Annotated in this window: 40 protein-coding genes and 2 tRNA genes; 20 read left to right on the top strand and 22 right to left on the bottom strand. The window is 49.0% G+C overall.

The window, feature by feature from the left end; translation table 11 throughout:
* Positions 1–121: 121 nt before the first annotated feature.
* From DXA74_RS12185 to DXA74_RS12160, 6 genes are read right to left on the bottom strand one after another with little or no spacing between them, the layout of a single operon-like run.
* Positions 122–433, bottom strand: a complete 312-nt coding sequence (locus DXA74_RS12185; protein WP_118527986.1) for a hypothetical protein — start codon at positions 431–433, stop codon at positions 122–124.
* A gap of 2 nt (positions 434–435) precedes the next feature.
* On the bottom strand, positions 436–1,023 hold the full coding sequence (locus tag DXA74_RS12180; RefSeq protein WP_118527984.1) for a manganese efflux pump MntP family protein: 588 nt from the start codon (positions 1,021–1,023) through the stop codon (positions 436–438).
* Positions 1,024–1,041: 18 nt separating this feature from the next.
* Positions 1,042–1,749, bottom strand: coding sequence for a DUF6048 family protein (locus DXA74_RS12175; RefSeq protein WP_147401108.1), 708 nt, complete (start codon positions 1,747–1,749; stop codon positions 1,042–1,044).
* Positions 1,706–2,203 (bottom strand): DUF6452 family protein, encoded by a 498-nt coding sequence (locus tag DXA74_RS12170; RefSeq protein WP_118527980.1) that lies wholly within the window; start codon positions 2,201–2,203, stop codon positions 1,706–1,708. Before DXA74_RS12170 ends, DXA74_RS12175 begins: the two co-directional genes overlap by 44 nt.
* A gap of 1 nt (position 2,204) precedes the next feature.
* The gene (locus DXA74_RS12165) at positions 2,205–3,161 is read right to left on the bottom strand and encodes a glycosyltransferase family 2 protein (RefSeq protein WP_118527978.1); all 957 of its coding nucleotides are present in this window, start codon (positions 3,159–3,161) and stop codon (positions 2,205–2,207) included.
* 21 nt (positions 3,162–3,182) lie between these two features.
* Positions 3,183–3,731 carry a DUF4199 domain-containing protein gene (locus DXA74_RS12160; protein ID WP_118527976.1) on the bottom strand — a complete coding sequence of 183 codons (549 nt, stop codon included), beginning with the start codon at positions 3,729–3,731 and terminating at the stop codon, positions 3,183–3,185.
* A gap of 304 nt (positions 3,732–4,035) precedes the next feature.
* Between DXA74_RS12160 and DXA74_RS12155 the strand changes: the two genes are divergently transcribed.
* From DXA74_RS12155 to DXA74_RS12145, 3 genes are all read left to right on the top strand, one after another.
* A tRNA-Thr gene (locus DXA74_RS12155) sits at positions 4,036–4,109 on the top strand.
* A gap of 49 nt (positions 4,110–4,158) precedes the next feature.
* Complete coding sequence (locus DXA74_RS12150) at positions 4,159–4,875, top strand: hypothetical protein (protein ID WP_118527974.1); 717 nt, start codon at positions 4,159–4,161, stop codon at positions 4,873–4,875.
* An 85-nt stretch (positions 4,876–4,960) separates the two neighbouring features.
* Positions 4,961–6,619 carry an amino acid permease gene (locus tag DXA74_RS12145; protein ID WP_118527972.1) on the top strand — a complete coding sequence of 553 codons (1,659 nt, stop codon included), beginning with the start codon at positions 4,961–4,963 and terminating at the stop codon, positions 6,617–6,619.
* A 131-nt stretch (positions 6,620–6,750) separates the two neighbouring features.
* Here the strand turns inward: DXA74_RS12145 and DXA74_RS12140 are convergent, their stop codons facing one another.
* Entirely contained in the window at positions 6,751–8,139 is a 1,389-nt protein-coding gene (locus tag DXA74_RS12140; RefSeq protein WP_118527970.1) for a sodium-dependent transporter, read from the bottom strand.
* Positions 8,140–8,176: 37 nt separating this feature from the next.
* Complete coding sequence (locus tag DXA74_RS12135; RefSeq protein ID WP_118527968.1) at positions 8,177–10,750, bottom strand: endonuclease MutS2; 2,574 nt, start codon at positions 10,748–10,750, stop codon at positions 8,177–8,179.
* 161 nt (positions 10,751–10,911) lie between these two features.
* Between DXA74_RS12135 and DXA74_RS12130 the strand changes: the two genes are divergently transcribed.
* The 5 genes from DXA74_RS12130 to DXA74_RS12110 all read left to right on the top strand — a co-directional run bounded on the left by DXA74_RS12130 (position 10,912) and on the right by DXA74_RS12110 (position 14,756).
* A tRNA-Ser gene (locus DXA74_RS12130) sits at positions 10,912–10,996 on the top strand.
* Between the two features lie 87 nt (positions 10,997–11,083).
* On the top strand, positions 11,084–11,698 hold the full coding sequence (locus tag DXA74_RS12125) for a TetR/AcrR family transcriptional regulator (RefSeq protein WP_118527966.1): 615 nt from the start codon (positions 11,084–11,086) through the stop codon (positions 11,696–11,698).
* Positions 11,699–11,957: 259 nt separating this feature from the next.
* Positions 11,958–12,650, top strand: coding sequence for a hypothetical protein (locus DXA74_RS12120; RefSeq protein ID WP_147401107.1), 693 nt, complete (start codon positions 11,958–11,960; stop codon positions 12,648–12,650).
* A gap of 143 nt (positions 12,651–12,793) precedes the next feature.
* On the top strand, positions 12,794–13,591 hold the full coding sequence (locus DXA74_RS12115; protein WP_118527962.1) for a DUF1266 domain-containing protein: 798 nt from the start codon (positions 12,794–12,796) through the stop codon (positions 13,589–13,591).
* A 22-nt stretch (positions 13,592–13,613) separates the two neighbouring features.
* Complete coding sequence (locus tag DXA74_RS12110) at positions 13,614–14,756, top strand: hypothetical protein (protein ID WP_147401106.1); 1,143 nt, start codon at positions 13,614–13,616, stop codon at positions 14,754–14,756.
* Between the two features lie 462 nt (positions 14,757–15,218).
* Here the strand turns inward: DXA74_RS12110 and DXA74_RS12105 are convergent, their stop codons facing one another.
* Positions 15,219–16,127 (bottom strand): AraC family transcriptional regulator, encoded by a 909-nt coding sequence (locus DXA74_RS12105; RefSeq protein ID WP_118527958.1) that lies wholly within the window; start codon positions 16,125–16,127, stop codon positions 15,219–15,221.
* Between the two features lie 227 nt (positions 16,128–16,354).
* Between DXA74_RS12105 and DXA74_RS12100 the strand changes: the two genes are divergently transcribed.
* Together DXA74_RS12100 and DXA74_RS12095 are read left to right on the top strand one after the other, a co-directional pair.
* Positions 16,355–16,930 (top strand): DapH/DapD/GlmU-related protein, encoded by a 576-nt coding sequence (locus DXA74_RS12100; RefSeq protein WP_118527956.1) that lies wholly within the window; start codon positions 16,355–16,357, stop codon positions 16,928–16,930.
* A 47-nt stretch (positions 16,931–16,977) separates the two neighbouring features.
* Positions 16,978–17,949 (top strand): alpha/beta hydrolase, encoded by a 972-nt coding sequence (locus DXA74_RS12095; RefSeq protein ID WP_370448506.1) that lies wholly within the window; start codon positions 16,978–16,980, stop codon positions 17,947–17,949.
* Between the two features lie 103 nt (positions 17,950–18,052).
* Here DXA74_RS12095 and DXA74_RS12090 read toward each other — a convergent pair whose 3' ends face one another.
* The gene (locus DXA74_RS12090) at positions 18,053–18,661 is read right to left on the bottom strand and encodes a hypothetical protein (RefSeq protein WP_118527952.1); all 609 of its coding nucleotides are present in this window, start codon (positions 18,659–18,661) and stop codon (positions 18,053–18,055) included.
* Positions 18,662–18,694: 33 nt separating this feature from the next.
* On the bottom strand, positions 18,695–20,731 hold the full coding sequence (locus tag DXA74_RS12085) for an endonuclease/exonuclease/phosphatase family protein (RefSeq protein ID WP_118527950.1): 2,037 nt from the start codon (positions 20,729–20,731) through the stop codon (positions 18,695–18,697).
* Between the two features lie 300 nt (positions 20,732–21,031).
* On the opposite strand from DXA74_RS12085, the gene DXA74_RS12080 reads away from it, so the two are divergent.
* Entirely contained in the window at positions 21,032–25,567 is a 4,536-nt protein-coding gene (locus DXA74_RS12080) for a LamG-like jellyroll fold domain-containing protein (RefSeq protein WP_118527948.1), read from the top strand.
* Positions 25,568–25,766: 199 nt separating this feature from the next.
* The gene (locus DXA74_RS12075) at positions 25,767–28,085 is read left to right on the top strand and encodes a CotH kinase family protein (protein ID WP_158576066.1); all 2,319 of its coding nucleotides are present in this window, start codon (positions 25,767–25,769) and stop codon (positions 28,083–28,085) included.
* Positions 28,086–28,226: 141 nt separating this feature from the next.
* On the opposite strand, the gene aat is transcribed toward DXA74_RS12075, so the two are convergent.
* The 6 genes from aat to hcp form a co-directional block, all read right to left on the bottom strand.
* Positions 28,227–28,895, bottom strand: coding sequence for a leucyl/phenylalanyl-tRNA--protein transferase (gene aat, locus DXA74_RS12070; RefSeq protein ID WP_118527944.1), 669 nt, complete (start codon positions 28,893–28,895; stop codon positions 28,227–28,229).
* A gap of 5 nt (positions 28,896–28,900) precedes the next feature.
* Positions 28,901–31,405, bottom strand: a complete 2,505-nt coding sequence (locus tag DXA74_RS12065) for an AAA family ATPase (protein ID WP_118527942.1) — start codon at positions 31,403–31,405, stop codon at positions 28,901–28,903.
* A gap of 5 nt (positions 31,406–31,410) precedes the next feature.
* Positions 31,411–31,725, bottom strand: a complete 315-nt coding sequence (locus DXA74_RS12060) for an ATP-dependent Clp protease adaptor ClpS (protein WP_118527940.1) — start codon at positions 31,723–31,725, stop codon at positions 31,411–31,413.
* Between the two features lie 291 nt (positions 31,726–32,016).
* The gene (locus tag DXA74_RS12055; protein ID WP_118527938.1) at positions 32,017–32,577 is read right to left on the bottom strand and encodes a hypothetical protein; all 561 of its coding nucleotides are present in this window, start codon (positions 32,575–32,577) and stop codon (positions 32,017–32,019) included.
* Between the two features lie 140 nt (positions 32,578–32,717).
* Positions 32,718–33,479: an iron-sulfur cluster repair di-iron protein gene (gene ric, locus DXA74_RS12050; protein ID WP_118527936.1), complete on the bottom strand. Its 762-nt coding sequence runs from the start codon at positions 33,477–33,479 to the stop codon at positions 32,718–32,720.
* A gap of 322 nt (positions 33,480–33,801) precedes the next feature.
* Positions 33,802–35,460, bottom strand: a complete 1,659-nt coding sequence (hcp, locus tag DXA74_RS12045) for a hydroxylamine reductase (protein WP_118527934.1) — start codon at positions 35,458–35,460, stop codon at positions 33,802–33,804.
* 278 nt (positions 35,461–35,738) lie between these two features.
* Between hcp and DXA74_RS12040 the strand changes: the two genes are divergently transcribed.
* The 3 genes from DXA74_RS12040 (at position 35,739) to DXA74_RS12025 (ending at position 39,037) form a co-directional block, all read left to right on the top strand.
* Positions 35,739–36,368, top strand: coding sequence for a Crp/Fnr family transcriptional regulator (locus tag DXA74_RS12040; protein ID WP_118527932.1), 630 nt, complete (start codon positions 35,739–35,741; stop codon positions 36,366–36,368).
* Between the two features lie 667 nt (positions 36,369–37,035).
* A complete protein-coding gene (locus DXA74_RS12030; RefSeq protein ID WP_118527928.1) occupies positions 37,036–37,551 on the top strand; it encodes a PH domain-containing protein in 516 nt (171 codons plus the stop codon).
* Positions 37,538–39,037 (top strand): PH domain-containing protein, encoded by a 1,500-nt coding sequence (locus tag DXA74_RS12025; protein ID WP_118527926.1) that lies wholly within the window; start codon positions 37,538–37,540, stop codon positions 39,035–39,037. The genes DXA74_RS12030 and DXA74_RS12025 overlap by 14 nt, the downstream gene beginning before the upstream one ends.
* A 26-nt stretch (positions 39,038–39,063) precedes the next feature.
* On the opposite strand, the gene DXA74_RS12020 is transcribed toward DXA74_RS12025, so the two are convergent.
* Positions 39,064–40,134, bottom strand: a complete 1,071-nt coding sequence (locus DXA74_RS12020) for a glycerate kinase (RefSeq protein ID WP_118527924.1) — start codon at positions 40,132–40,134, stop codon at positions 39,064–39,066.
* A 138-nt stretch (positions 40,135–40,272) separates the two neighbouring features.
* Between DXA74_RS12020 and DXA74_RS12015 the strand changes: the two genes are divergently transcribed.
* The 5 genes from DXA74_RS12015 to DXA74_RS12000 all read left to right on the top strand — a co-directional run bounded on the left by DXA74_RS12015 (position 40,273) and on the right by DXA74_RS12000 (position 44,461).
* A complete protein-coding gene (locus tag DXA74_RS12015; RefSeq protein ID WP_118527922.1) occupies positions 40,273–40,944 on the top strand; it encodes a GIY-YIG nuclease family protein in 672 nt (223 codons plus the stop codon).
* A gap of 49 nt (positions 40,945–40,993) precedes the next feature.
* On the top strand, positions 40,994–41,557 hold the full coding sequence (locus DXA74_RS12010; protein ID WP_118527920.1) for a hypothetical protein: 564 nt from the start codon (positions 40,994–40,996) through the stop codon (positions 41,555–41,557).
* A gap of 18 nt (positions 41,558–41,575) precedes the next feature.
* Positions 41,576–42,868, top strand: coding sequence for a hypothetical protein (locus DXA74_RS12005; protein ID WP_233550529.1), 1,293 nt, complete (start codon positions 41,576–41,578; stop codon positions 42,866–42,868).
* A 229-nt stretch (positions 42,869–43,097) separates the two neighbouring features.
* Positions 43,098–43,352 (top strand): hypothetical protein, encoded by a 255-nt coding sequence (locus DXA74_RS16225; RefSeq protein WP_147401105.1) that lies wholly within the window; start codon positions 43,098–43,100, stop codon positions 43,350–43,352.
* A gap of 185 nt (positions 43,353–43,537) precedes the next feature.
* A complete protein-coding gene (locus DXA74_RS12000) occupies positions 43,538–44,461 on the top strand; it encodes a hypothetical protein (protein WP_118527918.1) in 924 nt (307 codons plus the stop codon).
* Here the strand turns inward: DXA74_RS12000 and DXA74_RS11995 are convergent.
* The 4 genes from DXA74_RS11995 to DXA74_RS11980 are packed head-to-tail and all read right to left on the bottom strand — an operon-like array spanning position 44,458 to position 52,617.
* On the bottom strand, positions 44,458–45,594 hold the full coding sequence (locus DXA74_RS11995; RefSeq protein ID WP_118527916.1) for an LOG family protein: 1,137 nt from the start codon (positions 45,592–45,594) through the stop codon (positions 44,458–44,460). The genes DXA74_RS12000 and DXA74_RS11995 overlap by 4 nt on opposite strands.
* Complete coding sequence (locus DXA74_RS11990) at positions 45,591–46,388, bottom strand: SDR family NAD(P)-dependent oxidoreductase (protein WP_118527914.1); 798 nt, start codon at positions 46,386–46,388, stop codon at positions 45,591–45,593. Before DXA74_RS11990 ends, DXA74_RS11995 begins: the two co-directional genes overlap by 4 nt.
* A gap of 60 nt (positions 46,389–46,448) precedes the next feature.
* Positions 46,449–49,328 carry a PD-(D/E)XK nuclease family protein gene (locus DXA74_RS11985; protein WP_118527912.1) on the bottom strand — a complete coding sequence of 960 codons (2,880 nt, stop codon included), beginning with the start codon at positions 49,326–49,328 and terminating at the stop codon, positions 46,449–46,451.
* Positions 49,329–49,353: 25 nt separating this feature from the next.
* Entirely contained in the window at positions 49,354–52,617 is a 3,264-nt protein-coding gene (locus DXA74_RS11980; protein WP_118527910.1) for an exodeoxyribonuclease V subunit beta, read from the bottom strand.
* Between the last annotated feature and the right edge of the window lie 221 nt (positions 52,618–52,838).

The raw sequence follows: 52,838 nt of genomic DNA, 5'->3' as shown, positions 1-52,838 counted from the left end.
TTCTACTTCTCAAATCCGCCATTTTCGCATTTCCTCACGAATGCCACAAAAAGCCAACGACTGCCACAACCACTTGAAACTCAAAACAAAAGCTCAAATCTGCTATTTTTTGCTTTTTTAGTCATTCTTTTTCCGAAAAATCCTGAATCATGCGGTAGATTCGGGCGCTGATGGTGTCGGGCGGAAGAGTTGCGGTGCTGTCGTTCTGCAAAGCCTGCTCCATGCCCTGACGGATCTTTTCCAGCTCGGCCTTCAGGGCTTTCTGCTGCTGGAAACTGCCCTTGCAGGAGATGGAATAGGTGACGCCACCGATGCTGCCCTGTTCCTGCCATTGCGACGGTCCGTTTCCTTTCTGGGTCAGTGTGTAATAGGTGCCCAGAATCAGAAACAGCAGAAACGGGATTTGCCAGCTTAGTTTCTTTAAGTTCTTCATCTTTACGCTTCGCTTAAATGTTCTATGAGAATCTTGATTCCGATGCCAATGAGAATGATGCCGCCCAATGCCTCTACCGGGAACTTGATTCTTTTTCCGGCAAAGATTCCGATGCCGAGGCCCAGCAGGGTGAACAGAGAAGAGGCCAGGGCAATGATCAGACAGGCGGTGTAAAGACGCATGCTGCTCAGGGCAAGGAAGGCAAATGATACGCCTACGGCCAGCGCGTCAATGCTGGTGGCTACAGCCATTGTAATGAGGTTGCGTGTGCGGAGCAGACCTTTCTTGCAGGCGGAGCATTCTTCCTCATCCTCTTTTGGGCGGTATGCTTCGTAAACCATCTTGCCGCCGAGATAAGCCAGCAGGGCGAAAGCAATCCAATGGTCTATGGGACGGACGATATTGCTGAACAGAGAACCGCCGTACCAGCCGGCCAGAGTCATGCCTCCCTGAAATATTCCGAACAGGAAAATCATGGCAGTCATAGGGCCGCGTACCACTTTTTTCTGCGCCAGTCCGCAAGCAATGCTCACGGTAAAACAGTCCATGGCCAACGCTATAGCCAGGATGATGATTTCAAGAATTGTCATTTTGTCTGTTTGTTGCTTTTAGATTTCAAAGATCAGGTTGAAGGTTCCACCGAAACAGGTCGTGCCGTTTTTGCCGAATCCCGGCAGATACCACGGTCCTCCCTGGTGGTTTACGTGCTGGGTGAATCTGGCTTTGTATCTTAGATTCCATCCCATCTGGATGAATTTCCAGATTTTTGTTTCCAGGCCGAACACCACTTCGCCCCACTGTGCGCTTCCCGGTTCGTTGTCCAGATGAAAGGGGAGAGGCTGGTTCCAGACGGGGTCGCTGTACGAGCCGTCGATCAGGTCGTAGCGGAATCGTGTGAAACCGTAGCGTACACCGGCATACAGACGGTTGCCGTTTCTCTTTTTGGTGAAATTATAGTCCAAGCCGATGCGCATATACGGAGCATTGGTGCGGGCCGTCTTGTCGGTCTCCTCGGAAGTATAGTCCGAGAAACCGTATCCCAGCTCGAAAACCGGGAAATATTTCTCCTTGAAATTGAGGCGTAAGGCCGCCTCCACCTGTGAGTAGTCGCTGTGAAACGCTTTCATGGCTGCACCGACCAGGTCGGCCGAAACGGATATGCCACAGAAAACCGGTACCTTTTCCGGTTCGGCACTGGCAATGACCTTCTCTACCTTTTGGGTGGAGGTGCCTGTTTCTGTATTTTGTGCGTTCGCAGGAATAAAGGCTGCGCTACTCAGTAGTATAAAACACGATCTTAAAATTTTCTGTAGCATTGTAGTCAATGTTCGGATTTACGATTTGTACCGTATCAATATAGCGGTGGGTAGACCGGATGGCCTTGATCTGGTGGAAGGTCACAGTGGGGCATTCCGGTGCTTCGAATTGCTGATAGCTTTCTTTGGTAATGATAAGCGTATCATAAACCACGCGGCCGTTGTCGTTGGCATAACGGAGCGACAGTGTGTCGGTCGGTCGCGCATAGCTAAGCGGAATCTGAATGCTTTGTGCCGAGACATCCCGGTTTATCAGCACCGAGTCGGTACCGACGGCTGTAACCGTGAGTGTGTCCAACAGCTGAATCGCTTCGGTTCCTCCCTCCGACATCCGGTAGAAATTGAATTGGGCCATCACCGTGTTGTTCAGCGGGCAAGCCGTTTCGTTGCAGGATATGAAAGTGGAGCACAGAAGTCCTGCGCTCCATATTGCTATTTTTTGCTTGATAGTCATCCTAGATTTCTTTTTCTATCTGGTAATTGTTTCTTTCAGCAGAGTTACGGGATACCAACTCGCCGATGAATCCGGCCAGGAACAGTTGGGTTCCGATAATCATCATGGTCAGGGCGATGTAGAAATAGGGCGAATCCGTTACCAGACGGTATGGCTGTCCGCTGTGCAGGGCATACAGTTTGTCGACACCGACAATGACTACGGCCACGAAGCCCAAAAAGAACATGATGGAGCCCAGCAGACCGAAGACGTGCATCGGCTTCAGACCGAAGCTGCTCAGGAACCACAGTGAAATCAGGTCCAGATAGCCGTTGAAGAAACGGTTCCAGCCACCGAATTTGGTGCTTCCGAACTTGCGGGCCTGATGATGGACCACTTTCTCGCCGATTTTCTTGAATCCCGCATTCTTGGCCAGATAGGGGATATAGCGGTGCATTTCTCCATAAACCTCAATGTTCTTCACCACCTCCTTGCGATAGGCTTTCAGTCCGCAGTTGAAATCATGCAGGTTGTGAATGCCGCTTACCTTGCGGGCTGTGGCATTGAACAGCTTGGTCGGGATGGTCTTTGACAGCGGGTCATATCTTTTCTGCTTATAGCCCGACACCAGATCGTAACCGTCTTCGGTAATCATGCGGTAAAGTTCCGGGATTTCGTCCGGTGAGTCCTGCAAGTCGGCATCCATGGTGATGACCACGTCTCCTTCCGCCTTCTTGAAGCCGCAGTACAGCGCCGGGCTTTTTCCGTAGTTCCGGCGGAATTTGATTCCTTTGACGCAATCGCCTCCATTCTTCTGTAATTCTTCGATTACATTCCAGGAGCGGTCCGTGCTGCCGTCGTTCACAAAGATGATTTCATAAGTGAATTTATGCTCGTCCATGACTCTTTTGATCCATGCATACAATTCCGGCAGGGATTCTTCCTCATTATATAGAGGTACGATAACAGATATGTCCATATAATTAAAGTAGTGAGTATTTTATTGTTTGATGATTTTTTTTCTTCTTCCCAGTAAGGCGGTCGGCAGAGACAGGAACAGTCCCAGGAACAGATTGTAAACCAATAGCTGGAAGGTCATCTGAATCGGAGTGATGCTGTAGAGCAAGTCAATCATGTCCTGCACCAGATTCGTGTCTCCGCTTTGCGGTAACATTTGCTGGAGCAACTCCTGATATTCGGGAGCCGTAAGCATCTGTTCGTAGGTTTGGGCCAGCGTGCCGTGGTCCATATACTCAAAATAAATGTATTGCACGACTGCCGTGAGCAGTGCGGCACACAAATATAATGTAATGGCCATCCACCAGGCCTTGCCGAAGGTCAGCGCCTGGCGCGCATTATGATAGTAGCGGATAATGTTTCCGGCCACAAAAACCGAGGCGATACCCATCACCAGACCGATGTCTGCAAGGAATGGGGTGGTGAGCCCGCCCATATAAGACAGGAAACTGATAATCCAGCAAAGACCTACTATGGCGCCATATTGTCCGGCGTATGTCCGTGCCTGCTGATAATCGAATGTATTGTCCATTTTCTATGAATATTTGAATACGCCCACAAAGGTAGTAAAAAAAAGCAGAAAGCCATTATTTGATGCTTTTTTTTTGAAATGCACAAATGGTTGATTATGAGAAGTGTTGCTGGATTATACCGGTGAAGGAGAAATTTTTTTCGAAAAAAAACTCCCAAAAGTTTTGCAGGATTAATAAAAATGCCTACCTTTGCAATCGCAAACGGGAAAGTCCTGTACGGCCAGCTCCCTTCGAATCCCCCAGGGCTTGATCGCAGCAAGGGTAGTTGGTTGTAGCGGCGCGATGCAGATTGCTTTCCCACCCGCCTCTTTAGCTCAGTTGGCCAGAGCACGTGATTTGTAATCTCGGGGTCGTTGGTTCGAATCCGACAAGAGGCTCAAACTAAGAATGAGGCGAAACTTCAAGTTTCGCCTTTTTTGTTTCTTTATGGCAAGAGAGAGAGCATATAATCCGGTGTTGCATCAGCGTCTGTCCGCACTCATTCAGGCGGCGGACCGGGAGGCGTTGCTTTCTTTTCTCGATTCCCTGAGTCATTCTTCTTTTCGGACTGTAGGTTCCATTCTGTCGGCGCAGATTCTACCTGGGCTGTCGGAAGACCGTTACTGGGCATTGTTCTACGACTTGTGTCGTTATAATTCCAAGGCTTTTCTGATCACTTTCCTCAAGGCGGCTCCTGCGCGTCTGTCAGCCGGCGGTTTCCGTTTGGATCATCCCGGTTTCCAGCAGGTATGTGCATATTGGAACGAGCATCAGTGCGATATTGACAAGCGGAAGTTTTTCCTGAATGTTTTTCCGTTGCTGACCCGTCAGGACCAGGCGGAAGCGCTGATTCATGCTCTGGTCTTTGCCCGTGCCGAGGATTTGCTGGAACTGCTGTTGCGCTGTGACATCACGGTGCTGGGCGGTTTTGTCCTTTTCCAGACGCTGCGTCAGCTGGAGCATGAGAAAGAACTCCTGCACCGTTGCTGCGTGTTTCTGATGAGGCGTGGCGACTCCCTTTCTTTCAATTTGGTCAGTTTCTTCAAGTCCTATTTTGATTTGTCCGACTTGAAGGGAACCTTCTCGCTCCGCCTTTCTTCCTACCAGTTGGGCTATGTGGAGCGTTCCTTTGATGCCTTTGCAAATATGTTGCAAAGCATATAATGCCCTTTTTTCTCATTTTTTGATTCCGTCTCGTTCTTCTTTTTCTATCTTTGCCGCCATTCTATTAATTAAATACTAAACCTAGATGGGATTATTTGCAAGAAAGAGTATGGAACAGCTTCTGGCCGAAGCCAATGAAAGCGGTTCTAAAAGTTTGAAAAGAGTGCTTGGACCGTGGAGTCTGATCGCTTTGGGAGTTGGAGTGATTGTGGGCGCCGGTCTGTTTTCGATAACCGGCACCGTGGCGGCGGAGTATACCGGTCCGGCCATTACCTTGTCTTTTGTCATTGCGGCGTTAGGCTGTTGCTTTGCCGGATTGTGTTATGCGGAATTTGCGTCCATGATACCGATTTCTGGCAGTGCCTATACCTATTCGTACGCCACGATGGGCGAATTGATAGCCTGGATTATCGGATGGGATCTGGTGCTGGAATATACGGTGGCCGCCACGACGGTCAGTATCAGTTGGAGCCGTTATTTTGTGGTCTTTCTGGAAGGGTTGGGGATCACTCTCCCGCAGGCGTTTACCGCCTGTCCCTGGGACGGAGGCATCATCAATATACCGGCCATGCTGATTGTCATCCTGATGAGTATCTTCCTGATACGCGGCACCGAGCAGAGCTCTATCTTCAACGGCATTGTGGTGTTCCTGAAAGTTTCCGTAATTCTTATTTTTGTGGTGTTGGGTTGGCAGTTTATCCAGACCGATAACCTGACTCCATATATTCCCGCCAATACGGGAGTGATGGGAGAGTTCGGCTTTTCCGGTATTCTGCGCGGCGCGGCTATTGTGTTCTTCGCCTTTCTGGGATTCGATGCCGTAAGCACCGCGGCTCAGGAAACGCGCAATCCGAAACGCAACATGCCGATAGGCATCCTGGTGTCGCTGCTCGTTTGTACCATATTATATATCCTGTTTGCCCACGTGATGACGGGTGTGGCCCACTACAGTCTCTACGAAGGTCAGGAAGGTATTGCTCCGGTGGCAGTGGCCATTGAGCACATGGGAGTGACCAATGCGGCCGGTGATTTTGTACCCTCTTATCCCTGGTTGAACAAAGCCATTATTCTGGCTATTCTGTTCGGTTACTGCTCTGTGATTCTGGTCACTCTGATGGGACAGAGCCGTGTGTTCCTGAGTATGAGTCATGACGGGCTTCTTCCGCCTTTCTTTTCAAAGATACATCCACGTTTCCGCACACCGGCGCACAGCAATTTCCTTTTCATGATTCTGGTAAGTTTGCTGGCAGGACTGATTCCGGCGCGTGTGGCGGGAGAGATGACCAGTATCGGCACTTTATTGGCATTTACGCTGGTGTGTGCGGCCATTCTGATTGTACGCAAAACCATGCCCGATGCTCCCCGTGCCTTCAAGACACCTCTTGTTCCGCTGGTGCCGATTCTCGGTATCCTTACCTGCCTGACCATGATGTGTTTCCTGCCGGCCGATACCTGGATCCGTCTGGTGCTCTGGATGCTTATCGGTATAGATGTCTATGTATGCTACGGATTGAAGCACAGTCATCTCGAGCCCGATAATCCGAACCGGAAGGGCGTGCAGATACTTTATTTCATAGGCTTGGTGCTTGCTGTGCTTTGTGTCGTGACCGGTTTGTGGCATCAGCAAACCGTAGGGTGGAATGAAAATAAAATCTTGTTGTCGGTGTCCTTCATTTTTGCTGTGACTCACTTTGTGTATTATCTGCTGAAAATATGGAATCACGTGCAGGCTTTCCGGCAGTAACTGCAAGATGTTTTAGCCGGTTTCCGAACGTCTGAAAGACGAATAAACCGCTTATAAAAGAACTCTCCTTCTGAATCCGGATTCAGAAGGAGAGTTCTTGTTTTTATCAGTCTGTAGTTGTCTTCGTTCATTTAGAAGGCCAGCCAGCCCAGTTCGTTCAGGAAGATGAGCAGGATGCCCAGCGGAGCTACGAAACGCAGCAGGAACAGGAAGGCCTTGAAGCCATAGAAGCGGATGCTTCCCTTGTTGGTCAGCTCGTCCCAAAGAATCTGTCGGTTCAGGAACCAGCCCGCGAAAATGGCAATGAAGAATCCGCCCACCGGCAGCATCCATTTGGCCGTTGCATAGTCGAAGAAATCAAAAAGCGTCATGCCGCCGATGGTCCATTCCGATCCGGCTCCCAATGAAAGAGAGCAAAGAGTGCTGAGCACGATGCATACAATGGTGACCAGGGTGGCGGCTGTTTTGCGCGACAGATGATGCACCTCGCTGATGTATGCCGTGATCACCTCGTGCATGGAGATGGTTGATGTGAGTGAAGCCAGCACCAGCAGGAAATAAAAGAGGAACGGCACCAGATAAGAGAGCAGCGGCAGTCCGCCAAATACGTCTTTAAAGATATGCGGCAGCGCTACGAACACCAGTTTGGGACCTTCGGTCGGTTCCATGCCCGGCACGGAGAATACGGCCGGAAAGATAATGATACCCGCAATGATAGCCACCATTGTGTCGATGCCGGCCACACTGAAAGCCGTTTTTCCCAGGTTGACATCCTCTTTAAAATAGGAGGCGTAAGTACACAGACAGCCGATTCCCAGAGAAAGCGAGAAGAAAGCCTGTCCCATAGCCGACAGTACCACACCCGGATCGATTTTGCTGAAGTCCGGCTGGAAGAGAAAGCGCAGTCCGTCGGCTGCTCCTTCCATGGTCAGCGCGCATCCGGCAAGCAGCAGCAACAGGATGAATAGAACAGGCATCATCAGTTTGGAGAACCGTTCAATACCTTTTTCTACACCTAATACCACGATGATATGTGTCAGCAGCATGAACCCGATCAGATAAGCCACCGGCGCATAGGTGCCGGTCACGAAGCTGTTGAAATAGTCCGTAAATACATTCGGGTCGCCGCTTTCGCTCATCCGGTTGAATCCGTTGCCCAAGGCACACACCGAGTAATTGGCAGTCCATCCCGCCACCACATTATAGAAGCTCAGAATCATGGTTCCGGTGACGACGCCCAAGCGTCCGATCCAATGCCATTGTTTCTTTCCCGGCGCCAGTTTTTCAAAAGCCGTGGCCGCATTGGCGTGCGCATGCCGTCCGATCATAAACTCCGAGAGCATGACCGGCAGTCCCAGGAGCAGGATGCAGCAGATGTAGATCAGGATGAAAGCCGCTCCGCCGTTTTCTCCTGTCTCTGTGGGGAAGCGCCAGATATTGCCCAATCCCACTGCCGAACCGGCCGAAGCCAGAATGATTCCTAATTTACTCGCAAATTTACCTCTAGGTTTAGTTTCCATACATTCATTCAGTTTATTAAGTTTGTGTTGTTATGATTCAGACCAGATCCACTACCGTGATGCCTGCGCCGCCGAACTGCACATGCTCGTCGCGGAAGCTTTTCACACCCGGTGTAGCGTTCAGATACTGTCGGATGAGGGTGCGCAGAATTCCCGAGCCGGTTCCGTGCAGGATGCGCACGCGGCTCATGCCCACCAGGATGGCATCGTCGATGAAATACGTCACCGCCTGTATGGCCTCATCGCCTCGCATACCCCGCACATCCAAGTCCTGCTTGAACTGCAGTTTCCGTTCGTACACGGCATCCTGAGTCTGTTTGCTGACATACGTGATGGCCGGAGTTTCTTTCTTTTCCGGTGCCTGAGCCGCTTCGAGACGGTCCAGTTTCACATTCGTGCGCATCACGCCGAAGGTCACAATCGCATTCTTTCCGTTCACCTCTTCGAGCACACCGGTGGTGGTCTGTCCCTTGATGCGTACATAGTCGCCCGGCATCAGAGCACGTGTTGCGGCGGTTTCAGTCGTCCGCGTCGTGCTGCCCGTTTGGGTGCGTGCCGCCTGTCCGTCCGTACCGTTTTCCTTGTTCTTCTTTTTCTCCGCCTGCCGTTTCTGGCGCTCCATAATCTGCTTCATCTTCCGCTCGATGCGGTCCTCCTCCTGCTTCTTTTCGAACTCGCGGAGTTTGTTCTTGAAGTCGTTCAGATCCTGACGGATGTCTTTCGTCTTCTCCTTTTCGGCCTGGATTTCACGAATGCTCTTGATGGTTGATTCAATCTTGGCATTCGATTCCCGGATCAGCTGTTCGGCCTGTTCCTTGGCCTGTCGGATAATCTCCTTGCGGCTGCGGTGCAGTTCTTCGATTTCGGCTTCGTAGCGGGCGATGGTTTCCTCCATCTGCTTTTCTTTGCGATGGATGTTCTGGCGTTTGTTTTCCCAGTACTTCTTGTCGCGCACGATGTCCTGCAAATATTTGTCCGCATTGATATATTCCTTGCCCACGATGTCCGATGCGTCCTGAATCACCTCGTCCGGGATTCCGATCTTTCGGGCAATTTCCACGGCGAACGAGCTGCCCGGGTTGCCGATCTGCAACTGGAACAGCGCCTGCATGTGCTGGCGGTCGTAGAGCATGGCTCCGTTCACCACACCCTCGTGGTCCTCGGCAAAGTGTTTCAGGTTCTGATAGTGCGTGGTAATCACACCGAAGGCCTTCTTCTGGTTGAAGCGGCGCAGCACCGCCTCGGCGATAGCTCCACCGATTTGCGGTTCCGTACCGCCACCGAACTCGTCGATCAGCAGCAGAGTGGTTCCTCCGCAGAACTTCATCATATTCTTCATGTTCAGCAGGTGGCTGGAGTAAGTACTCAAGTCGTCCTCGATGCTCTGCTCGTCGCCGATGTCGATAAACACATTGGTGAAGATACCCGTTTTCGAATTTTCACCCATCGGTACGGGCAGACCGCATTGCAGCATATACTGCAACAGACCCACTGTTTTGAGGCATACCGACTTACCGCCGGCATTCGGTCCCGAAATGATGAGGATGCGCTTGGCCGATGTCAGTTCAATATCCAGCGGCACCACCTTGCGGCCCTGTTTGGCCAGCGAGAGCTTGAGCAGCGGATGCTCGGCCAGCGTCCAGTCGATGAGCGGTTTGCCGGCAATCTGCGGTGTGATGCCACCAATCTGATGAGCCAGGTGCGCCTTGGCACGGATAAAGTCCATTTCGGCCAGGAACTCATACGAATCCAGAATCTCACGGGCATACGGGCGCACCAGAGCGGTGAATTCCTGCAGAATGCGGATGATTTCGCGGCGCTCTTCCGCCTCCAGCTCACGCACCCGGTTGTTGGCTTCCACCACTTCGGCCGGTTCGATGAATACGGTCTTTCCGGTGGCCGACTCGTCGTGTACGATACCCTTGATCTTTCGTTTCAGCGCCGGAGCCACGGGAATTACCAGCCGGCCGTCGCGCAGGGTAGGGGCTACGTCCTTCTCCACCAGTCCGTCCTGCTTGGCATTGCGCAGAATGGCTTGCAGACTTTTGGAGATGCCGCTTTCCGTCACCACAATCTCGCGGCGGATGCGCGCCAGTTCGGGCGATGCCTGATCCTTTATCTTGCCATATTTGTCCAGAATCTCGTCAATTCTCCGTGCCAGATGCGGGAAAGTCATCACCTCGGCAGCCAGACGGTGCAGCGCCGGATACTTTCCGTTGTATACCGTTTCGCGTACTTCGCCGTTCTCCTCGTCCTCATGGCAAACCTCTTCTTCGCCCTTGTGCAGGAAGCTGACGATGCCCGCGATTGTTTCCAGTGAGCGCTTCAGGTCGAAGAGTTCCTGCTCGTCCAGATACGTACCCTCGATGCGGATGCGCTTCACCGAGTCGCGCACATCAAAGAAGTATTGGTCCGGAAAGAGGTCTTCCTCCTCCATGATGCGCAGAAATTCGCGGGTGTGTTCCTGCTTTTCGCGAATCTGCTTCACATCGGTCAGAAAAGTCATTTGGCCCACGCGTTCCTTACCCAGAGAGCTCAGGCATTGCTGCTGGAGCAGGGCACGGATTTCGTCGAAACCTATTTTCGTTTCAAAATTTTGCGGATAAATCATATCAATATCTTGTTATTTCTTTGCAAAGATAGTGCATGAAACGCTTTTTGCCACTATTTTTTGCCTACTTTGCAAAAAAAATCGCCGAAAAGTTTGCAAGTTCAGAAAAAAGCCGTACCTTTGCATCGCTTTCGAAAAACAAAGCCTTCTTAAAGAAGTTTGGAAAGGTGGTAGAGTGGTCGATTACAGCGGTCTTGAAAACCGCCGTGCTGAGAGGCACCGGGGGTTCGAATCCCTCCCTTTCCGCGGAAAGAACAAAAGGTGGTCAAATTTTTGATCACCTTTTTTGTTTTTCTCCATTGCAGAATATTCACCCCATTACGATTGCAACCAATGAAAACAAACAGGGAAGCTATCTTGCAGCATGCTCTTCAGCTTTTTATGTCCATGAACTATGAGCGTGTCAGTTTGCAAATGATTACCAAAGCGGTAGGACTTTCGAAAACCGGTATATTCAATTATTACCCCACGAAGCAGGATCTGTTTATTGCCGTGATTGACAAATACCTGTTTCATGCGCAGAATCCCGAAAACAAATACGGTCTGTCTCACGCCAGTCTGGCCGACTTTCTGGAGAATTATGTGCGGGGAGTGCGTCGCACTATGGAAGGGATTGTTGCTTTGGGAAGCCTGCAAAAAGAAACGATGCGCGAAGAGGCGGCCAATGCCGGATATTTTCATCTGTTCCAGCAAGCGTTGTTCTACTATCCCAATGCTCAGGCCAAACTACGTGAAGTGTTCGACAGTGAGTATCATCTGTGGCATTCCGTGCTTGGTCAGGCTCGCGATCAGGGAGAAATCAAGGCAGATACAAATGTGGAAGAAGCCACAGCCCTTTTCCGTCAGGTATTTGTGGGATTGTCTTATGAAATGTCATTTTTTGAAGGATTGGATGTAGAAGTTCTTCAAAGACGCTTCCAATATATTTATTCGTTGTTAAAAGCATAAGGATATAAACCAGTATTATATAAAAAAAGCAAAATATGAACGGTCGGTCATATTTTGCTTTTTTGTTTTTCTATATTTGCCGTCATAAAAGTTACCGGTCGGTCATTTTTATAAAAAACGATGAGATCTCTGCTTTCTTTGCCGGTTCTGATTATAACTTGCAGGATGCATATTTAATGGCGCGCGACGTATTCTGAAGATGATAGTTGGGGCTTGTTGTAGGAAAGCAGAAAGTATGAACCTTTTAAACATTCGTATCATGATGACTAATTTAATGAAATCCTTTTTTGTAAGCTCTGCTGTTCTTTTGGCTTTTTCTGCATGTTCTTTGGGTGGTGGAGGCATGGATATGTCTTCCGAAGAGACGGTTTTCAAAGTAAAGGAAGTCGTTGCCGAGTATGTGAACCTTCAGGAAAACAAATTGTATGAGTTGAAGTGGTCGGAGCGTCAGGATGAGAAGAAGCTGAAAAATGAACTGGGCGAGATTTATATCAGTTTTGTCAATCAGGACGATCAAAGCTTTTATCAGATTATCTCTTGCGAGGGTGGAGAGTTCAAGGCCGACGACGCCCGTCCCGCAAAACGTGCGGTTTCGTATGAACTGACGGAAAGCCTTCCTTTGGATTCCATTACTCCTGCTTATATTCAGAGTATGACGGCCGAAGGCAAGAAACTGTTTTCAGAAACGGAAGGTAGCGAGCAGTATGAATTCAAGTCTGTTGAATTCTACCGTTTCTCTATGGATCCGGTTTATAAGGAGAGCGTAGGAAATATCATGGGTGGTTTTCCTTTGAAAAAAGAAAAGAAAAATGAAACGATGCACTTCTATATGGACCAGAATTATCTGAAGAAAGGAGAAGAGAGCGAGATGCATGGAAAGCACCTCTGGACCAATTATTATACCATTTCCTTCAAGTTGGATGACAACGGAAAGCTCACACTCTTTTCGTAGGGTTGCCTGACTGCATAATTTCTTCTTTATTCGCAAAAGAATGAAATAAAGTTTGTTTTAATCAATAATCTCAAATGAATTAACTGATTTGAATTACATGGCGTTGTCATGGCGCAGATGGATTCTTGTAAATGCAGAAGCGTATGAGTATTGAATTTTATGTGATGTCCACCATAATGGGTGTTTCTTTATTAGTTTGGCTCTACCGGAAAGGTAAGCGAACCATAGCATGGGTGCGCAAGGTACGTCGTGCGTTCCGGGGAATATGTTTTAATTCCAATTCAACTTTGAATGAGGAGCGTTGCCGGAAAATAGCGATCGGTGCGTTATATGCAGCGCAGCAGGGAGCTTATCAGAATTCTTTGGAAACCGGGATTCGCGATGTGTTGCCTCAGATTTTGGGCGAATGGTGGGGTATTTCCGGTACCGTATCGGCTCGCAAGGAACTGGATTATCTCTGTGAGAAAGGTTATCGTTATTACTATCCCTTCCTTCTTCAGGCCTTTCACGAAGAAGATGAGGAACGTCAAGAAGCCATTTTTCAGGAGAATATGACCTCGCAGGAGGATTATGACAAGATTATCTACCTTTATCAGAATTTGTGTGAAACGTATGACGAACTGATCGATTGTCATGTGATTTCCGGTTATGAGGATCTGGTTCGCTTTGGGGTGACCGGTTGGGATGCCGGACGTATCTGTTTTCTGGCGCGTGCCTGTTACGATATGGAATATATTTCAGAGGCTGAAGCTTGGAGTTATATAGATCGTGCCTATGTATTGGCACATCAGGAGTGTGCTTCATGGCAGGATTTGGCGATGAGTTATATCATCGGACGTTCGCTTTGGGGAGGAAAAGAAGCCTATAACTCGGTGATGAAGAGCACAGCTGACGAACTGTTGTCGGTAGAAAAGAGTCCGTGGGTGCGCTATGCCTGGTAAAAAAATCTAAAACGAAACGCCTATGAGGAACTATCTATTGCTGATTTTGAGCATCCTTTTTATGGGATACCTGCCAGTCCTCGGACAGTCGGATTCCGCAGGATTCAGTTCGAAAAACTTTTTCATGGAAGAAGATTCCGTGAAGCCGGATTTTCTGTTGCTCCTGTATCCGCATCAGGCGGTCGAGGACACGGCATACTGCAACCTCTCCGTCTATCTGCCCAAAACGCTTGAAGAAAGGTATGTGCGGATATATTTGGAATGCGACCGGACACCCGATAATGTTCCCCCGGTACTGGTGGTGGACGGACGGGAGATGAAGTGCACCAGTAGAACTTCTTCGTTGTCTATACAGAACGGAGTGAAAACACATCGTTATGGCTACTGGTATCATTTTGAACCTGTAGACAACGGATCCTTTATCTGCCGCACCCGGAATCTCACTTTCAATCAGGTGAGTTATGATGACAAACTGCCCTTCTCGGTAGCTTCACTGCCCGAAGGTGCCGGACGTGATTTGTCGGCTGTCAATCTGATTCTGGTGATCGCGATTTGTTTCGGTTCCGGTTATCTGATATTGTGGCTGCGTTATCATCGTGAATCAGATGAAGGGCTGGCTACTTTTGTGTTGCGTACGCAGCGTTTGCCTTTGAGCGTTTCCTGGGCCTCGACGCATTTTATGGCCCCGCTTTTGTTGTTTGGTGTGGCGGCATGCCTTATTTTATCTCCTTTTCTGACTAATCTGAAAGAGGCGCGCTTTGCCATATTGGACTACCGTATGGGAGCCATTTTCTTTATGTTGTCACTGGGTTTGTTCCTTTGTTTCATTCAGAATCGTAAACTTCGTTTTCGGGAGGTGCCGACTACGCTGAACGATGACGAAATCTTTGAGGCTTTTAAATCAGTGGGGATGAAAAACCGGTGGACGCTTGACCATGCCGGGATGGATTGTCTGGTGGCGCACACCAACCGTACGTTCTGGACTCCTACCTGGGGGGAACAGATTTTTCTGGTTTTCGATCAAGGTAGATTCTGGATTAACAGTGTGAACGATCTGACCGAACGCAGTTGTCTGTTTTCCTTTGGGCGTACCGAGCGTAATATGAAACTGGTGATAGAGGCCGTTCGGAACCGAGAGCAGATTCCGACAGAAGTTCCGTCCTGACAAAATGTATTTTCTTTCGTTTTCAGATTCCGGTTTTTGGTCGCAGGGCGGAAACCGGATGCATTTGGGGCATTCCTGAAAAATGCTGTTAAGGAATAAACTTTTGGTTTACAGCAGAAAATTGCAGACTTGTTAAAGTAAACCTTTTATAAAACCGTTGGATTTCAGTATGCCGAAATCCATACTTTTGTGCCGGAAAATGAAATGGTCTCCATGAATGCAACCGTTCATGGAGACCATTTTCTTATTTCATCCCGTACATTTTTTTACTGCATGCAGACAGATTCGCAGGAATCATGTCCTCAAAATAGCATGAAAAGTGCATAAATACTGCATAAAACGCCTCTTGTTTTGCATAAAGTATAAAAATCCGGAACCAGATGCCTCCGGAGCAGCAGATGCGGAGGGCGGGAAACAGCCCCAAATGCTGACACTTCGGTGCAGAAATCCGCCTCAAGCCTGTCAGGGTGTTACTTGCAGTTTGCGGTATTCATTGGGAGTATATCCCACGGATTTCTTGAACAGACGGTTGAAATGCTGCGAATACTGGAAGCCCAGTTCATAGGCAATCTGGCTCAGTTTCTTGTCTGTGCCCACGATATATTCCTTGGCCTGCTCAATCAGTTTGTTGCGGATCAGCTCCTGGGCGGTCATGCCGGTTTCCTTTTTGATCAGGTCGCCGAAATAGTTGGGCGAAAGGAATACCTTGTCGGCAAAGTAGCGCACCGTGGGCAGTCCCTCTTTCTGCGCCGTTCCGCTCAGGAAATAATTGTCGAGCAGACTCTCAAAGCGTGTCAGCACATCCCGGTTGGCCTGCGTCCGGGTGTGGAACTGGCGTTCGTAAAAGCGTAGGCAATAATCCAGCAGCAGCTGGATGTGATGCGCCATGATGCGTTTGCTCAGTCGGTCGGACGGGCGCTCCAGTTCCTGACGGATCTGTTGCAGACAGTCCTGAAACAGGCCCTTCTCCTCGTCGGAAAGGTGCAGCGCCTCCGATGAGGCATAAGAAAAGAAACTGTAGGTCTTGATTTCGCGGGCCAGGGCCGTGCCCTGAATCAGGTCGGGATGGAAGAGCAGTCCGAGAGCTCTGGGGCGTGTGCCTTCTTCCATGATGGTTTCCACCACCTGTCCCGGGGCAAAGCTGGTCACCGTGCCCTCCTGATAGTCGTATGTCTGTTTGCCGTAGCGTATGTCTCCGCAGCGTGTATCTTTCAGAAACAGGGCATAGACCCCGTAATGAATGGTGAAGTGTGCCGGCCATCGTGTGGCTTCCTGCAGGTCGACCACCCGGATCAGCGGATGCCCGCCCGGCAGACCGAACAGCTGGCAATACTGGTCCACGGAATTCATCTGGATAATATTCTCTGTCATATCGCTTTCTTGATTTCTTGTTGCAAAAATACATTTTTATAAAATAGGAAAAAGAGTTTTCCCGACGAAATCCGTAATCCGGGTACTTTCTTCCTGAATATGTCTACAAGCGCCCTTTGATTTTTGAAGTACTTTTGCCAGCGACAGAGGCAGGACACCGACAAGGCATGTACCTGCGACAGAAATTAAATCAAAGACAAGAACAGAATCAATAATCAAGAAGAACCATGACACTGAAAGAATTTTTGGACTATGTGCCTACCCGCGGACCTTTGAACACCGAGGGGATGCACCGCCTGATGAACGAGATGAGCGAAGAGGCGCGACGGGTGACTTTCCGCCTGAATTCGGCCTGGCACTCACAGGAAGAGATACGCAGCCTGCTGGGCGAACTTTTCGGTCGCCCGGTGCCCGATACTCTGCGGGTATTCCCGCCGTTCTATTCCGATTTCGGTAAGAACATCCATGTGGGAGAGAATGTCTTTATCAACGCCTGCTGCCATTTTCAGGACCACGGAGGCGTGACACTGGGCGACGGGTGCCAGATCGGGCACAATGTGGTGTTTGCCACTCTGAACCACGGGCTGGAACCGGCCGACCGCGGTACGACTTATCCGGCACCGATCGTGCTGGGACGCAATGTTTGGGTGGGCTCCAATGCCACCATCCTGCAGGGAGTGACCATCGGCGACAATGCGGTGGTGGCGGCCGGAGCTGTGGTGAGCCGTGATGTGCCGGCCAATACGATTGTGGGCGGTGTGCCGGCACGAATCATCAAGAGAATAGATAACCCCGAAAAATAAAGTATATGATTCGAAAAACTTATTTGTTTCTTTTAATAATGACGCTTATGATGACCCATATCCAAGCACAGGAAAATGAGAAGACTTTTGCTCCGAGCGACCGCGTGACGGTGGAGCGTGTAGAGTTCAAGAACCGTTTCGGCATTACGCTGGCTGCCGATCTGTATAAACCCAAAGGAGTGGAGGGCCCCATGCCCGCACTGGCCGTGAGCGGACCGTTCGGTGCCGTCAAGGAACAGTCGTCCGGACTGTATGCGCAGACCATGGCCGAGCGCGGTTTTCTGACCATTGCTTTCGATCCTTCCTATACCGGTGAGAGCGGCGGTGAGCCCCGTTATGTGGCTTCGCCCGATATCAATACCGAAGATTTCAGTGCCGCAGTGGATTTCCTTTCCTTGCGTCCGGAAGTTGATCCGGAGCGCATCGGCATTATCGGCATTTGCGGATGGGGCGGCATGGCGCTCAATGCGGCAGCTCTCGACACCCGCATCAAGGCTACGGTGACGGTAACCATGTACGACATGAGCCGCGTGACCGCCAACGGTTATTTTGACGCGATGGATGCCGACGCTCGCTATGAACTGCGCCGCAAGCTGAATGCCCAGCGCACCGAGGATGCCCGCAAGGGAGTGGCTGCACGTGCCGGCGGTGTGGTAGACCCGCTGCCCGCAGATGCACCGCAGTTTGTCAAGGACTATTATGACTATTACAAGACTCCGCGCGGCTATCACAAGCGCTCGCTCAACTCCAACGAGGGATGGAACACCACCTCTTCCTTGTCGTTCCTCAACACACCGCTGCTGGCCTACAGCAACGAAATCCGCAGCGCCGTGCTGATGATTCACGGAGAGAAGGCACATTCACGCTATTTCTCTGAGGATGCCTTCAAGAAACTCACGGGCGACAACAAGGAACTGATGATCATTCCGGGTGCCAGTCATGTGGACCTGTACGACAATCAGGCCGGTGTGATTCCGTATGACAAGATAGAAACTTTCTTCCGCACTTACCTCAAATAAAGCGGAACGCCCCATAAAAATCCCCTTACCGAAACGGTGACCGTAAAAGGTGGCCGTGTTCCGTAAGGGGATTTCTTTTTTCGGGATTACTGTGGGGCGAGGATTATTCCACGCGGACCACTTCGTCCATCTTGTATTTTCCGTGCGTCATGATGAAGCGGATGCGGCTCACTCCCTTGTTGCCCATATCCAGATAGGATACTTTGAACCAACCGTCGTTTTCGGCGATCACCTCGGTTACTTTGCTGACATCGCTCGGTCCGTCCTGCATGCCGGTGCGGAAACACCACATGGCATAACAAGGTTCCTCCATACAGTCGTAGTCATACTCCTTTTCCAAATACTTCAGGAGTTTCGGAGTACACACATCATTCGCAATTTTTTCCATACTTTCGGCATCAAACACATAATGGGCATAAAATGCTTTCAGAAATGTGGTGACGCTCTCGGCATCGGTGTTCATTCCCGGAATAACCACCTCGGGTTTCTCCTCCTGACTTCCAGTTCTGGGAGCAGGCGGCAGCTCCGTTTCCTTTTCTTCCGGCTCGATTACCTCTTCTTCTTCCTCCATGCTGTTGTCCTGTTCGGTTGTTTCTTTGGCCTGTGGCGCTTTGGAGTTGGAGCATGAGGCGCTTCCCAATCCTAAGGCCAGGATGGCAGCCAGCATGAGTGGCTTGGCCGGAACAGTCCATTTCAGACTTTCTTTTTTCATTTTCTTGAATTTTGAATCGTTTATTTGAATCTGTTACAGATCGTATTCTTTCAGCAGTTTGCCGTCGGCATTGTAGACCTTCAGCGTCAGCTGCTTTCCTTCTTTGCGGAGTACACCCATCGTGGCAGCTTCTACGGCACCTCCTCCGCCTCGGTATATCGGGAACGGGTTCTGAATGCTGTCTTTCTCAAAATATTTGAATTCATGGACATGACCAAAGAGCCCCAAGTCCCAGGAGGATTTTTCCAGAATAGGGCGCCAGAGTGTTGCAGAAGGCTGGTACTTGTCTGTGTTGCCCCACAAAGGAATATGGCCCAGAATAATGTGGCGGTCGGCGCGCTTGAAATCGCGGCTGCGGGTTTCCTGCTTCAGGAAGGCAGTCTGTTCTTTGCGGAACTCGGTGAAGTCATTCAGACCGTAATACACCCACGTATCATCGGGCTTGTCTTCGCCGCAGTCCAGATATACGAAGCGCGTGTCTCCCCAACTGAAGGCTCCATAAGGTTTTTGGGCTTCGCGCGGTGAAGAGGCCAGCCATCCGCTGGTTTCGCCTGTCTTGTCGGCATCTGTCTGTTCGGTTTCCAGGTTATAAGGCACAACGGGATAGTCAAACAGCGAGGGCATGCCCGATGAATAGGCGTTTCGGATTTCGTGGTTTCCGCGTATGAAGAAAATAGGATGCGTGGCTCCCTCAAAACGCTCGCTCAGACGGTTGATGTTGGCGATGGCTTCGTTTCGGTCGGCCGGTTCCGGCAGACAGTCGCCGTTGAAGAACACCATGTCGTGCGGAATCTTTTTGGCCAAAGCAGACATTTTCTGCTCGATTTGGTTGGAGCAGTGCATGTCGTTCAGCACGATGGCTGTGAAGTTCTCGGTGTCCGGAGTGGGCAGGGTGAAGCGGTAATAAGGGGTGCTCACCGTGTCGCCGAAGGCCTTGAAGTAGGCCTGATTCTCCAGAATCTCCTGAGCGCACACGCGATAATAATAGGTGGTGCCCTCTTTCAGATGGTTCAGGCGGATTTTTTGCTCGATATCATGACAGATAGCCTGTCCGCCGATGAGGCTGCGCACTTTCTGAGGTGCAGCCTTGCCCTGGGCTGCCAGCAGGGAGTCGGTGGTGAATTCCACCCAGCAGTGCGACGGACGGCGGGTCTGGAACATCACGGTGATTCCCTTTCCGGTGGGGTTCTGTAAATACGGCTGGCCGTAGAAGAAACGGTGGGCCGGTGTCTTGATGCGGAATTCGGAGACAATCGGACGGTGGTCTGAAGCGGTCTTGGCTTCGAGAACCCGGGTCCGTCCGTTGGACCAGTATAATGGAGCGGCTGTGGCTTTCCACACCGCAATATAGTCAATGGTCTGGGTCGGTTCGTCGGCCGGGAAGGTCGGTTTCTTGGGGTTGCTCACCAGAGTGAAATCTTTCATCAGTTGCTGTATCTCCGGACTGTCGGGTGTGGCGTTCAAGTCACCGGCCAGAATCAGCGGCTTTTCTTTCAGTGTGGGAACCACCTGACGGATTTTTTCCAGAGAAGCCATCCGGTCTTCGGCAGTCAGCGACCAGTGGGCGCAGGCCAGATAGAAAGAGTTGAATTCCGCAATGAGCAGCGTGCGTGCTTCTTCGCGTCCTGGCATCGGAATGCGCAGCGTGCTCAGCGGGCGCTCGCGGCAGAGTAGTCCGACTCCGTAGCCACCGCCTCCGAGGGGGATGGCCTGACTGAATACGGGGTACATCCGGGTGCGCCAGGCCAGTTCGCCCAGCACATAGCGTCCGTTGCTGCGGCTGGTGGCACTGTCTACTTCCTGCACGGCCACAAAATCGGCTCCGCAACGGATAATCTCGTCAGCCGTACGCTGATAGTCCGTGCGGTTGTCCATTCCTTTTCCATTGCGGATATTGTAGGTCATGAAACGGAAAGAGGTTTCCTTGAATTCAGGGTACAAAGGTGACTGGGGATGAGCGGCTGCCGGAACAGCGCTTCCCGGAAAGACATATCGTGCCGCTACCGGTGCGGAAAAGCTGCCGGCCAGGGCCATCAGGATAAGTCCTTTAGAAAAAGTGTATTTCATCATGACTGTTTTTGTTTTTATAGATTTGGTATATTAGGTTTCTGCAAAGATATGGAAAAGGAAAAAGAACCGGAAAGAAAATGAGCGAAAGATTGTTCTTTCTTGATTTTGCGCAATACGCACAGAGCGGCTCCGTCCGTGGGAAAAGGGATTATCTGGGGTTAAGCTCTGCTAAAAGTATTTATGTAAGTTGAATTTTGGTTAATCTTCGGGGAAAAGTAATTGCCTTTGTTTTAAGTTTTCTACTTTTATTCCCGATTAACTCAATTACCAATTACCTAAATAAATTATCACTTAAAGCTTATGAAACATAAGTACCTGTCCACATTACTGTGTATGGCCGCGATGACAACGGCCGACTCCTTATCAGCCCAGGTGCTGGTAAACTATGAAAAGTATCCCGATTATTCTTCACTGCTCAAGCCCGATCCTACTTTAGGAATTGAGCGCAGTGCCGTGAGCCGTGCCAAGGCGGCACAGACTCGTCCGGCCCGGGTGAACAATGCGGAGACTCCGTATTTCCCGCCGGTGTTTAATCAGGATGGCGGTTCGTGCGGTTCAGCTTCGCGTATCGGCTATATGTTCAATTACGAAATCAATGCTTTCCGGGGAGCGGATGGCTCGCTCGAAGAGAATCAGTATCCGACGCATTTCACCTGGCTGCTGACCAATTCCAACTCCGGTAAGGAAGGAATGGCTGCTGCCAACGGTATTCCGAATGTGCCGGTTTATGGCGGAAGAACCTATTCGCGCCTGTTCGGTAATCAGGATACTTCGGATCCCGATTTCGGATGGATGCAGGGATATGACAAATGGTATGCTGCCATGTGTAACCGTATCAGCCGCAACGCAAACTTCCCGATGAGCGTGCAGACCGAAGAGGGCCGTGAGGCGGTGAAAAACTGGATTTGGAATCATAACGGAGACACGGATTTCAAGGCCGGAGGTATTTGCGGTATTGGTGTGGCCAGCGGCGGTAACTGGCAGCGCATCCCGCAGACAGAGGCTAACGACGAGGCCGGTGTTACCAACCAGTATTATGTGCAGAACTGGGGTAAGTCGGTCGACCATGCCTTGACCATCGTAGGTTATGACGACCGCATCGAGTTCGATTTGGACGGCAACGGCATTGCCGGCGAAAAAGACAAGGATGAGGTGGGAGCCTGGATCGTGGTCAACTCCTGGGGTAACCAGTGGTGTAACAAGGGATTCATTTATTGCCCTTACAAGAATGCGGTACCTTGGGACGGATCAAACGATTATTACTATCCTGAAGTATATCATGTAAGAAAGAATTATCGCCCGTTCCGTACTTTTAAAATAAAGATGGAGTACAGCAAGCGAAGCGAAATCTGTATCAGTGGCGGTATATCAGCCGATGTAAACGCCAGCACTCCTGAACGGCTGGTACAGTTTGAGCATTTCAAATATGCGGGCGACGGTGACGGCAATGGCGTGGATGCCGAAGTGCCGATGCTGGGACGCTGGGCCGACGGCATGCACTACGAACCGATGGAGTTCGGCTATGACATGACCGATTTGTCTGCTTCTTTCGATACCCGCAAGCCGTTGAAGTATTTTCTGATTATTGATTCCAAGGCTTCAGCCAGCGGTTCCGGAAAAGTACACGCCTGCTCGCTGATTGACTATGAATTTGAAAAGAACGGTATTGAGTTCCCGTTCGATATCAAGGCCGACGGTGTGAAGGTGGAGACCAAGGGCAACCGTACCATCATTTCGGTGGTGGTTCCGGGCGAACCGTTGAATGCACCGCGTAACCTGATGCTGCGTAACGGACAGTTGTCTTGGAATGCTCCGGCTGCATCTCCTTACGAACTGAAAGGCTATAAGGTATATTGCAACGGCAGCGAAGTGGCAACTCTGGAAGCCGGTGCTCTCTCTTATCAGACCGAAAGCAATGGAAACTATGAGGTTGCCGCACAGTATCTGCTGAATGATGAGGAGGCATTGTCTACTCGTGTCGGACAACCGGTAACTGACTTTGCCGGTGTGGTTCCGGAAACCAACAAGGTTCGTTCTTTCTCGGCCTCCGGTTTTGAGATTGTCGACCTGCTGAAGGAGAAACTGGATCAGGCTACCATGGAATTCTGGATTAAGCCGACCACCGTATCGAACTGGAACCAGCAGATGGGTCCGGGTTGGGGTAACTTCCTGTTGCATACCACATCGGCCGGAGAGCTGGTGGTAGGATGGGATACCGGTAACCGTATTACCTCAAAGGCAGGCTGTCTGCAACCGGGAAAATGGGCGCATGTGGCTGTCGTGATCGACAAGAGTTCTATGACTGCATACGTCAATGGCGAACAGGTAGGCAGTCTGTTCTCTTCTTATTCCGGTATCGGAGGCTTCGGCTCTCTCATGGTAGGTGCCGAATCATCCAACGGACTGAATGCACAGATGGACGAATTCCGCATGTGGAATTATGCACGTACACAAACCCAGATTCAGGGTTATATGTATACCGAGTTGAAGAATCCTCAGGAAACCGGTGGCCTTTTGACCGAAATCCGCATGGATGATGCCGAAGGGCTGACCGATGCAACCGGACATTATACCATCCGTACGTTTGGTACTCAGGAGCAGCGGGAAGACAATACGCTCTTTAATGACAAGCGTTTGCCTTTGGCCAGCTTCACCGTTTCTGATGGTCCTTATTATGTAGGTTCGGCTGTTCAGATTGAAGATACTTCCAAGGGTGGTATCGTATCCTGGAAATGGGATGTTACCGGCGCCGAAGAAAAGACATTGGAAACTGAGAACCCGGTATTGTTGTTTACGGAAGCCGGTCAGCAGACCATTGCCCTGACGGTTACCGATGCGATGGGAAGAGTACGGACCACTCAGAAGAGTATTACCGTTCAGGAGATGCCGGCACCGGAAGCACGTTTCAAACTGAGTGCCGAGAGCATACCGGCCGGTACGGCTGTGAGCCTTATTAACGAATCTGAGGGTGGCGACGGCTGTAAATATACGTGGAGCATGCCGGGAGCACAGACCGAAACGGCTCACACTCGCAATGCTTCAGCTGCTTATCTGGAGGCCGGAGATTATGAAGTGACTCTGACCGTGACGAATGCTGCCGGCAGCAGTACACTGACTCAGACCGTACACGTGGAGGAAGTGGCTCCACAGATTGATTTCAACATCAACCCGCAGATTGTCATCAAAGGGGAACAGGTGAACCTCGAAGACCGAAGCCTGCATCATCCTACCTTCTGGAAATGGGAGATTGAAAACGATGCACACTGCATCTTGGTACACGACCAGAACCAGGCTATTGAGATGAAGTATCCGGGTATCTACAAAGCCCGTCTCACAGCATACAACGAGCAGGGAGGAAACGTTCAGGAAAAGGAACGCGCCGTAATCGTTTGCAATGCCGACGGACAGACCGGATTGAACTTCGGTGGCGGCAACGAATATGTGCAGCTTCAGAAAGATCCGATTGCAGCCGATGCCAAGAACTTCACAATCGACTGGTGGATGTATGCCAAGAGCAACAGTGCCCGTGCACACAGAATCGGAAATGACGAGAAGGGTGTGCTGATCGAAACAGCTGCTGACGGTACGCTTTCCGTAACTATCAACAATCAAAAGGTATCTTCACCGTCAGGAACCGTGACAACGGGCCAGTGGCATCATTATGCCGTTGTGTTCAAGATGGGCAGCGTCTATATCTATAAGGATGCTCAATTGCTTACGGCAACCAGCGTGACGGGATATAAGTACGAAGGCTCCGAGGCGCCGTTCTGCCTGAGTGGTCAAGATGCGCCGATGAATGCCGTTATCGATGAGTTCCGCGTTTGGAACTCTGCACTGACAGACGAGAAGATTCTGGAATATGCCAATAACGTGATTGCCGATGTGCCGGCTGCCATGCAGAACGACGGACTGAGTGTTTACTATCAGTTTAACCAGAACTCTGGTGACGTGCAGGATGCAACAACCAATGCCAACACCGGTACCCGTGTGAACTTTGGTCCTTCCGGCGACTCTTGGAGCGCATCAAAGGGAATCTTCTGTCTGGCTACCTTGAAGCGTATTGACTGCACCGATCAGTATCTGACCAATTATCTCATGCCGTTCCGCAGTACCAGCAAGACGGTCAACCCGATGAACTCATCCCGTTTCGTGGAACTGGAGCAGGGAACTGCGCAGTCTGCCTGGAAATTGGAGAACTCAGTGAGCGGTCTTCGTGTGACTACTGGTTTCCATGTGGATAAGAATAAGGCTTCGGCCATGACATTGACTACTTCATGGGACGGTTTCGCCGAAGTGATTAAAGACCACAAGGCTTATCAGACTGTGACTTTGCCGGCAGGTTATTACGTATTGGGCGTAGAAGGATATCAGGAATTTGCAGCCAGTGGTTCTTATCTGGTAGCAGCCAATGGCAAGGGACTTCCGAATACAGAGAATGTTTCCCGCAATTCTATTGCCTATGCACCGCTGGCCGATCAGGAATTGGGCTTTGTCGTGAGTGACCAGGATCAGGAAGTGTCTTTGGGTATTCTGGCCAATATGAGTGGTAAGAGCTGTCTGACTCTCAAGCGCGTTTATCTGGAGAAGAAAGTATTCGAAGAGTACGGCACTCCGACAACCGATATCGAAAGCAGCGAGACAGCAACGGCAGAACCTCGTTTGCAGATTGTTGTTCACAACGGCTCTCTGGATATCACTTCTGATGTCATGCAGCGGGTACGCGTCGTTTCCGTTTCCGGTCTGACTTGCTTCGACCGCGATGTTCAGGGAACAGTGCGCCTGTCTTTGGCAAAAGGCATTTATATTGTCAATGGAAAGAAAGTAATGGTATTCTGATGCTGTTGCTTTTCTCCGACTGGGATTAAGGCTTTGCCCTCATCCACATAGAGTAATCGCATTCTGCTCTGTAATGGGGCAGAATGCGATTTTTTTCTTGTATTTTCAGTTCTCTTTCTATGAAAAAGGACACAATTGTTGCAAATGTTTTTTGAAAAAATTAGATTTGCATACTATATATCCAAAAAACGAACAAAACATGAAACGCACTTTTTTATTACTCCTTGCCGTGTTGCCCGGCCTCAGTTGGGCCAAACCGCTGTTTGAGCAGGGAAAGAAATACCGCTTTCTGTGTGCTTTCTGGCAGCAGGGAAGCGTGGTGGACGGCCCGGCCATAGGCCAGAGTACACCTGTATATTATGATATCCATGATGAAAACTCAGAAGCCGGATACTGGTATGTAACCGAGACTTCGAACGGACAGTTTACGATTCAGAGCGTTACGTCGCAGAAGTATCTTACTTATGACGGAGAGCGTACGGATACAAAGCGCTATGTGGATTTGACGGCCGAACCGAATGGGAATGCTTCTCTCTGGACTTTTGACCTGGAAGGTGATTATTACATTATCCGGAATGTGCAGGATAAATCTCAGGTTCTGGATGCCCGAAAGGATTCTTACATAGTGGGCACCTATCAGCAGTATGCCACTGCCGGCGATAACGAACGTTTTAAGGCTCTGGACGAGGACGGAAAACCGGTGTTTGATCTGGATGAGGACGGCCAGTATGATATTACCCAGTTGGTGGATTCTATTGTGATAAACGGAAAACGTGCTGTATTTGATGCCGGCGGAAATTGTTATCTTCAGACCGTTTCGGAGAAATTCCGCGAACAAACGGATTATGAGGTAACCTGTTCTGCCTACCCGAAGGATGCGGAAAATATGGAAGTACGTGTCGGTGACCAGCCGTTATCCGGAACATTCCGTTTTGAGAACTATCAGAACGGAACCCATTTCCCGGTTACGGTATATAACCGCCAGACCGGTGAGACTGTGGCTCAGGCAGAACTTACGTTTACTTTCCTGCCTGTGGTTGAGTTTACCGGTGCGGGATTCAATAAAGTGGAGTATGTTCCCGGAACCATTCGCGTGACAGATCCCGATACCGAAGGGGCAGATCCTTTGTATCAGGCCAAGTTCCGTTATCGCGGTGCCACGGCTTCGGGTATGAACAAGAAGGCGTATGCCGTGAAAATCACGGACGAGGCTGGTGAGTCGCTGGATGCCAGTTTCTTTGGATTGCGTGAAGACAACAACTGGATTCTCGATGCAATGGCTGTGGATCCGGGACGCATGCGTAACCGCGTATCTACAGACCTTTGGAATGACTTCTCCATGCCGCCGTATCATTTTGCAGATGAGCCGGAGGCGCACAATGGAACAAGAGGCCGCTTTGTGGAGACTTTCCTGAACGGCAAGTATAACGGTCTGTATTGCATGACCGAGAAACTGGATCGCAAGCAGCTGAAGCTGAAGAAAATCAAGGAGAGTACGGTTGCCGGTGAGCCGGCAACGATTCGTGGCGCCTTGTATAAGTCCGACCAATGGAGCTATTCTGTGTTTATGGGACACGACCAGAACAGTCGGTATTATCCGATGACTCCAGTGTCTTCTTACAATAATAATAGTGATACGTGGGACAGCTGGGAAATGCAATATCCCGATCTGGGAGACGGAGAACCGATAGATTGGGGACCGTTGTCCAAAGGCATCAATGTGGTGGCTGCCGCTTCCAAACAGACTTTCCTAGCTCAGGTTGGCGAACAGTTTGATTTGCCCGTTTTCCTGGACTATTATCTGTTCATCGAACTGATGCTGGCAACCGATAATCACGGCAAGAATATGTTCCTGCACCACTATAATGTTCAGGATTCCAAAATGATGAGTATGTCTCCCTGGGATTTGGACGGAACGTGGGGACGCCGGTGGGATGGCAGTGACTTTACCCGAAATTATGCCACAACCGATTTCATCACTTATCTGTGGGCGCATGAACACGGTGAGCACACGCTCTACAAGCGCCTGATGGAGTATGACTATGACAATTGGAATGAGCAGCTTGCCGGTCGCTATGCAGCCTTGCGTGCTACTTATTTTGATGAAGAAAGTCTGTATCAGCGTTTCGAGAAATATGTAAGACTGTTCCAGGCCAGTGGAGCAGACGACCGTGAGATGGACTGCTGGAACGGCAGCAACGGAATTTATCTGGACTTTGATTCTGAACTGGAATATCTGAAGGATTGGATTCACCGCCGTATTGCCTATCTGGACAGACGCTATCATTATGACCCGACTACAACAGGCATCACTCAGCCGGATGAGACGGAGCAAGTTGCCGTTACCGGTGGTGACGGATATATCCTGATACGAAGCAATGAGGCGCAGACGGTTCCGGTATATAATATTTCCGGTGTCCGCATCCAGAATGCCTCTGTGCGTGCCGGAGTGAACCGTATTCCGGTTTCTGTTCCGGGTATCTATCTGGTTCAGGGACAGAAAGTCGTTGTGCGTTAAGTCTGGGATTTTATAGAATAAACCCTAAAAGAGTCGTATTCTTACTCCGATATGGAGTTGGATACGACTCTTTTAGGGTTTATTGTTGCCCACTGTGCTGTTTTTCTGGGGCAATGAAATATTATTGGATTCTCCGTTTGTTTAATCCGGGGCATCGGTTTCCTTTTCTTCATCCTGACGCAGCAGAGCCATATATTCCTCATAGGAAATGTGTCTGCCGCCCATGCTTTTCAGATGAGGCGTTTCAAACTGGCAATCAATTAATGTGCCCCCGTGGCTGTCGAGAAACTGAGCCAATCGGATGAGTGCCAGCTTGGAAGCACTCGGGACCAGAGAGAACATGCTCTCGCCAAAGAAACATTTTCCGATGCACACCCCGTAGAGACCACCCACCAGTCGGTCGCCTTCCCACACTTCTACGCTTGCCGCCAGATTCTGCTCGAACAGACGGGTGTAGGCTTCCATCATTTCCGGTCCGAGCCATGCCCCTTCTTCCTGCATGCGCAACTCGCCGCAGTGGTGGATCACCTCTTCAAACGCCTCGTTGAAGCTCACCCGATAGCAACCTTTATTCATCAGATTGCGCATGGAGTGGGAGATATGAATCTCGCTCGGGAAGATCACAAAGCGGTCCATCGGGCACCACCATTGGATCATCCCGTCGCGGAACGCATACCACGGGAAGATGCCGTAGGAGTAAGCCAGCAGCAGACGGTCTACCGAGAGGTCACCGCCCACAGCGAGCAGTCCGTCCGGATCACCCAGCTTCGGGTCCGGGAAACCGATTTCATCAGTCAGTTGGAATACCATATCTTTTATTCTTGTTTGGATTTTTGGTCTTGTTTCTTTTGCTTGGAAGTCGCCTTTTTCTTTTTCTCAGGGGATGCCGTTTCCTTTTCAGACGGCATCTTTTTTGAAGCGGTTTGCGCTTCTGTTGTCCGGGCGTGCAACGGAGTTTCCTCTTTATTCGGAGAGTGCTTTCTGGAAGTCGGTACCTTTGTTGTCCGGCTGGGCTGCAGCGTTTCTTCTGTAGCCTTGGTTTTCGCTTTACGCGGCTTCTTTTCTGTTACCGCTTGCAGCTCCTTAACAGAAAGCTGCAAGGCTCCTTCTGCCAGATCAATGACCGCCGTGCTTCCTGCTTTCAGCTTTCCGCTAATCAGAGCTCGCATGAGCAACGGTTTGAGGTGACGGCCGATGACACGGTCCATCTCGCGTGCTCCGTATTCGCGGGTCATACTCTGCGACAAGAGCCAGCCGTGTGCGGCATCGGTTACGGTCATCTCCACACCTTTGCCTTTCAGTTTCGTGTTCAGTTCACCCAGTTTCTTGTTCAGGATGCTGTGCGCCATCTCCTCGTTCATATCGTGGAAAATGATGGTGCCCGACAGACGGTTCAGAAACTCCGGCTTGAAGGTCCGCTTTACTTGTTTCATCATCGCTTCGCCCGCTTCGACTACGCGTCCGAAACCTACCGAAGCCTGATGCGCATACTGAGCACCGGCATTCGAAGTCATGAGCAGAATCAGATGGCGGCAGTCCGACTTCCGTCCCTTGTTGTCTGTCAGCACGGCATAGTCCATCACCTGCAACAGAATGTTGAAGATGTCCGGATGCGCCTTCTCGATCTCATCGAGCAGCAGCACACAGTTTGGTGTTTTGCGGATGGCATCGGTGAGCAGTCCGCCGTCGTCGTAGCCCACATAACCTGCCGGCGAACCGATCAGTTTGGCCACGGTATGCTTTTCCGTATATTCACTCATATCGAAGCGCACGAGTGGCAGATGCAGTTCGTCGGCCAGCACCCGGGCCACCTCTGTTTTACCCACACCGGTCGGTCCCACGAAAAGCAGACTCGCAATCGGTTTGTTCTCGTCGGTCAGTCCTGCTTTGGCCAGCTGTACCGCTTCGGCTACAGCCTGCACGGCCTCCTGTTGTCCGAAGATGCGCTGCGCCATCCGTTCCGGCAGATGCATCAGCTCTTCGGCTCCTTCTTCCTGCACCGTCAGGTTGTCCACCTTACAGATCCGTGCCAGAATCTCCTGAATCAGCTCCCGGTCCACACGGCGCGAACCGTCGGCAGCCGGATGCATTTCTCGGTAAGCACCCGCCTCGTCAATGAGATCGATGGCTTTGTCCGGCAAGAAGCGGTCGTTGATAAAGCGGGCACTGGTCTGCACGGCATAAGCCACGACACCCTCGTCGTACGTCACTCCGTGGAAATCTTCATACCGTTTCTTCAGTCCCTCCACAATAGCTGTGGCCTCTTCCACGCTCGGTTCGGCAATGTCAATCTGCTGAAAGCGGCGCATCAGTCCCTTGCTCTTGGCCAGATAGCGGTTATATTCCTCATAGGTGGTGGCTCCCATAAAGCGGATTTCCCCTGTTTCCATATATGGTTTCAACAGGTTGGACGCATCGAGCGAACCCTCATTCGAGCTGCCCGCACCCACCAGATTATGAAATTCGTCGATATACACAATGGCATTGCCTTCCTTACGAAGTCCCTCCATCACGTTCTTCAACCGCTTCTCAAATTCGCCACGATACTGCGTTCCGGCCACCATACCCCCCAGATCCAGTTCGTAAATCCGGTTTCCGATGAGGCGTTCCGGCACCTGGCCGCTTTCGATGCGGGCAGCCAGTCCATAGGCCAGGGCTGTCTTTCCCACACCCGGTTCGCCCACGTGCAGCGGGTTGTTCTTGTCCTTGCGGCAGAGCACCCGGATGGTGCGCTCCATTTCCTCTTCGCGACCGATGAGCGGATTATGCTGCTCCACCAGGTCGTTCAGGCACACCACCATGCGGCGCCACGGCTCCGCTTCTGGCGTTTCCTCGTCCGGATAATCCCCTTCCGGCGCGGCGTCCGGCAGTTTCATATCCTTGATGGCCGCATATTCCGTGACCAGTTCGCTGAGGAACTCCGTTTTCTGTCCGTTGATGCACCGTTGCAGCAGATAATTGGCCTGCGAATCCTCGAGTGCCAAAAGTCCTTGTACCAGATGCGGTATGTCTATCGTGTCCTGATCGGCATGCTCGGCCATGAGGCAAGCCATCTGAATCAGCTGGGTGGTCTGGACGGAAACTTCCAGTTCATAGGATACATCCTCCGGTATCTGTTCCATTTTATGATCCAGATAGTCATACAGAGCCGCCGACAGTTCTTCGGGGTCGGCCCCTACATCATCGAGTGCCATCATAAAGCCCTGCTGCACCAGGATGCCCACCAGAATATGTTCCGGAGTGATGTATTCGTGGCGCATCGATTCCGCCAGATCGCGGGCCCGGTTCAGTGCCTTCTGGCAATAATAAGTCTGTTTCATGTCGTTTAAAGTTCTTCGTCCTCGGGTAAAACACTCAGGCGCAGCGGAAATCCTTCGCGGCGCGCCATGTCTGTAGCCTTTTGCACCTTGGTGCGTGCCATGTCGTAGGAATAGATGCCCACCACGGCTGCACCCTTCTGATGCACAAACAGCATGAGCTGTTCCGATTCGGCTTCCGATTTATAGAACACCGTCTTGAGTACCAGCACCACGAAGTCCATGGTCGTAAAGTCATCATTGTGAATCACCACCTTGAAGCGCCGCGGCTCCCTCAGGTCCACACGCTCTTTTTCCTGCGAGCTGTTTTGTTGCTGTTCCATATTTGTTGTTCTGTTTTTTATAAAACCATTAACTGTTTTAAAAATCCGGTATCTTTGTTTCTGCTTCTTTTGAAGTCCTTCCCATTCTTTTCGGTTTACAGAAGAGCCTCCCGAAGGACTGTAAAAACAGCTTCCTGTTTCTTTTTGAAGAAGCTTTGAAACGCCTTGAAGCTTTCTTGAAAATTTTTGAGGAACCCGAAACCATTGAAGCATTCCCGGCACCTTTTAAAAGCCTTTTAAATGCTTTTTAAATTTTGCAGGAGAATGGCCCAACGTGTCGCTTCCAATCGGTCAGCAACTCGGCAGGTCCATCTTTTCGAACTTATATCCCAAGCGCTTCAGCTCCAGTGCGGCACCGATGCGATACATGGTCTTTGAAGCCGTGGCAAATACGTGATAAGCCAGCGGGCTCTGCGGTTCGATCTGTTCGCGACGGATCATGTCCACACATTTCTGGGCGCAACTGCGTACCATGCGTTCCAGTATGGCAGCCTCTTCGCTGTCGAGCGCGATGCCCAGCAGATCACGCACGATAAACTCGTCCATATCATCGAAGCCCTGCTCTCCGTAGAACGCCTGATAAGGAGCCTTTGATGTCGTATTCCAGTCGGCATCCCAACCATAGGCAATGGCCATGCCCAGGTAAGCCGCCCAGGCCACCGAAACGGTAGGGTACTGCTGTACCTGTCCCACAGCGTCTGCCAGATATTCCGGGCCCAGTTTCTTCCAGTGTTCGTCTATATCGTCCGTAGCCAGCAAGGTGCCGTCGAGCATCTTACAGGTGGTACACAATTTCAGCAATTCGTTTTGCAGCTTCTGTTCGAAAGCTGCCAGATAGTCTTTATATTCCATGTGTGTCAAATGAAAATGATTTTCCTGCAAAGCTATAAAAAAAGCCGGAAAAATCCGGCTTTCTTACAGGGAATCTTCAGTTACAGATGGTGATGCTTCCCGTTTATCAGACAGCAGATTCTTCCGTCTGGATGATAGCTTCAGTCAATGCGGTAAACGGGACCTCCGGCTGTGTGCTGCTCCTCCAGCTTCAGGAATTCCGGGAAGAGGATGTTGTTCTCCAGATGAATGTGCTCGAAGAGCGCATCGACAAATGCCTCCAGTTCCTGCATCATCAGGCGGTAGGACGCACAACCGTCTGCCGGTGTCGTGAAGTTGTCCGTCAGACTGCGGATGTGCAGATAACGGTCGCCCTCATGCTCATGCTCCAGATGCATCACCCGAATGGGGTTGGCAATGCTGCCGCAGTGCATCGGCTCCAGCATGCGTCCTTCGGCCGAAGCCTCGAACAGCTCATAGAGATAAGGGAAGAGCACCTGTTCCTCCTTTTGGAGATGCGCTTCCAGATCGGTGAGTGATTCCTCGATCAGTTGTTGCAACTCCAGCAGTTCCGGATGGGCACTGCCATGCACCTGAGCCACCTTGCGGACCAGCTCCAGCAACTGCGGACCACGTGTGCGGATGCCGCGATGATGAATCTTCAGAATATAGTCCATCAGCAGGTCGAGCGGCCATGAAGCAAAGGGGATGCTTCTGCCTTCGTGCGGCATGGTGTGCAACTGCTCCAGACTGCGGACCACCTCATCGGCATCTGCCTGCTGACGGCGGCAGGCTGTGGCCAGATCATCCTGCCCGTGGCAGCAGAAATCCAGACCGAACTGTTTGAACACTCTTGTTGTATTGAAATCGCGTGCCACCAGAGTTCCGATGGGCGTACGCAGCAAATCTTCTTTATTTGTCATTTTCGTTTTTCTTTTATTAAGTTCTTGAATGGAGGTTGCACGATAACAACCGTACTTCTTTATTTCTTGGATCAAAAGGCTTTCACTACCTTTTGAAAATCTTTTGAGCCATTTCGGGTTTTGCAGGAGCTTTTGCGACCTTTCTGAAAGTCTTGAATGTTCCGGAATGAGTCGTGGCTCCTTGAGTTGATTCAGAAGTATTTTTGAATGCTTCCGGACCTTCTCAGAAGTTTCTTTGAAATCATCAGTGTCCCTTTTGAATCCTTCTGATCTTTTTGCGAATCTTTTTTGAAGGTTTTTCAAAGAATACTTTTTACACTGCTCAGCAAGTCAATCCGAACGCTTTCAAATCCTCGTCCACCGTGTTGATGCCACCGATGCCGAACTGCTCTACGAGCACCTGAGCCACATTGGGCGAAAGGAAGGCCGGCAGGGTAGGCCCCAGATGAATGTGCTTCACACCCAGATGCAGCAGTGCCAACAGAACGATGACCGCCTTCTGCTCATACCATGCGATGTTGTAGACGATGGGCAGTTCGTTGATGTCCTCCAGAGCGAATACCTCCTTCAGCTTGAGCGCGATGACCGCCAGCGAGTAACTGTCGTTGCACTGTCCGGCATCGAGCACGCGCGGGATGCCTCCGATATTTCCCAAATCCAGCTTGTTGTACTTGTATTTGGCGCATCCGGCTGTCAGAATGACACAATCCTGCGGCAAGGCACGTGCAAAGTCCGTGTAATAATTGCGGCTCTTCATGCGTCCGTCACAGCCCGCCATCACCACAAACTTACGGATGGCTCCGCTCTTGACCGCCTCGACCACCTTGTCGGCCAGTTGCAGCACCTGGTTGTGCGCAAAGCCGCCCACAATGCTTCCGGTTTCAATCTGAGTCGGCGACGGACAGCTTTTGGCCAGAGCAATCACCTCGGAGAAGTCCTTCCGTCCGTCGGCATCCTCCGTCAGATGGCGGCAACCCGGATAACCGGTGGCGTTGGCCGTGAAAATCTTGTCGCGATAAGGCGCATCGGCTGCAGGCGGTACGATACAGTTGGTGGTGAAGACAATCGGACCGTTAAAGGTGGCAAACTCCTCGCGCTGCTTCCACCACGCATTGCCATAGTTGCCCGCAAAGTGAGCATATTTCTTGAATGCCGGATAATAATGAGCCGGCAGCATTTCGCCGTGCGTGTAGACATCCACCCCCGTACCCTCGGTCTGGCGCAACAGTTCCTCCAGATCGTGCAAATCATGCCCGCTGATCAGAATACCCGGGTTCTGGCGCACTCCGATGTTCACTTCCGTAATCTCCGGATGACCGTACGACTCCGTATGCGCCCGGTCGAGCAATGCCATCACCTGTACGCCCACAGCACCTGTTTCCAGTGCCAGCGCCGTCAGTTCGGCCACGGAAAGATTCCCCACGGTGGTTTGGTTGAGTGCCCGTTGCAGGAACGCATGAATGCTCTCGTCCTCATATCCCAAACGGATGGCATGGTCGTGATAGGCAGCCATTCCCTTCAGTCCGTAAAGCACCAGTTCCTTGAGCGACCGCTTGTCGGGGTCTGTCTCGCTGGTGACTCCCACGGTTGTCGCTTTTGCTTTCAGTTCCTCGTCCGACGCACCGTGCCAGGTGAGTACATCCGCTTGCGGCAGAGACACACCCGCTTTCGTCGCCTGCTGTACCAGACTGTCGCGCATCAGCAAGCCCCGCTGTACCCGTTGCCAGATGGAAGCCTCATCAAAGTTGGCATTTGTGATGGTGGAAAACAATGCGTCCGTCACGAAACGGTTCACGTCCTTATCCACCGGCTGACCGTTTGTGCGCAGCGCATCCGCTGCTACACTGACACCCTTCACCACATAAAGCAGCAAGTCCATAGCCGCCGAGGTCGGTGCCGTCTTTCCGCAAACACCTTTTAAAATACATCCTTTTCCCTGAGCCGCTTCCTGACACTGGAAGCAAAACATTTTCTGTTCCATAATAATCTATCGTTTTTTAATTGTTGTTATCTTTATCGTTTATCTGGTCCGGTCTGTGTTGTTGTGATGGAAAAATCACTATTTTTATACCGCCATTACGCCCATTGCTTGGAGTTCCGTGGAATTCCGATTCCGGATGATGCTTCCCGAACCATCGTTGTCTGCTTGTGCCGGTGATAAGGCATTGCTTCCGGCAACTGTTTTCGGCGCAAATATAGTCGCCGTTTTCAAAGTGGCGCGTAATCTATGTTACACCCCATAATAATGAAAGTTAAACTATGCCTACATTCTATGATTTATACGATTTTTCGCTTTTTGCCGAGTCCGACCGCAACCGCATAGACCGTTTGCTTCAGCAATCGGCCAACCGCATCCGGACCTATCACGAAGGCGACTTGATAGCCTTGCAAGGCGATCCCTGCCGTTCGCTGATGCTACTTTGTTCGGGCAGTGTCTCAGCCCGCATGACGCACGATGAAGGAAAGGAAATCGTAATCGAAACGCTGCATGCTCCCGAGATTCTGGCTCCTGCCTTTCTGTACGGTTCCGAGAATCGTTTTCCGGTGACGCTCATTGCCGCGACCGACTGCCGGGTGTGGTTCATCTCCCGTGAAGTGTTTCTGGAGATGATGGAAGCCGACCGCACCGTGCTGCGCCGTTTTCTGGAAAACATATCCGACCGCAGTGTATTTCTCAGTCGCAAGCTGAATGAGTTCGCTTTGCAGAGTCTGCCCACCCGCATCCTGAGTTATCTGAAAACACACGGCTGCATCCAGAATATTCAGGAGGTGGCTTTCATTATGGGAGTGGCGCGCCCGTCGCTCTCGCGTGCCCTTTCCCTGTTGGTGGAGCAGGGGCGGGTGCGGAAAGAGTCTGGCGGTTATGTGGCTGCCGATCACGAAGGCTGATTCGGTTTGTCAAAATGTCATTTTGCTATTTTCAGTGCGCGAGACTGCGAAATATGCAGAGGAGGGAACAAGCGGTTGGTGAAAGCGGGAGTTTGAGAAACGTGAAATAGGTATAATAGGCTGATTAGTAGAATGTAATATGCTGATTTAGTATTCCGAGAAAACCATCAAATAGAAAATAACAAGTGTATATTTTGTAAAAATAAAATTCTTCTTGATGATTGGAACACTTGATCAGGAGGAATTTAATGGAACAACAGGGCATTTTCTGGGAATCACTGTGCTGCTTCTGTAGAACTGCCATGGCGGTTTGGTGCATAAAACCGTTGTATTTTGCATAAATATCCGTGTTTTTCTGCATGTTATCTGTATAAAAATGCGGAATTGTCTGCTGGATGAAGGATTTTGAGGAAGTGGGTGGTAAGAGAAATGGGGTTTTTGATTTTAAAAGATACATAAATCTTGAGTTTCTGGTTGCATAGTGATATTTTGTTTCTATAATTCATACAGCATGATATTTGTTTCCCAGTAGGATTTTCAATTTAAGGCGATGTTAAATAATGATAATGTTCTTTTTATCAGTCTTTGTGAATAGTTTCTGTCAATGAAATTTATGATATATTTGTTTTTGACACATTATGAGAAATAAACTTAAATCAAGAATAATATGACAAACAAACAAATATATTTTGAGAACTTCGATAAAGTAGAAAATCTATCTTATCTTCCTTTGGAGAAGAAATATCTAAGAGTACAGTTTATCAAAACAATATTGTCTTATCTTGTTTTGATGGGACTCGTACTGTTGCTTCTATTGGCTGAAGGTCTTGACCATCGTTTGATGATAACTGTTTGCATTGAATTTGTCCTTTTGGTTGTATTATCTGTAAATCTCCTACTATTGCCTAAGATTTTTGCAAACAAAGGATTTGCTATTCGCGAACATGACATCACATATCGTTCAGGAATTATATTCCTGTCGGTTACTTCTATTCCTTTCTGCAAAATACAACAAGTCAGCATACGCCAGAATCCGCTTTCTCGTATATTCGGACTTTATGTTATTGATATCGTAAACGGTGCACAGTTACTTTCTGAAATAAGTATTCCCGGACTTACAGAAGAAAGAGCAAGTGAGATTAAAGCAATTATAATAGAACGTATGAAATATGAAAATAAATGATTTTTCTGTTCCACGCCGAATGAGTAAAAGTGCTTTTGTAATTCTGTTCATGAAGGCCCTGCAGAGTTATATGAGTCTTTTCTTGATATTGGTCGTTTTCAAATTTTTCGGTTCTTTGCGTGAGAACTCTTTTATGGAGAACATAATGATGCTACTGTTTTATGTGGCAGGGTTCTTGGTCTTGGCTTTGGTTACGTCTTTTCTCAACTTTTACTTCAAGAAATATTATGTAAAAGATCATAATCTGGTTTTTATTCATGGCGTGATTCATCAGGAAAGGACGAGTGTTCCATTGAATAAAATACATTCATTACGTACTAAAAGTGGTTTCATTTATCGTTTGTTTGATATGAAAGGTGTATCGTTTGATACGCTTGCTTCCAAAACAGAAGAAATAGAATTCATTCTTAATGATGAAGATTGGAATGCTTTGTTAGATTGCGTGAAAATTCAGGAGAAAAGCACAATTGAAGAACCAGATGACGAAACTACCGGGCAAAAAACGTGTTCCAATGCTGCAATTAAAAAATTGGAAGTCAGTAATCAGAATCTGATTAAAGGAGCTTTATGCCAGAATCATTTTAAAGGTATGGTTATATTGTTTAGTGCATTTGCTGCTTTTTATAATCAGATAACAGCGGTTAATGAGAAAGCTACAGAATATTTCATTGATTATGTGGGTACGCAGTCTGGCTCTTTTATATGGTCTATACCTTCTGTTCTTGTGGCAGTTGTAATTTTATACGTTGTAATGTTATTTTTCTGGTTGGGAACAGTATTCCTGCATTATTATAATATGGATATACAGATTAGCGAAAAACAACTTTTTTTTGAGAGCGGGTTGATTTCGCGAAATAGTAGCAGGTTTTCCTTTGACAAAGTATGTACTCTTTATGTAAAGAGAAATTTTATTGAAAGATGGTTCGGCTATTGTACGATTATAATCAAGCAAGCACTTAATGCTACAGATAAGAAAAATGGTACAGAGATAAAGATTTACGGCTCTTCTCATGATGGTGATTTACTAAACTGGTGGTTGGGAAAAGACTATAAGTCATCGTCGACAATTTTATCTGCTCAATCTGGCTATGGCTTCTTGGGATATACCATTATGCTTGATGTCATGATTGTTTTTTCTATTGCTATAGTTTTATGTTATTACGGGTTATATGTTTGGCTTATTATCCCATTAATATATATGATGATTTCTTTAGTTAAGGGACTTTTGGCGGTGCGTCAGAGTTATATCCAGCTGAAGGAAGATTACATAAAAGTAAGTAATGGAAAATTCGCTAAGGTATGCAACTATATAAAGTATAACGATATAGAAGTTGTACGGTTGGTTGCTACGCCCTTTACTTCATATACCCACCGATTAAAACTGATTATTTCTACAAATGGAACATCATTCACAATAAGAAGTCTTAAGGAGCAGGAAGCAAAAGATATCTACGAACTGCTGTTATTAAAATGCTATAATCATTAGTCCTGATTCAAAGGAACATCTTGTTCTCAGGTTGGAGAAAGAAGTTTTTCGAATATAAACTTTCTGATATTCCTTTTTGCCGTTTCAGCTTGCAGAGCTTCTTCAAGCGGCATTTCTTTAGGAGTAATGCTATCCACTTTAGCAAAACCAGCTTCAAGCAATTGGGCTGTATCGTCAGCCTGTCCGGCCAGAAGCCAAACGGGAATGTTCTGCTTTTGGGCGTGGCGCAGAACGCGTTCGGGCAGTTTACCCATAAGTGTTTGGCGGTCGGCATGACCTTCTCCGGTAATCACCAGATCTGCTCCTTTTAGTTGTTGGTCAAAATGTATGAGATCGAGCAGAAGGTCGGCTCCGGATTCCATACGGGTGTGGAAATATTGCAGAAAGGCATAACCCAGTCCGCCGGCAGCTCCGGCACCGGGATGTTGCGACAAGTCTTTTCCCATTCGTCGGGCCGATTCTTGGGCAAACTGTTTGGCCCGTTCATCCAGTTGGCAGACCATTTCGGGGGTAGCCCCTTTTTGCGGACCGAAGATATGCGCGGCTCCGTGCGGACCATACAACGGATTGCGAACGTCGCAGGCCAATGTGAAATGGCATTCATTCAGACAACTGTCCGGAAGCTCTTCTATTTTTTGATTGGTGGTAAAGATATCAGCCAAGGCCTGAAGCATTCCCATTCCGGCATCACTGGTTCCGCTTCCTCCCAGTCCGATGATGAAGTTACGGCAACCTTGTTTTATGGCATGGGCAATCAGCTCACCGACACCGTAAGTAGTGGCGAGAAGCGGATTGCGTTCTTCTGCCGTCATGAGAGTGAGTCCGCAAGTCCGTGCCGTTTCGATTACTGCCATACCGTCAGCAGTCCGTCCATAACGGGCGCGGATAGGGCGCATCAACGGATCGTGAGCTGGTGCATCTATAAAGCTACCTTGCAGAGTCGAGATAAAAGCTTCGAGCATTCCTTCCCCTCCGTCCGACATGGGCAGGGCTATGACTTCGGCACCCTGCTGTTGCAGAGCTCCGGCAAATGTTTCTTCTACCTCTTGCGAACTGAGGCAACCTTTGAACGAATCTATGGCCAATACAATCTTCATGACTTTCTGCTTTTGTTTTCTCCATGCAAAGGTATAAAAGAAAAGCCACAGCTTTACAAAAACAAAGAAAAAGAGTCTTTTTATAAGGCATATAAATTCATTTGCCTATTTTTGTAATATGAAATGAAAAACGTAATTATGGAAAAAGACAAATTAGGTTATGTTTATATCTTGACCAATCCCAGTTTCCGTGCGGATTGGGTAAAAATAGGAAAAAGTTCCCGGCCGGTAGATGTTCGCAGTAAGGAGTTGGACAATACGGCGGTGCCTTTGCCTTTTGAAATTTATGCCACTTTAAGAACACGCAAGTATTCTGAAGTTGAGAAACAAATACACAAACAGATAGACCGGTTGACCGATTTGCGCATCAGACAGAACCGTGAGTTCTTCAATATTGCTCCTTCTGTAGCCTTGGATATCATGCGTGATATTGCGGATTTGCTGGATGATGCAGAGCTGACGATATACATAGACGGCAAGCCTGTTGTCAGTAAAAACAAGGAAGAAGACCATAAGTTCGAAAAGGAGAAGAAAGAGAAACAGCGTAAAGCCCCTAAACCGCCATTTAAATTCCACATGATCGGTTTGAATGTGGGTGATACCGTAACTTTTGATCCTCTGAATCTTTCTGTTCGTGTGGCCAGTGATGATAAGATTGAATACGACGGACGTTTGTACAGCCTTTCTGCTTTTACGGCGAATTTCCTTCCGGAAGAAATGCAAACCGCTTCCGGAACTTACCAAGGACCTAAATATTTCAGTTATCAGGGGAAAAAGTTGAGTGATTTGAGAAATGAGAAAGAAGGATAGTTTTTTTCTTATTATCAATGAAAATATAACTTTTTAATGAATACATTCTATGGAAGATATTACTAAAACATTTGCCATTCAATGGGTTGGCCCCTTTAAGGATATACAGCAAATGAAGGACTATCTTAAGAAAAATTCAACCTGCGACAATTCTTTATTTAATTTTTATTTCTTTTCTGGTAATAAAAGAGGTAAGGGCTACTCAAATGCCCGAACTTATGCATATTTTGGAATTCATAAAAAGGCTGATGGGATTGAGAAACGTCTTAATAGTTATCATACGCACTACAAGGATTTTCATGAAAATGACAATATGAGAATCTGGATTGGTGCTTTTGGTAATGAAATGGATCAGACAGAAGAAAATATAGAAGATGCAGAAACTCTTTTTATAAGAACTTACGGGCATAATGTTTTGACTGAAAATATCAAAAAGGTGTATGCAAATATAAAAGAGTCAATTTGTATAATCAATCTTTTCTATAAAACGAACGAAGAACCTTGGAGAAGAAAACCGGCGGACATCCTTTTTATGGATGATGTTTTGATTCATGAAACTGAAGAGAAAACGAAACGTACCCTTGTGGCTAAATTGAAATCAGTTGAATGGTAAGGTTAGTAATTTTTGTTTATGAATGGTGTGATGAGTACGATTTTAAATAAAAAACAATTAGGTGCAATTGGAGAAAATCTGGTGCAGACTAAGTTAATGCAGTTAGGATTGAATGTTGTCAATGCAAATATAATTCGACCGGATTATGAAGCAATAGATCTGATCTGTTCATTACCAAGTAGCAAAAACGCTGTTTGTATACAGGTTAAAACCTGTAGAGATTGTAATTTTCCTATTGGGATGACTTTAGGCAAATGTACGGAAGACTATTTGAAAGAAAAAATTAAAGGCCCTTGGGTCTTTGTTCACGTTTCTGGGGAAGGAGTAAAAATGGAGTTTCGGTATTATATTCTGACTCGAGAAGAAATGATAGCTTTATCCTCTGAAAGTAATTTCTGGTATGTGAATCGATGGAAAACGACTTATCGTTCGAAGCCTGTGAATCTGAAAAATGCCTGTGGCCTCGAATTAAAATGGCTTATGGGAGAGGGAGAAGAGGACAACTATAAGCACGAGGCTTTTATAAATCCTATTAAGGTGAGTGCAGAAAACAGATGGGACAAGATATTGAATGAGTTGGATAATAAAGAAGGTATTAACTACATACTTAAGGAGTTTACTGGAGTGGTCAATGTGCCGGAAGAGGAAAAGAAAGATGTGTTGCAGAAACAGTTTACTGTTTTGGCCAAGAAAATTTTGTACGGAGGGTATTTTCTGATCAATGGCATAAGACGTATTACACTGCAAGATATTGAATTCTATTATCATGAAGAGAAAGAGAACGGTTTGAAGGATCCGGCAATGTATCATACTTCTGATCATGAAAAAAATGAAGCTCTTCTATACTTTGCTCTGGGAGCCTTTAATTGTCATTCGTCCGGTATTGATATAACCTTCGAAAATCCAGAAGAGGAATACAGAGCTTCGTTCTTAATAAGAGGATATAAGGTGGAGTCTTTTGTAGATGGATGTTGGAAGGAAGAAAAGAAGCATGAAAAACGTCCTACTTTTCTTTATGAGGATTTATTAAAAGGTATGCAGTTAAATAATCCCTTGACAATAGAATGGATTAATGAAAAAAATAATACGGATTATGTAGAAGTCGGTACGAACTGTAGATTGAATGTTCCTGCTTATAAAAAAGATGAAAATAATTATTATATGAAAGATAGTGATAAAAATTATATAAAGGACGAGATAAGTGTCGTTCAGTATAGAAATTTATCAACTGCTTTGCAATCTGAATATTTTGCAGTATCTGGAAAATATTACAAGAAATGTAATAGACAATGGCGTTTTTATAGAAAATAAGTGTAAATATTTTCCTTAGAGAAAAATAATAAATAATGTTTTCATTTTGACTAAGTTATCTGAGAACTAATGACTAAAACTTCTTTAAATGAACTTATAAAATACCTGAGCTTAAAGTTTTTTACGAGGAGTTTTATAGAAAGTATTTGGAGTATTGAGGTAATTGTAATTTGGAATGAGGACAGAAAACTTACATCGTTAGATTTGATCCCAGAATTTAGATATAGCAATGGAAGTAAGAATCTTTCAATTTTTCAAATATACTTGCAGAATATCAAAACATAGATTATCTTTGTGCCGACAGGAGCATTGCTTATGCTCTGTTTATAACAACATAAAACAACAAACAGTATTCAAAGATGCAAAACAAGCAATTCTTTATGCTTTGCTGATTCCGGTGGTAGAAAACTCCATTAGTGAAAAGGAAATCATCATCCGGAATGCTGTCGCAGTTTGCGGCGGACAGGATTGCTGTGCTCTTTGACTTACTGGCTGCATACCTCTCTTTCGACTGGGGAAGGAGAGGTCTTTTTGTATGTTTTCCAAGAAAAGTTTCTGATGAATGTATCCGATAAGGAAGACGTTTCGGAAGAAATACAATAAGCTTGGGAAGCATGGTTTCCTTTTTTTATCAAAAATGTATGTTTAATCCTATTAATTTGTTGTTTTATGGAAGAAAAAACTTATTTACGTGTTCAATGGTTTTTGGAAGAACCTGATAATTATCAACCTGAATATGTTGACGACTTTTTGGATATTCAATTGATGTTTCCGGAGTTTCCACCCGAAACTTATGAACTGTCAATACGTATTTTTTCGGATAACCTTTTTCTGCAAGGAGTAAGTTCCCGATATTTGGGTGGGAAAGGCCCACGACGAATCAACTTTCAAGTACCTGTGTTTTTTTACAATCGAGAGTCGCCTTTATATATTTTCGTTTATCGGAATAGTTATCCAATTTGGTTCGGAAAGATTAATGATGTGTATTATCACTTTACTCGGGTAGATTTGGAAGATTTGGATCCGTCGTCCGAGAAATGGTTCTTTGCGGCCTATATGATGAAATGCTCTGCGTGGGATGAGTTCTGTCAGAAGAACTTTAACCGGTCCGTACTGCTCAAGCTTGTCCGTCTGCTGCATCGCAGATATCTACAGACGGATTCCGAAAGATTTCTGGCCGTAAGCGGGAAAAAAGAGGAGGCACGGTATTTCGCTGAAAAGATTCTGGGAGCCTATTTGAATGATGATTCTTATTATTCTGCTCCGATAGCAGAACTGAGTATTGATGATCTGATATCGGGAGAGGTACGCTGGAAGCAGGTGGCTGCGAAGCTGGAGAAATCAATGCCTAAGGTGGTGCTGATTGCCTTTCCAGAACCGAATTACCGCCTGGATAAGCTCCAGGCGATAAAACGGCAGATAAACCGGCTTCGGAATTTTTGCCCCGGTATTCACACGACTTTTATTTTTTACGGTCATCCGGATTTTCAGCTGTTTTTGCAGGAATGTTGTTCAGAGGGGAAAGCGCTGTTTGCTGAAGAGGCGTGTATAGACCTGAATGATCAAAGTAATGAAGAGTTCATGTGGGATTAGGACTCTTGGGGCGATGCGTCACGGAATGCTTTCAGCACGCTTACCATCTCCTCTTGCTTGTCGGTCAGAGTAAGTAACAGATTCCGGTATCTGCCCCGTTTCATCAAAGAACTCAACAAGGGGTAGACCGGAATTTCCTGTGTCCAGAACTCCTCGCCCATGAAAATCATCGGACTGGCATACCCGAAGCTTTCGTAATGGTTCTGCGTGGCGTCCTGGAAAATCTCCTGCATGGTGCCGGCGCTGCCTGGGGTGTAGACGATGCCTCCCTTGGCGATGGTCAGAATGCCGTCCTCGCGGATGCTGTTGTCGAAATACTTGGCTATGTGGGTGGCAAAGGGTGTGGCCGGCTCATGACCGTAGAGCCATGTGGGTACGCCTAAGCTTTGGTACTGTATCTGAGGGAAGCGTTGCATCACCTCGAAGGCGGTGTCGAGCCAGAGCGGATGGTCAAAGGTTGGGGCCTGTTTCAGAATCTCCAGAGCTGTTGTCAGTTCTGCTTCGGTCTTTTCGGCCATCCACGCACCCAGATGGGTGGCTTCCATCGCTCCGGGGCCTCCGCCACTGATCATCAGAAAACCCTCTTCGGTGAGTTGTTTGCTGAGGCTGACGATTTGTCGGTAACAGGTGTCCGTGCGTTTCAGACCGTGACCGCCCATGATGCCCACAATGCTCCGTTCGTCGTACTGACTTAAAAACTCATGCAGGGCGTTGCTGATGGAATGGTCGTGCAGGGTGCGTGCCAGAGTTTCCTTAATGTCGATGGCTGATGACATTTCCTTGCCGAGCGTGAGGTAATGACGGTAGACAATCTGATCGAATGTCTGCTTGAAGGTTTCCGGTTGTCCGGGTACGTAGTGGGCATAGAGCGTGAAGGCATCATACAGATGCCCGATAAAAGGATTGAAAGGCACCTGTATGTTCGGAAAAACCAGATTCTCCGTTTCCACGGCCCGCTGCATGTCCAAAGGCAGATGACCACCCAAGAACAGACAGTTCTGGAAGGTGCATGCTGCCGCTTCTGTCTTGAACGGACTGAAATCGATGCTTTGGAAAGCATATCCTTTGATGTGTTTCTTGCTCTTCAACAGTTGGAGAGCTTCTTCGGGTGTGTTGATTTCAATGTGTTTCATACGTCCATCTTCCAGTTACAATCGTTGTGGTAAATCATCTGATGCGTCATGCCTCCGTCCACCGTAAGGCAGATTCCGTTTACAAAATCATTTTCCGGTTGGCAGAGGAATACGGCAGCACGGGCAATGTCTTCGGGAGTACCGATGCGCTGCGAAGGATGTTGCAACAGATCGGCCGGAGCATATTCCGGAGTTTCATCGCTCTGTTCGGGGTGATAAGGCTGGGTTTCGATCCAGCCCGGCGCTATGGCATTAACCCGGGCTATGCCTCGCAGACTGACGGCCAAGGCATGAGTCAGCGCTGTGATGCCTCCTTTGGCGGCCGAATAGCTTTCGGTGTCGGCCTGTGATTGGAAGGCTCGGGTAGAGGAGAGGTTGACGATGCTCGCTCCCTTGCGGAAGTGTTCCTTGAAGCGTTGGGTCAGCCAGTAGGGGGCGGCGACTCCAACCCGCTGCACATACAGGAAATCGGCATAGCTGCATCCCGACAGGACACCACCGAGCATCAGACAGGCATTGTTGATGAGAATATCAATCTGATCCTCCCGTTCCAGCAACCAGTCGGCAAAACGGTTTAGCGTTTCTTCTTCGGCAATGTCGCCCTCAAAAGGAAATATCCGTTCCCGTATGGTTTCGGGATGAGGCTCGTCATGCAGTTGCTTGTCGATATAGTACACACGTGCGCCTAAGGTGGCAAAAGTTTCGGTCAGGCAGCGGCCGATACCGGCAGCCCCGCCGGTAATCACGCACACTTTTCCCTGAAAATCGGGAGTCTGTATTGTTTGATGTTCCATGATCTGTTTTTCTTTATCATTTATCAGAATGACTGGTTGATCGTCTTATCTGAGTCTTGTTTATTTCTTACATAAATTCTTGAAATCGCAGTAGGCGCATTTCTCTTCTATCTCGGTCTGCCGGAAATCACCGTCGGGATTGAAAATCTCTTCGAGCAGTGTTTTCAGATGCGTGCGGAAGTCCGTATTGAATTTCCGGAAATCGGTTACCTCTTCTTTCTTGCGGGCTTCACCCATCTTGATGACCGGAGAATAATCTTCATTGGCCGCTTCGTGGATATAGAGCAATACCGGCGTGATGTCCTTGTCCTTGAATTTCTCTTCAGACTGCTCACACAAGATGGCGGCATAAAGGAAAGTCTGGAAAATGTAGCCCGAACGGTTTTTCGACGGTTCGAACAACGCCTCAACACTGGTGGTGGAACCGCTCTTTCCTCCCGTCTTGTAGTCTACGATGCGCAGGCAGTTTTCCTTTAAGTCCATGCGGTCGATTGTACCGCCGATGCAACTGTGAATCTCACCTTTCGGGGTGGATATGCGGATATTCTCCCGCACTTTTATTTCAGAGCCGACCAGCGAGAAAGGAGCATATTGAAGGTCTTTCTCCAAAAGCTGACGGATGTAGCGGTAGATCACTTCGGAATTGATGTACTGGATACCGTTATATTCCGGTCGCTCGTTCTCTGGCAGATTGAAGAAATGCTCACGGAATCCGCGGTCGATATACTCTCGCAGCGTGTGTTCCTGCTCTTTGCTGAGCAGGTCCGTCAACAGCTGGCGGGTGATGACTCCGTTGCGGGCAGTCAGATCCTTATAGATATGCTCGGCGGCATCGTGGAAGATGGTTCCGAACAGAGCCGAGTCGATTTCGGCGCTGACCTCTTCGGGAGCGGTGAGCCCGGCCACATATTTATAATAGAACTTCAGTGAACAGTCCATATAGCAGTTCAGGGCTGACGGGGAAATCAGGGCCCGCGGATTCACCCGTTGGTCGTAGATGCTTTGCAGACGCTTCATGATTTCCGGGGTCTTGCGGATGAGAATCTCTTCGCTTCCCTGTGGGGATTGCGCGGCTTCGAGCTTGACCCGTTTGATGTCGTAGCCCCATTCGATGAGGAACTGGAGCATGAAGCGCGACATTTCTCCACGGTTCAGACCGTCGCTGGTGGTGTTGTAAACCAGACTGACCTTTTCGGCACGTTGCAACAGGCGGTAGAAATAGTACGCGAACACCGCAATCTTATGATCGATGGTGGTCATGCCGAAAGCCTTGCGCAGATTGTACGGAATAAAGGACGTGTCGCCGCCGGCTTTAGGCAACTGTCCTTCGTTCACGGAAAGCAGAATCAGATGACGGAAGTCCAGGTTACGGGTTTCGAGCACACCCATCACCTGCAGTCCGATGGCCGGTTCGCCGTGGAAAGGAATGCTGCTGGAAGACATCACCCGATTGACCAGTCGTACCAATGTCTGTGGCGTGACTTCCAGTTCTCCGCTTTCGATCAGAGAGTGGAAACGGTTAATCTGGGTATAGGCTTTGAACAGCGCTTCGCGGTAGAGCTGGTCAAAGGCCTCGTTGTCCTTTTCCTTCGGTTTGTTTTTATACACCAAGGCCACCTGTTTCAGCGCATCGCTCACCAGTTGGCACAGGGCGGCATTCTGTGTGCGTGGGGTAAAGAGCAATCGGAGCACCTCGTCCTGTTGCAGTTCGGAGGGGTGCGGAAAGAACCGGTTGTCCGTGGTCAGCTTGCGGGCCAGCTCATCGGCTTGTTCCGAAAGCATGCGGGTATAAGGATGCTTCAGCAGACTCACCACTTCGGCAAAGAGAAAGCGTCCGTTGTTGGGGTTGTAGCCTTCGGTGTGCAGTTGCAGCAACGCGTTCAGAAAACTGTAGGCCGGTGTCTGCGACATGGGGAATCCCATGGTGATGTTCACGTGGCGCACTTCGCCGGGTAGGGCATGAAGCATGGAAGGCAACAGCGCCTCGTTGCAGAGGACTACTGCCGTTTCCTTTTCCTGTTCGGTAAGATTTTCGCCGAGCCATTGGGGCAGATAACGGATCTGGGCGTTCTCGGTCGAGGACTCCACATAAGTGATTTCCTTCGGACGGTTCAGATTCCGGAAAAGTTCCGGCGGCAGTTCGGACGGGAAATCCCGAAGATTGCGACGGATGAATTCGCCGGCCTCGTGCGGATGCTTCTGCAGATAGAATTCATCATAGTCCCAGTAGAAAGAGGCCATGCCCGCTTCATGAAGACGTGTAAAGAGTGTATGCTCCACCTTGTTCAGTACGTTGAATCCCACGAACACATAGCGCTGATGAGGAAGCGTCGTGACATCCAGTTGTTCGATGACTTCCCGATAGAGCATTCCTTCGTAGGCCAGTCCCTGGCGGTGCAGCACATCCCGGAACTCGCGGTAGATGTTTCCCAACTGCGACCACAGACGCGAGAAGCGGTCTTTCAGTTCCGTGCTCTGCTCGATGGAGAAGTTCCGGAAGAACTGGCTCAGTGCCTCCTTCTGTCCCTCCTCGAGAAATTCTTCACGATCGGTCAGTTCATTCAAGTCGCTCAGGTTGCTGAACAGGGTTTTCGTGTCGGCCATATTCTTGTCCGCATCGTCAAAATCACTGATGAGCAGCTCGCCCCAGTAGTAAAAGGCATCGAGAGATTCCTGGCTTCCTGTGGCGTTCCGGAAAATCTTGTAGAGCTCGCACACCAGTTTTACAGGGTCGCCGATTTGCAGGGAGGAGCATTGGCGGAACAGTTCGCTGATGCTTACATAGGCCGGTGACCAGATGGGGTGACCGGCTTCCTGCGCCAGATACTCGTTGAAGAACAGGGCCGCACGTTTGTTTGGAAAGACCACGGCGGTGTGCGACAGGTCGCCGCCGGTCTTCTTATATAGGTCTATTGCTACTTGCTTTAAGAAAGTTTCCATTTGTTGTTTGTTTTTGTGGGACACTTTATTCCGTAATCTCTTCCAGTTCCTGACTGTATCCGTAGAGCAGGAATCCGCTTACCTGCGCATAACCCATCTGGTGCAGCAGTTGCATGTATTCGCGTACCTGCTCGGCATGACGAGGATTCTTGCGGGCAAACTTGAAATCAATCACCACTAGGCGGTCGCCCTTTTTCATCACACGGTCCGGTCGCTCGGAGCGGACGCCGCCGTCTGCTGTCGGGCTGATGATGGTGCACTCGTTATATACTTCCCATTCCGGACCGAACCAATCCTTGATTTGTGGTATATCCAATACCTTGCGGGCAATGCGGGCCACCTGGGCTTCCTCTTCTTCCGAGCGGAACAGACCTTCGAAGCGCAGTTGCTCCAAGGCTCCTTCCAGGTCATCGGCCTGTTTGATGCAGGCAAAGAGATAGTGCAGGAGACTTCCCCGGTCGGCATAGTTCACCTCGTCCTCATCGCCTTCGGTATCAATGAAAGCGGCCGAACGGTTGGACTGTCGGAACTCAATGTCGGTTTGTTCCTGCAAGGAATCCAAAGAGATGGTAACGGTTGTGCGTGGGGCGGTCAGATGGTTGGTTGAGGCGGATTTATCACTTTCCTTCTCCTTCCGTTCGGGAGCCGCGAGCGTTCCGTATTCGAATACGGTGGTAGTGGTAGCTTCTTCCTCATTGTCCGTTTCACTGGCTGCTTCTTCCTGGCGCAAGGTGACTTTGTCACGTGCCGAGAGAGCCAGCAAGGTTTCTTCCAGCCATTGCGATACGGTACCCGTTCCTCCCTGCCGTCCCCATACAAACAGGTTTTGACAGGCACGGGTAAACGCCACGTAAAGCAGATTCATATTGTCCACCCAAAGATTGTGTTGCTCTTCCAGATAACTGTCGCGGAACACGGATTCTTTCATGGCCGATGAATAGTTTACCGGAATGAGGTCGAGTTCATCGAAAACGGGAGCCACCTGCTGGTCTTGCGGCACGGTGCACCAAATCAGATGATTGTTGGTTTCATTCTCCGTTTTCCAGTCGCAGAACGGCAGCAGTACCGTGTGGAACTCCAGTCCCTTGGATTTGTGAATGGAAAGGATGCGGATGCCCGAAAGTTCTCCCGAAGGAATTGTCTTGGCATGCAGCGTCTCGTCCCAGTAGGTGATGAAAGCCGTCAGTTCCGAAGATTTGTTCTGCAGATATTCGGTCACGGCATCATAGAACGCACAGATATAGGCATCCTGTTTCTGAATCCGTTTCATTTCAAAGAGAATGAAGAGCTGTTCCAGCAGTTCGTACAGCGGCAACAGACGCCATTTCTCCAGTTGTCCGGTAAAGGCTTGCGGCAGATAGTCTTCCACCCGGTTCAGCAAAACGGTGTTCAGGTCAATATCCTTTTCCAAAACGTCGTGCTGGTAAGCCACAGCCAGACGGGCACAGGCGATGCGGTCGTCCGGATTGGCCAGATAGCGCAGGCAGTCCACCAGCATGCACACCGCCGTAGAGGCATCCATGCAGAAAGCCTCGTCCGATACAATATGATAAGATGTATTCTTGTCGAAATAGTCCGCAATAAGCGGAATCAGATTATTCTTTCGGATCAGAATGGCAATCTCATTCTCGCGGATACCGCTCTGCACCAGCTCGTCCACCTGTTTGCCTAGTTCGTGCAATACGGTTTCCTGATAAGCCTCCCGATTCCGGTTGTCGGGAATGAGCGAAACACGCACAAAGCCCTTTTCCTGCTTTTGTGTTTTCTGCGCCACATCCTGATAAATATCCAGTATTTGCGGATAGCCCTCCTTGCCGATGCTGGCATCCTCCTGAGCCAGTTGTCGGCAGGTTTCTTCAAAGAACAGGTTATTGAAATGAATGATATTCGCTTCGCTTCGCCAGTTGGTATCCAGCGTCTGGGTGCGTACGCGGAAACTCGGGTCTCGGTCCAGTCCGGCCAGAATACGCCAGTCTCCGTTTCTCCAGCGGTAGATACTCTGCTTGATGTCGCCCACAATCAGACTGCCGTCCTTCTGTGCCAGACACTCTTCCAGCAGCAGATGGAAGTTCTCCCACTGCATGCGCGAGGTGTCCTGAAACTCGTCAATCATCACCACGTCAATGGTCGTACCGATTTTTTCATAGATGAACGAGGCATCGCCTTCTCGGATCAGTCCGTGAAGCAGAGCGTTTGTGTCCGACAGGAGAAAACGGTTGTGTGCCTCATTCAACAGGCGCACCTCCTGATCGATATGCACCAGCAGAGGCAGGTTATACAGATAGCGTGAGGCCAATGAGCAGGAGTTTACTTTCAGATTAGCCCGTGGACGCAGCTCTTCGGCGGTAGCCAGCGTTTCCATCAGCTCCGACTGAGCCAGCCCGATGATGACATCCTTGTTGACAGAGGTCTTGGTGGTCCAGTTTTCCGGTGCTTCGAGACATTTCTCCACGGTAGCATTCCGCACATCTTCCTTGAAGTTGCCGTTGGCCAGTTTCCGGAAATAACTGCCGATGCCGTTTCTTCCGCTTTTCAGGTCATTGGGTTCCAAACCATGCTGTTGCAGTACCTCCTCAAAGTGCTGGCTGAATCCCTGCATGATCTCCTCCGTTTCCTGTTTCAACTGATTCAGGCGTTTGCGGTATCCGGCAATGAATTGCGTGTTTCCGAGTTTCTCGCGCAAATTCTGTCCTTTCTCCAGATACACCTCGTTGAAGATGTTTTTTCCGAACGACTTGATTTCGCCCGATACATTCCAACGGCTGTTGTCACTGATGCGGTTCTCGATATATTCCAGCAGCCAGTGGAGCACCGGAGAGCGGCGGTCCAGTTTCTCGATCATCGAGTCGACGGCATCACTCAGCACCTCACCGTTGTTCAGTTCGATATTCAGGTTGGCACCCAGTTCCAGTTCGCGAGCCAGATTGCGCATCACCGACTGGAAGAAAGAGTCAATTGTTTCGATGCGGAAACGGCTGTAGTCATGGATGATGTTTTTCAAGGCCTGGGCAGCGGCTTCGCGGATTTCGGTATCCGACTTGGAAGAGTGCTCTCGGATTTTGTTGAGATAACCGTCCGAGGCCGGGTCTTTATGGGCGATGCCGTAAAGCTGGCTCAGGATACGTTCTTTCATTTCGGTAGTAGCCTTGTTCGTAAAGGTCACGGCCAGAATGCGCCGATAGGCAAACGGGTCTTCGATAAGCTGGCGGATGTATTCCACAGCCAGAGTAAATGTTTTGCCCGAACCGGCAGAAGCGCGATATACTAATAAATGAGGATCTTGTTCCATAGCGAATAATCGTTTATTTTGGAATAAAGATAGAAAATTCTTTTGAGATACCGGCATATCCGCAACTAAAAAACTATGAATCTCATACACGGTCAGTTGCTGTGGGAAATCCCGAAATAGATTTTTCGAAGCATCCTGGAGATTGCTTGCATTGGTGGCTGTTTTTTCAGAGTCTGTTTCCCCTCAAATCCGCAACTAAGCTCTTCAGCGTCCTTCTTGCG

It is taken from the genome of Bacteroides sp. OF04-15BH (assembly GCF_003477995.1).
Taxonomy (GTDB): domain Bacteria; phylum Bacteroidota; class Bacteroidia; order Bacteroidales; family Bacteroidaceae; genus Paraprevotella.
This window is presented reverse-complemented; position numbering and strand designations above follow the sequence as displayed.

Bases quoted from the DNA above. Each gene is read 5' to 3' on its own strand.
- DXA74_RS12000 (WP_118527918.1), top strand. From the start codon at position 43,538: ATGGAAGAAAAAACTTATTTACGTGTTCAATGGTTTTTGGAAGAACCT.
- DXA74_RS12160 (WP_118527976.1), bottom strand. From the start codon at position 3,731: ATGGACAATACATTCGATTATCAGCAGGCACGGACATACGCCGGACAA.
- DXA74_RS12145 (WP_118527972.1), top strand. From the start codon at position 4,961: ATGGGATTATTTGCAAGAAAGAGTATGGAACAGCTTCTGGCCGAAGCC.
- DXA74_RS12005 (WP_233550529.1), top strand. From the start codon at position 41,576: ATGAATGGTGTGATGAGTACGATTTTAAATAAAAAACAATTAGGTGCA.
- DXA74_RS12015 (WP_118527922.1), top strand. From the start codon at position 40,273: ATGGAAAAAGACAAATTAGGTTATGTTTATATCTTGACCAATCCCAGT.
- DXA74_RS12180 (WP_118527984.1), bottom strand. From the start codon at position 1,023: ATGACAATTCTTGAAATCATCATCCTGGCTATAGCGTTGGCCATGGAC.
- DXA74_RS12085 (WP_118527950.1), bottom strand. From the start codon at position 20,731: ATGATGAAATACACTTTTTCTAAAGGACTTATCCTGATGGCCCTGGCC.
- ric (WP_118527936.1), bottom strand. From the start codon at position 33,479: ATGACAAATAAAGAAGATTTGCTGCGTACGCCCATCGGAACTCTGGTG.
- DXA74_RS12110 (WP_147401106.1), top strand. From the start codon at position 13,614: ATGAGGAACTATCTATTGCTGATTTTGAGCATCCTTTTTATGGGATAC.
- DXA74_RS12170 (WP_118527980.1), bottom strand. From the start codon at position 2,203: ATGACTATCAAGCAAAAAATAGCAATATGGAGCGCAGGACTTCTGTGC.
- DXA74_RS12080 (WP_118527948.1), top strand. From the start codon at position 21,032: ATGAAACATAAGTACCTGTCCACATTACTGTGTATGGCCGCGATGACA.
- DXA74_RS12165 (WP_118527978.1), bottom strand. From the start codon at position 3,161: ATGGACATATCTGTTATCGTACCTCTATATAATGAGGAAGAATCCCTG.
- DXA74_RS11990 (WP_118527914.1), bottom strand. From the start codon at position 46,388: ATGGAACATCAAACAATACAGACTCCCGATTTTCAGGGAAAAGTGTGC.
- DXA74_RS11985 (WP_118527912.1), bottom strand. From the start codon at position 49,328: ATGGAAACTTTCTTAAAGCAAGTAGCAATAGACCTATATAAGAAGACC.
- DXA74_RS12105 (WP_118527958.1), bottom strand. From the start codon at position 16,127: ATGACAGAGAATATTATCCAGATGAATTCCGTGGACCAGTATTGCCAG.
- DXA74_RS11995 (WP_118527916.1), bottom strand. From the start codon at position 45,594: ATGAAACACATTGAAATCAACACACCCGAAGAAGCTCTCCAACTGTTG.
- DXA74_RS11980 (WP_118527910.1), bottom strand. From the start codon at position 52,617: ATGGAACAAGATCCTCATTTATTAGTATATCGCGCTTCTGCCGGTTCG.
- aat (WP_118527944.1), bottom strand. From the start codon at position 28,895: ATGGTATTCCAACTGACTGATGAAATCGGTTTCCCGGACCCGAAGCTG.
- DXA74_RS12030 (WP_118527928.1), top strand. From the start codon at position 37,036: ATGACAAACAAACAAATATATTTTGAGAACTTCGATAAAGTAGAAAAT.
- DXA74_RS12140 (WP_118527970.1), bottom strand. From the start codon at position 8,139: ATGGAAACTAAACCTAGAGGTAAATTTGCGAGTAAATTAGGAATCATT.
- DXA74_RS12095 (WP_370448506.1), top strand. From the start codon at position 16,978: ATGATGACCCATATCCAAGCACAGGAAAATGAGAAGACTTTTGCTCCG.
- DXA74_RS16225 (WP_147401105.1), top strand. From the start codon at position 43,098: ATGGAAGTAAGAATCTTTCAATTTTTCAAATATACTTGCAGAATATCA.
- DXA74_RS12115 (WP_118527962.1), top strand. From the start codon at position 12,794: ATGAGTATTGAATTTTATGTGATGTCCACCATAATGGGTGTTTCTTTA.
- DXA74_RS12025 (WP_118527926.1), top strand. From the start codon at position 37,538: ATGAAAATAAATGATTTTTCTGTTCCACGCCGAATGAGTAAAAGTGCT.
- DXA74_RS12185 (WP_118527986.1), bottom strand. From the start codon at position 433: ATGAAGAACTTAAAGAAACTAAGCTGGCAAATCCCGTTTCTGCTGTTT.
- DXA74_RS12135 (WP_118527968.1), bottom strand. From the start codon at position 10,750: ATGATTTATCCGCAAAATTTTGAAACGAAAATAGGTTTCGACGAAATC.
- DXA74_RS12020 (WP_118527924.1), bottom strand. From the start codon at position 40,134: ATGAAGATTGTATTGGCCATAGATTCGTTCAAAGGTTGCCTCAGTTCG.
- DXA74_RS12010 (WP_118527920.1), top strand. From the start codon at position 40,994: ATGGAAGATATTACTAAAACATTTGCCATTCAATGGGTTGGCCCCTTT.
- hcp (WP_118527934.1), bottom strand. From the start codon at position 35,460: ATGGAACAGAAAATGTTTTGCTTCCAGTGTCAGGAAGCGGCTCAGGGA.
- DXA74_RS12040 (WP_118527932.1), top strand. From the start codon at position 35,739: ATGCCTACATTCTATGATTTATACGATTTTTCGCTTTTTGCCGAGTCC.
- DXA74_RS12150 (WP_118527974.1), top strand. From the start codon at position 4,159: ATGGCAAGAGAGAGAGCATATAATCCGGTGTTGCATCAGCGTCTGTCC.
- DXA74_RS12065 (WP_118527942.1), bottom strand. From the start codon at position 31,405: ATGAAACAGACTTATTATTGCCAGAAGGCACTGAACCGGGCCCGCGAT.
- DXA74_RS12100 (WP_118527956.1), top strand. From the start codon at position 16,355: ATGACACTGAAAGAATTTTTGGACTATGTGCCTACCCGCGGACCTTTG.
- DXA74_RS12090 (WP_118527952.1), bottom strand. From the start codon at position 18,661: ATGAAAAAAGAAAGTCTGAAATGGACTGTTCCGGCCAAGCCACTCATG.
- DXA74_RS12120 (WP_147401107.1), top strand. From the start codon at position 11,958: ATGATGACTAATTTAATGAAATCCTTTTTTGTAAGCTCTGCTGTTCTT.
- DXA74_RS12055 (WP_118527938.1), bottom strand. From the start codon at position 32,577: ATGGAATATAAAGACTATCTGGCAGCTTTCGAACAGAAGCTGCAAAAC.
- DXA74_RS12075 (WP_158576066.1), top strand. From the start codon at position 25,767: ATGAAACGCACTTTTTTATTACTCCTTGCCGTGTTGCCCGGCCTCAGT.
- DXA74_RS12175 (WP_147401108.1), bottom strand. From the start codon at position 1,749: ATGCTACAGAAAATTTTAAGATCGTGTTTTATACTACTGAGTAGCGCA.
- DXA74_RS12125 (WP_118527966.1), top strand. From the start codon at position 11,084: ATGAAAACAAACAGGGAAGCTATCTTGCAGCATGCTCTTCAGCTTTTT.
- DXA74_RS12060 (WP_118527940.1), bottom strand. From the start codon at position 31,725: ATGGAACAGCAACAAAACAGCTCGCAGGAAAAAGAGCGTGTGGACCTG.